The sequence below is a fragment of the Micromonospora sp. KC721 genome, assembly GCF_004348355.1.
Taxonomy (GTDB): Bacteria; Actinomycetota; Actinomycetes; order Mycobacteriales; family Micromonosporaceae; genus Micromonospora.
In genome coordinates this window covers 57,672-106,581 of record NZ_SMJY01000002.1, presented here as the reverse complement: position 1 = coordinate 106,581, position 48,910 = coordinate 57,672, and the positions used below count along the sequence as shown (strand labels likewise).

General features: G+C 73.2%; 40 protein-coding genes and 1 pseudogene (1 of these 41 running past the window's edge). 17 read left to right on the top strand and 24 right to left on the bottom strand.

The features are described 5' to 3' along the window. On the top strand, nt 1-1,027 hold a 1,027-nt coding region (locus tag E1182_RS00935; RefSeq protein WP_132260676.1), incomplete at its 5' end, for an aminotransferase class I/II-fold pyridoxal phosphate-dependent enzyme. On the opposite strand, the gene E1182_RS00930 is transcribed toward E1182_RS00935, so the two are convergent. After that, entirely contained in the window at nt 1,019-3,868 is a 2,850-nt protein-coding gene (locus tag E1182_RS00930) for a LuxR C-terminal-related transcriptional regulator (protein WP_132260675.1), read from the bottom strand. The two genes, E1182_RS00935 and E1182_RS00930, sit on opposite strands and share 9 nt — an antisense overlap. Nucleotides 3,869-4,468: 600 nt before the next feature. Here E1182_RS00930 and E1182_RS00925 point away from each other — a divergent pair. Continuing rightward, complete coding sequence (locus E1182_RS00925) at nt 4,469-7,684, top strand: SpoIIE family protein phosphatase (protein WP_165942459.1); 3,216 nt, start codon at nt 4,469-4,471, stop codon at nt 7,682-7,684. Between the two features lie 13 nt (nt 7,685-7,697). Here E1182_RS00925 and E1182_RS00920 read toward each other — a convergent pair whose 3' ends face one another. After that, on the bottom strand, nt 7,698-8,135 hold the full coding sequence (locus tag E1182_RS00920; RefSeq protein ID WP_132260673.1) for a VOC family protein: 438 nt from the start codon (nt 8,133-8,135) through the stop codon (nt 7,698-7,700). A gap of 158 nt (nt 8,136-8,293) precedes the next feature. Between E1182_RS00920 and E1182_RS00915 the strand changes: the two genes are divergently transcribed. Next, nucleotides 8,294-9,295 carry a YafY family protein gene (locus E1182_RS00915; RefSeq protein WP_132260672.1) on the top strand — a complete coding sequence of 334 codons (1,002 nt, stop codon included), beginning with the start codon at nt 8,294-8,296 and terminating at the stop codon, nt 9,293-9,295. 48 nt (nt 9,296-9,343) lie between these two features. Further along, entirely contained in the window at nt 9,344-9,742 is a 399-nt protein-coding gene (locus E1182_RS00910) for a hypothetical protein (protein ID WP_132260671.1), read from the top strand. 47 nt (nt 9,743-9,789) lie between these two features. Here E1182_RS00910 and E1182_RS00905 read toward each other — a convergent pair whose 3' ends face one another. From E1182_RS00905 to E1182_RS00895, 3 genes are all read right to left on the bottom strand, one after another. Then, a complete protein-coding gene (locus E1182_RS00905; protein ID WP_132260670.1) occupies nt 9,790-10,587 on the bottom strand; it encodes an alpha/beta fold hydrolase in 798 nt (265 codons plus the stop codon). Nucleotides 10,588-10,877: 290 nt separating this feature from the next. Next, nucleotides 10,878-11,531: a hypothetical protein gene (locus E1182_RS00900; RefSeq protein ID WP_132260669.1), complete on the bottom strand. Its 654-nt coding sequence runs from the start codon at nt 11,529-11,531 to the stop codon at nt 10,878-10,880. Then, on the bottom strand, nt 11,532-12,455 hold the full coding sequence (locus E1182_RS00895) for a hypothetical protein (RefSeq protein WP_132260668.1): 924 nt from the start codon (nt 12,453-12,455) through the stop codon (nt 11,532-11,534). It abuts the gene before it with no gap. A gap of 183 nt (nt 12,456-12,638) precedes the next feature. Here E1182_RS00895 and E1182_RS00890 point away from each other — a divergent pair, with 183 nt between their 5' ends. Beyond that, nucleotides 12,639-14,174, top strand: coding sequence for a M1 family metallopeptidase (locus E1182_RS00890; protein WP_132260667.1), 1,536 nt, complete (start codon nt 12,639-12,641; stop codon nt 14,172-14,174). A 94-nt stretch (nt 14,175-14,268) separates the two neighbouring features. Here the strand turns inward: E1182_RS00890 and E1182_RS00885 are convergent, their stop codons facing one another. Both E1182_RS00885 and gltB read right to left on the bottom strand, forming a co-directional pair. Next, nucleotides 14,269-15,777: a glutamate synthase subunit beta gene (locus tag E1182_RS00885; RefSeq protein ID WP_132260666.1), complete on the bottom strand. Its 1,509-nt coding sequence runs from the start codon at nt 15,775-15,777 to the stop codon at nt 14,269-14,271. Next, a complete protein-coding gene (gene gltB, locus E1182_RS00880) occupies nt 15,770-20,425 on the bottom strand; it encodes a glutamate synthase large subunit (protein WP_132260665.1) in 4,656 nt (1,551 codons plus the stop codon). The genes E1182_RS00885 and gltB overlap by 8 nt, the downstream gene beginning before the upstream one ends. 146 nt (nt 20,426-20,571) lie before the next feature. Between gltB and E1182_RS00875 the strand changes: the two genes are divergently transcribed. Next, nucleotides 20,572-21,414 (top strand): GNAT family N-acetyltransferase, encoded by an 843-nt coding sequence (locus E1182_RS00875; protein WP_132260664.1) that lies wholly within the window; start codon nt 20,572-20,574, stop codon nt 21,412-21,414. Between the two features lie 22 nt (nt 21,415-21,436). Here E1182_RS00875 and E1182_RS00870 read toward each other — a convergent pair whose 3' ends face one another. From E1182_RS00870 to trpC, 5 genes are all read right to left on the bottom strand, one after another. Next, on the bottom strand, nt 21,437-22,630 hold the full coding sequence (locus E1182_RS00870; protein ID WP_132260663.1) for an NAD(P)/FAD-dependent oxidoreductase: 1,194 nt from the start codon (nt 22,628-22,630) through the stop codon (nt 21,437-21,439). A gap of 13 nt (nt 22,631-22,643) precedes the next feature. Next, complete coding sequence (lgt, locus tag E1182_RS00865) at nt 22,644-23,867, bottom strand: prolipoprotein diacylglyceryl transferase (protein WP_132260662.1); 1,224 nt, start codon at nt 23,865-23,867, stop codon at nt 22,644-22,646. A gap of 396 nt (nt 23,868-24,263) precedes the next feature. Then, on the bottom strand, nt 24,264-25,067 hold the full coding sequence (gene trpA / locus E1182_RS00860; RefSeq protein WP_132260661.1) for a tryptophan synthase subunit alpha: 804 nt from the start codon (nt 25,065-25,067) through the stop codon (nt 24,264-24,266). Nucleotides 25,068-25,072: 5 nt separating this feature from the next. Beyond that, the gene (gene trpB, locus E1182_RS00855) at nt 25,073-26,305 is read right to left on the bottom strand and encodes a tryptophan synthase subunit beta (RefSeq protein ID WP_132260660.1); all 1,233 of its coding nucleotides are present in this window, start codon (nt 26,303-26,305) and stop codon (nt 25,073-25,075) included. Nucleotides 26,306-26,343: 38 nt separating this feature from the next. Further along, complete coding sequence (gene trpC / locus E1182_RS00850) at nt 26,344-27,147, bottom strand: indole-3-glycerol phosphate synthase TrpC (RefSeq protein ID WP_207913957.1); 804 nt, start codon at nt 27,145-27,147, stop codon at nt 26,344-26,346. A 487-nt stretch (nt 27,148-27,634) separates the two neighbouring features. Between trpC and E1182_RS00845 the strand changes: the two genes are divergently transcribed. Then, nucleotides 27,635-27,904 carry a hypothetical protein gene (locus E1182_RS00845; RefSeq protein ID WP_132260658.1) on the top strand — a complete coding sequence of 90 codons (270 nt, stop codon included), beginning with the start codon at nt 27,635-27,637 and terminating at the stop codon, nt 27,902-27,904. Here the strand turns inward: E1182_RS00845 and E1182_RS00840 are convergent. The 6 genes and pseudogenes from E1182_RS00840 to E1182_RS00820 all read right to left on the bottom strand — a co-directional run bounded on the left by E1182_RS00840 (nt 27,897) and on the right by E1182_RS00820 (nt 32,802). Beyond that, nucleotides 27,897-28,490 carry a Trp biosynthesis-associated membrane protein gene (locus E1182_RS00840; RefSeq protein ID WP_132260657.1) on the bottom strand — a complete coding sequence of 198 codons (594 nt, stop codon included), beginning with the start codon at nt 28,488-28,490 and terminating at the stop codon, nt 27,897-27,899. The two genes, E1182_RS00845 and E1182_RS00840, sit on opposite strands and share 8 nt — an antisense overlap. Then, entirely contained in the window at nt 28,487-30,040 is a 1,554-nt protein-coding gene (locus E1182_RS00835) for an anthranilate synthase component I (RefSeq protein ID WP_132260656.1), read from the bottom strand. The genes E1182_RS00840 and E1182_RS00835 overlap by 4 nt, the downstream gene beginning before the upstream one ends. Next, entirely contained in the window at nt 30,037-30,450 is a 414-nt protein-coding gene (hisI, locus tag E1182_RS31865; protein ID WP_132260686.1) for a phosphoribosyl-AMP cyclohydrolase, read from the bottom strand. The genes E1182_RS00835 and hisI overlap by 4 nt, the downstream gene beginning before the upstream one ends. Before the next feature lie 168 nt (nt 30,451-30,618). Next, nucleotides 30,619-30,942: pseudogene (locus E1182_RS31860) on the bottom strand (phosphoribosyl-AMP cyclohydrolase); the annotation flags it as partial. Nucleotides 30,943-31,414: 472 nt separating this feature from the next. Next, the gene (locus E1182_RS00825) at nt 31,415-32,419 is read right to left on the bottom strand and encodes an aldo/keto reductase (protein ID WP_132260655.1); all 1,005 of its coding nucleotides are present in this window, start codon (nt 32,417-32,419) and stop codon (nt 31,415-31,417) included. Continuing rightward, nucleotides 32,416-32,802: a MerR family transcriptional regulator gene (locus tag E1182_RS00820; RefSeq protein ID WP_132260654.1), complete on the bottom strand. Its 387-nt coding sequence runs from the start codon at nt 32,800-32,802 to the stop codon at nt 32,416-32,418. The genes E1182_RS00825 and E1182_RS00820 overlap by 4 nt, the downstream gene beginning before the upstream one ends. A gap of 111 nt (nt 32,803-32,913) precedes the next feature. Here E1182_RS00820 and E1182_RS00815 point away from each other — a divergent pair, with 111 nt between their 5' ends. The 4 genes from E1182_RS00815 to E1182_RS00800 all read left to right on the top strand — a co-directional run bounded on the left by E1182_RS00815 (nt 32,914) and on the right by E1182_RS00800 (nt 35,644). After that, nucleotides 32,914-33,669 carry an ABC transporter ATP-binding protein gene (locus E1182_RS00815; protein ID WP_132260653.1) on the top strand — a complete coding sequence of 252 codons (756 nt, stop codon included), beginning with the start codon at nt 32,914-32,916 and terminating at the stop codon, nt 33,667-33,669. 116 nt (nt 33,670-33,785) lie between these two features. Further along, entirely contained in the window at nt 33,786-34,541 is a 756-nt protein-coding gene (locus tag E1182_RS00810) for an ABC transporter permease (protein WP_132260652.1), read from the top strand. Further along, nucleotides 34,538-35,158, top strand: a complete 621-nt coding sequence (locus E1182_RS00805) for a TetR family transcriptional regulator (protein ID WP_132260651.1) — start codon at nt 34,538-34,540, stop codon at nt 35,156-35,158. The genes E1182_RS00810 and E1182_RS00805 overlap by 4 nt, the downstream gene beginning before the upstream one ends. Nucleotides 35,159-35,239: 81 nt before the next feature. Next, entirely contained in the window at nt 35,240-35,644 is a 405-nt protein-coding gene (locus E1182_RS00800) for a hypothetical protein (RefSeq protein WP_132260650.1), read from the top strand. Nucleotides 35,645-35,652: 8 nt separating this feature from the next. Here the strand turns inward: E1182_RS00800 and E1182_RS00795 are convergent, their stop codons facing one another. Further along, the gene (locus E1182_RS00795) at nt 35,653-36,408 is read right to left on the bottom strand and encodes a DeoR/GlpR family DNA-binding transcription regulator (protein ID WP_132260649.1); all 756 of its coding nucleotides are present in this window, start codon (nt 36,406-36,408) and stop codon (nt 35,653-35,655) included. Nucleotides 36,409-36,465: 57 nt separating this feature from the next. Here E1182_RS00795 and E1182_RS00790 point away from each other — a divergent pair, with 57 nt between their 5' ends. Both E1182_RS00790 and E1182_RS00785 read left to right on the top strand, forming a co-directional pair. After that, on the top strand, nt 36,466-36,843 hold the full coding sequence (locus E1182_RS00790) for a DUF4406 domain-containing protein (RefSeq protein WP_243705947.1): 378 nt from the start codon (nt 36,466-36,468) through the stop codon (nt 36,841-36,843). Further along, on the top strand, nt 36,840-37,586 hold the full coding sequence (locus E1182_RS00785) for an NUDIX domain-containing protein (RefSeq protein ID WP_243705946.1): 747 nt from the start codon (nt 36,840-36,842) through the stop codon (nt 37,584-37,586). The genes E1182_RS00790 and E1182_RS00785 overlap by 4 nt, the downstream gene beginning before the upstream one ends. 165 nt (nt 37,587-37,751) lie before the next feature. On the opposite strand, the gene E1182_RS00780 is transcribed toward E1182_RS00785, so the two are convergent. Then, nucleotides 37,752-38,519 carry a DUF2470 domain-containing protein gene (locus E1182_RS00780; RefSeq protein WP_132260648.1) on the bottom strand — a complete coding sequence of 256 codons (768 nt, stop codon included), beginning with the start codon at nt 38,517-38,519 and terminating at the stop codon, nt 37,752-37,754. Nucleotides 38,520-38,588: 69 nt separating this feature from the next. On the opposite strand from E1182_RS00780, the gene rpsD reads away from it, so the two are divergent. Next, on the top strand, nt 38,589-39,200 hold the full coding sequence (gene rpsD / locus E1182_RS00775; RefSeq protein ID WP_132260647.1) for a 30S ribosomal protein S4: 612 nt from the start codon (nt 38,589-38,591) through the stop codon (nt 39,198-39,200). Nucleotides 39,201-39,260: 60 nt separating this feature from the next. Here the strand turns inward: rpsD and E1182_RS00770 are convergent, their stop codons facing one another. Together E1182_RS00770 and E1182_RS00765 are read right to left on the bottom strand one after the other, a co-directional pair. Continuing rightward, the gene (locus tag E1182_RS00770) at nt 39,261-41,039 is read right to left on the bottom strand and encodes an ABC transporter ATP-binding protein (protein WP_132260646.1); all 1,779 of its coding nucleotides are present in this window, start codon (nt 41,037-41,039) and stop codon (nt 39,261-39,263) included. Nucleotides 41,040-41,155: 116 nt separating this feature from the next. After that, on the bottom strand, nt 41,156-43,030 hold the full coding sequence (locus tag E1182_RS00765; protein WP_132260645.1) for an ABC transporter ATP-binding protein: 1,875 nt from the start codon (nt 43,028-43,030) through the stop codon (nt 41,156-41,158). A gap of 164 nt (nt 43,031-43,194) precedes the next feature. On the opposite strand from E1182_RS00765, the gene E1182_RS00760 reads away from it, so the two are divergent. The 3 genes from E1182_RS00760 to E1182_RS00750 all read left to right on the top strand — a co-directional run bounded on the left by E1182_RS00760 (nt 43,195) and on the right by E1182_RS00750 (nt 46,946). Further along, nucleotides 43,195-43,824 carry a TIGR03085 family metal-binding protein gene (locus E1182_RS00760; RefSeq protein WP_132260644.1) on the top strand — a complete coding sequence of 210 codons (630 nt, stop codon included), beginning with the start codon at nt 43,195-43,197 and terminating at the stop codon, nt 43,822-43,824. A gap of 209 nt (nt 43,825-44,033) precedes the next feature. Further along, complete coding sequence (locus E1182_RS00755) at nt 44,034-44,978, top strand: terpene synthase family protein (protein WP_132260643.1); 945 nt, start codon at nt 44,034-44,036, stop codon at nt 44,976-44,978. Between the two features lie 141 nt (nt 44,979-45,119). Beyond that, the gene (locus E1182_RS00750; protein ID WP_132260642.1) at nt 45,120-46,946 is read left to right on the top strand and encodes a long-chain fatty acid--CoA ligase; all 1,827 of its coding nucleotides are present in this window, start codon (nt 45,120-45,122) and stop codon (nt 46,944-46,946) included. Between the two features lie 79 nt (nt 46,947-47,025). On the opposite strand, the gene E1182_RS00745 is transcribed toward E1182_RS00750, so the two are convergent. Further along, on the bottom strand, nt 47,026-48,279 hold the full coding sequence (locus E1182_RS00745) for a low temperature requirement protein A (protein ID WP_132260683.1): 1,254 nt from the start codon (nt 48,277-48,279) through the stop codon (nt 47,026-47,028). Between the two features lie 141 nt (nt 48,280-48,420). Further along, nucleotides 48,421-48,910: the 3' end of a PLP-dependent aminotransferase family protein gene (locus E1182_RS00740; RefSeq protein WP_132260641.1), read on the bottom strand. 968 nt of this gene lie beyond the right edge of the window; the window shows 490 of its 1,458 coding nt (coding positions 969-1,458); its start codon lies off the right edge, out of view; the stop codon is at nt 48,421-48,423.

The following is a 48,910-nucleotide window of genomic DNA, read 5'->3' as shown; positions in this document are numbered from 1 at the left end:
CCCCCTGGCCGCCTGGCGCGCCGCCTGGCGCGAAGCCAGCTACCAACCCCCGCTGGAGAAAACCGCACCCCTGGGCCTGCCCGCCCTCCGAGAAGCCATCGCCGCACACCTACGCCGCACCAGGGGCATCGCCGTAGACACCGACCAGGTCATCGTGGCCGCCGGCCTACGACAAGCCTGCTGGCTGCTGTTCGAAGCCATCGGCCAGACACCCACAAACAACCGCCGCATCGCCATCGAACAACCCGCGCCCGCCTACCCGGTACTCGCCGCACGACAGGCCGGCTGGACAGTCACCGCCCTACCAGAAAACACGATCCCAGAACCCACCGACACCGCCGACGTCGCGGTCGTGTTCGCCGAGGGAAACCACCCGCTCGGCACCGTACTACCACTGCACCGACGTCACGCCCTCGTCGACTGGGCCACCCGCACCGGCGGATACCTCGTCGACATCAGCACCGAACAAGCCACCTCCGGTGACGGCCTGCCGCTACCCGCACTCCTCAGCCTCACCGGCGGCCAGCAGGTGGCCATGGCCGGCACGATCGGCGACAGCCTCGCTCCCCCCGGCCTGGCCTACCTCGTCGTACCACCCGAAATCGCCCCACGCATCACCAACCTGATCAACGACGACGACACCCGGGTCGCCCGCACCACCCAAACCGCCTACACCCGACTACTACGCGACGGCGTACTCGCACACCGCGCCACCCGAATCAGTCGACTCTTCACCGAACGACGCGCACAGATACGAGCCGCACTCGACCCACTGCCACCACCCGCCCGCGTCATCATCGGCCCCCGCGGCTCGACCGCGACCCTGCTGCTGCCCCAGCAGTTGGCCGCCGCCATGACGGCCCAACTCGCCACACTCGGCATAGCCGTAACCCCACTGACCAACTATTACCGGATCAACCCCACCAACCCACCCGGCGGCATCGTGCTGGCCTTCGGCCACCTGGCCGACGAAGAACTCCACTGCGGAGTAACAGCCATCCGAGCCATCCTCGCCGGCCTAGGCTGACCGACCACCGTACGCGGCGAGAGCCGTCACCAGCCCCACCCGACCGTTGATGCCCAACTTGCGGTACACGTTGGTGAGGTGCAGTTCCACCGTCTTCGGCGTCACGAACAGCGATTCGGCAACCTGACGATTCGACAGGCCGGTGGCCGCCAACTCGGCTACCCGTCGCTCACTCGCGGTCAACACGGCCGAGACACCAGCCCGGGTCTCCGGTCGGCGCCCCACCACGGCCAACATGGCGTCGACCCGGCGCAGCAACGGCGGGCAGTCACACTGCGATCCAACTTCCCGGGCCGTGTCGAGCAGCTCGCGCGCCCAGCCGCGCCGACCGTGCTGGTGCGCCGCCCCGGCCAGCTCGACCAGGGCCTTGGCATACTCCAGCCGGGCCAGCGAGCCGGCCAACACGTCAACCGCCTCGCAGAGCAGGTCCAACCCGTCGTGCGGGCCGAGCACCACACCGGCGACGCGTAGCGCGCGGCCCCACGGCCGGGGCGCTCCCCACCGCCGAGCCAGTTCCACCTCGGCCATCGCCAGCCGCATCGCCTCCGCCGTACGCCCCATCTGATGCAGCGTGCGGGCCGCCTCGCTGCGCCAGGGCACGAGCGCCGGATTGTCCGCGCCGAAGGCGCGGAAGCGCCGCCCGGCGTCGAGCGCCGCCGCGAGCGCCCGCTCCCCGCCCACCGTCCGACGAAGCAGCCGGGCTCGCGTGTCGAGAAAGAAGTACATCGGCCCTACGGGCGGCGGCTCCTCCGGCAGCCCGGCCCATGCCAGCGCCGCCTGCGCACCAGCCAGGTCACCGCGTTCGGCCAGGATGTCGGCCAGGAACGGAGCCACGAACAGCCGGCCCAGCCGCACGCCGGAACTTTCGACCGCCTCGACGGCTGCCCGCGCCTCCCGTTCGGCGTCGGCCAGGTTGCCCCGCCACAGTTCGTCGAGCGCGGCGAACGCGTGGACCGGACCATAGGCCCGGACACTGCCCTGTCGGTAGACCTCCCGCCTGGCATGGGCGATGCTGGCGGCTGCCTGGTCGCTCTCGGCGGCCAGCAGGGTGAGCCAGCCACACACCAGCGGACTGTCGCCGGTGCCGTGGCGCACCAACAGTCCGTCGGCAAGCCCGCCGCCGGCCAGGGCGGCGGCTTCCGGCCGCGCCTCGAACGCCGCGCGCAGGGACAGCACGCAGTCCAGCGCGCGCCCGCCGACTGTCGGCAGTGGTCCGCCAGCCACGGGCGGCGCGATCTCGTCCATCAGGTGCAGCTGGTTCGGCTCCAGAACGGTCACGTTGACCAGGTACGCGTCGAGGGCGCTGCCCAGCCCGGCCAACTCGGTGGGCTCACCGGCGTCGGCGAGCGCGCTCCGTGCCGTTCGCCAGGCGCGCACCGCACCAGCGGTGTCGCCCTGGAACAGCCGTGCCTCGCCCAGCCGCAGCCCGATCTGGGCCCGGGCGCCCGGCGACGCCGCCAGATCGAGCGCCTCCTCGCCGTAGCGCGCGGCCGCGACCACGTCGGTCTGCATCGCCACGCCCGCGAGCTGGTCCAGCAGTTCGGCGCGGACGCGTTCGTCGGTGACCTCCGGCAGGGCCCGACGCAGGTATGTGTATGCGACTTCGGGCGATCCGCGGCCCAGCGCCGTCTCAGCGGCGTGCCTGAGTCGCGGGCCGGCCTCCGGTACCAGCCGGGGCGGCACACGCAGGAGGTGGGCGGCGATGAGCTCCGGCTCCGCCCCCACGGCGGCCAGATGCAGCGCCGCCGCCCGGTGCCCCTCGTGTCGCCGGTCGGGGCTGGCATGGTCGTAGGCCACCGTGCGCAACAGTTGGTGCGGGTAGGCCAGCCGGCCGTTGCCCGGTGCGTACACCAGTAGTTGGCTGCGCAGCAGCCGGTCGGCGGCGACCGCCGCCGTCTCCACGGTGACCCCGGCGACTGCGGCCACGGCCGGCAGGTCGGCCTCGTCGCCGAGCACGGCGACGGCATGCGCCACCGCCACCACATCGGACGGTAGTGCGTTCAGGTGGTCGGCGACCCGGGAGGCGGGGTGCGGCGGACGCACGTCACCCACCCGGCCGGCGCTGCCGGCCACCGGTGCGATGTCGTGCTCAAGGCAGCTTCGGGCCAGCTCGGTGAGCAGAAGCGGGCTGCCCCCGGTGCTCTGGTGACAGGCGGCGACGAAGTCGTCATCAGGGCGGGTGCCGAAGATGGCACCCAGAACGGCCGCCGCGCCGGCCGGGCTCAGCGGCCCTGGCCGCACGAATGTGGTCACCGGCGACTGCAGAATCTCGGCAAGCGGGTCGGACACGGGCGCACCGGAGGTCAACGCCAGGATCAGGGTGAGCGGCAGCCCGTCCAGCCGGGGTCGCAGGTAGGCGAGCAGACGCAGCGTCGGCTGGTCGGCGTGCTGGACGTCATCGATGATGATCGCCAGCGGTGCCTCCGCACACACGCCGACCACGAGCCAGTAGAGGCCGTGCAACACGGCCAGATCTCCGACGGGGCCGGCCGCTCTGGCGCTGAACACGGACGCGGCCTTCGCCGCCGCGCCGGTGAAGAGAGCATCGCGCGCCGGGAGGACCGGATCGCTGGCGAACATCGGCTCGAACAGCCGCCGCACCACGCCATAGGCGAAGTCGTTCTCCAGCGGCCGGCCGCCAGCCAGTGCGGTGCGGTGCTCCAGCTGCCGCAGTCGGTCGTTGACATCGGCGAGCAACCGGGTCTTCCCGATGCCGGCTGGGCCCTCCACAACCATGATCCGGCCGCCGGTGGCCGCGTCGGCAGTGACGGCGGCGGCCACGAGGTCGCGGACGTGCTCCTCCCGCTCCTGAAGGGGCGGTAGGTTGGTAGCGGGGCGCATCCCATTCCCGGCTCGGCGGCGGGCAGACCCGCGGCTGACGATCAGCGTCGCACTCACAGGCGGAGTCGATGATAGCGCGCCTGACAACCGTGCGATCAACCGCCGCAGATTGGTCGATGGAAGCAGCGTCCGACGACGTGCTGTCGTCGAGCTGCCTGTCGCACACCGGTGGTTGCCCGGCCGCCACTGCCCCTTCGGCCGCCATTGCCCCTTCGGCGGACGGCGGCCCTGCTGAGGTCAGGCTGCGCCAGCTCCCGAGTTCGCCGTCCTGTCGTGCAACGCGGCGGTGACGGCGGACGCGGTCGGTAGTAGTGGGCGCTGGACTCCCCACTCACCCCGCCGAGCATCCCGACAGTGAGGATCCACCCTTCCTACCACCGGCCGGCAACGGAACAGCCCTCGCGCCTGCCCGGACCCGGTCGCCGATCAGGTCCCCGGCCACGATGACCGGATTCGCGTCGGCGGTCGCCGGATCGTCGTCGGGGGGGACCTTCCGGGTGGTGTGGACCACGAGCTCATGATCAAAGTTCCGGCACCGCCCGGCGCTGGTACCGTCCGAATGGTGGGGAAGCGCCTGAGCCGGTGAGTGGAGGTGCCGACGTGACGGACTCCCCCTCCGGACCCAGCCGGCCCGACGGCTCCCACTCGCGGGACGCCCGGGCCGCACCGCACCACGCCGCCGACCGGCGGTTCCGCACCCTGGTGGAGGCGTCCACCGCGGTGATCTGGACCGCCGACGCGGTCGGGCTGATCATCGAACCGCAGCCCTCCTGGGAGGCCTACACCGGCCAGTGCTGGACGCAGTACCGGGGCAGCGGCTGGGGGTCGGCGCTGCACCCCGACGACCGGCCCCGCATTGAGGTCGCCTGGCGGGAGGCACTGGCCAGCCAGGCGCCGTTGTTCGAGGCGGAGGGCCGGCTCTGGCACGCCCCGGACGGGGCATACCGGCACTTCGCGGTCCGTGCGGCCAGCCTCCGTGACGCCGACGGCGCGATCACCGAGTGGATCGGCACCATCTACGACATCGAGGACCGGGTGGTGGCCGAGGCCGCGGCCCGGCGGACCATGGCGATCAGCGTGTCCCTGCTGGACACCGCGCCGGTCGGCTTCGGGATGGTCGACACCGACCTGCGTTACGTGCAGGTCAACCCGGCGCTGGCCCGGATGCACCGGGTGCCGGTGGCCGGGCACCTCGGGCGCCGACCCCGCGATGTGATCCCGACGTACGGCGCGCGGATCGAGGAGCTGATGCGCCAGGCGCTGGCGCGGGGGCCGATCCTGGGCGTCGAGTTCACCACCCCGGCCAGCGGCCCGGACCAGGCCCGGCGGGACCTGGTGGCGAGCTACTTCCCGATCCGCATCGCCGACACCGACGAGCTGGTGGGGCTGGGCTTCGCCATCGTCGACGTCACCGAACGCACCCGGCTGCTGGAGGCGCTGAACGAGGAACGGACCCGCTACGAGCGGCTGGCCGCCACCGACGTGCTCGCCGTCTACGGCGGCGAGGAGGACCGGGTCACCGAGGCCAACGAGGCGTTTCTGACCATGCTCGGCCACACCGCCGCCGACGTCGCCGCCGGTCGGCTGAACTGGCGCACGCTCACCCCTCCCGGCTGGGAGGAAGCCGACGCCCGCGCCCTGGCGGAGCTGCGCGCCACCGGCCGGGCCCGCGCCTACGACAAGGAGTACCGGCACGCCGACGGGCACGCCGTGCCGGTGCAGATCGGTGTGGTCGCGCTGCGCGGGCAACCGCTGCGCTGGCTGGCGTACGCGCTGGACCTGAGCGCCGAGCGGGCCGCCCAGGCGGAGCTGCGGCTGTTCCAGGCCCTGGTGGAGCGCTCCGGCGACTTCATCGCGGTGGCCGCCCCGGACGGACGGGCGGTCTACGTCAACCCGGCCGGGCGGGAGTTCGTCGGCCTGACCGACGGGGTGTGCCTGGACGACCTGCGGCTGCTGGACTTCGCCGCGCCGCAGGTGCGGGAGGTGTGGCGCCGGGAGCTGATCCCGGCCGCGCTGCGTGAGGGGCACCACCGGACGGAGAGCCGGCTGGTCCGGCTGGACACCGGCGAGCAGCTCGACGTGGACCACCAGACGTTCACCGTGACGGCCGGGGACGGCCGGGACACCGCCGCGTTCGTCGCCACGGTCGGCCGGGACATCAGCGACCGGCAGCGTGCGCTGCGGCAGGCCGAGGGGCTGGCCCGGCTCGCCGGGGCGCTCAGCTCCGCGCAGGAGGGTCGCGCGGTGGTCGAGGTGGTCACGTCCCTGGCCCCGGCGGTGGTCGGGGCGCAGCTGGTACGTCTGGCCGTCGCACCGCCCGGCGCGACGACGCTGGAGGTGTCCGACGGGGCGGGGCCGCAGCGGCTGCCGGTGACCGCCGACGTGCCGCTGGCCCGGGCCGTGCGGGACAACGCCGAGGTGCCGCTGCCCGCCGGCGCGGGGACCTGCCTGCCGCTGCGCTACGGCGACGGTGGGGTGCTCGGCGCGCTGGAGGTGCGGTGGGAGCGGCCGGCCGTCGACCCGGCGCAGAACGGTCACGGTCACCGCGAGGACGAGGCGCGGCGCAGCCTGCTGTACGCCGTGGCCGGGCTGTGCAGCCAGGCGTTGCAGCGGGCCGAACTGAGCGGCTCGACGCAGGCGATGGCCGAGTTGGCGGCCCGGCTCAGCGTCACCCGCTCCACCGCCGAGGCGATCGAGGTGATCCTGACCGCCGCGCCTCGTGCGCTGTTCGCGGCGCTGCCGGAGCTGGCGATGCGGGACGAGGGACGCCGGGTGCGGCTGTGGTGCCAGGCGGTGCCGGGCACCACGGCGGTGACCTCCACCGAGCTGGCCGTCAACGATCCCCGACCGACCGTCGCGGCGTTGCGTACCGGCGAGCGGATCGTCCTGCGGGACCGGGCCGAGTTCGCGGCGCGGTTTCCGGGGCAGGCCGACCCGGTCGACGGGCACGGGATCGTCACCACGGTGGCGCTGCCGCTGCTGGACGCGCAGCGACAGCCGATCGCCGCGCTGGCCTTCGGGTGGCGTCGGGAACACCCGCTGCGCGATGGTGACCTGGCGCTGCTGAACACCATCGCCGACCTGTGCGAGCAGACCCTGGAGCGGGTCCGGCTGGCCGCCGCCGAACACAATCTGGTGACCCGGCTGGCGGGGCGGCTGCGCACCTCGGCCACCCGGATCCCGGCCAGCCTGGAGATCGCCACCCGCTACCAGCCGGCGATGAGTGGCCTGCACCTCGGCGGAGACTGGTACGACCTGATCGCGCTCGACGGCGACCGGCTCGCGGTGGTGGTCGGCGACGTGGTGGGCCACCAGGTGGAGGCCGCCGCCGACATGGCCCAGCTGCGGACCGTGGTGAACACCCTGATCCGCACCGGGGTGCCGCTGGCCGAGGTGTTCCCCCGGTTGACCGAACTGCTCGGGGTGGGGTTCCTCGGCACCTGCCTGGCGATGGTGGTGGACCCGGCGGCCGGCGAGGTGACGGTGGCCCGGGTCGGGCACCCGCATCCGGTGCTGGTGCCCGCCGGCGAGCCGCCCCGGTCGGTGGCCACCGCCTCCGCGCTGCCGCTGGGTCTGGTCCGCGAGCCGGTGCCGGTGACCACGGTGCCGTTCGGCCCGGGCGACCTGATGGTGGCGTACACGGACGGGCTGGTGGAGCGACGCGACCAGCCGTACGACGCGGGGGTAAAAGCGCTGCACGAGGTGATCGTGCCGGTACGTGACCAGCCGGTCGGGGCGATCGCCGACGCGATCCTGGGCAAGCTGTCCGCCTCCGACGACGACCAGGCACTGGTGGTGATCCGGCGCGTCGGTTGACCGCGTGAGCGGATCAGTCGAGGCAGAACTCGTTGCCCTCGGGGTCGGCCAGCACGATGTGACCGGTGCCGAGTGGGGGCGCCGGCTCGTGGCGGCGCAGCCGGGTGGCACCGTGGGAGACGAGCCGCTCGGCCTCCGCCTCCAGGGCCGCCATCCGCGCGTCACCCTGCAGTCCGGGTGCCGCCCGCACGTCGAGGTGTACGCGATTCTTGACCTGCTTGCCTTCCGGCACTCGCTGGAAGAACAGCCGTGGCCCGGAGCCGTCGGGGTCGACCACCGCCGCCGCGTCGTTGCGACGCTCGGGCGGCACGCCCATCGCCTCCAGCGCCTGCTCCCACGACTCGAATCCACCGGGCGGGTCCGGCAACCGGTAGCCGAGGGCCTCCGCCCAGAACGCCGCCAACCCGGCCGGGTCGGCGCAGTCGAAGGTGACCTGGATCTCGCGGGCCATGTCAGCTCATCCCCCGTCGAATCTGCTGGTTGTTGGGCTGGTTGAGGTCGCACCGGCCGAGTTGCTCGCGCGGTGGGTTCCCTTTCGGGTCGGTCATGGCACCAGTCTCCCGACCATAGCGGACAGGATCGTTCCGTGATCCGTGGAACGATGAACGGGTGACCGTCGAGGGGACCACCGAGCGGGTGCTGCGGTTGTTGGGGCTGCTGCAGCGTCGGCCCTCCTGGACGGCCGCCGAACTCGCCGCCGAGTTGGGCGTCACCGACCGCTGCGTGCGCCGCGACGTGGGGCGGCTGCGGGCGCTCGGCTATCCGGTGCACGCCACGGCGGGCGTCGGTGGCGGTTACCAGCTCGGCTCGGGCACCCGGCTGCCGCCGCTGCTCCTCGACGACGAGGAGGCGATCGCGACGGCGGTGTCCCTGCGGCTGGCCTCGGGGGGCACGGTCGCCGGGGCGGGCGAGGCAGCCCTGCGGGCGCTCGCCAAGCTCGACCAGGTGATGCCGCCCCGGCTCCGTGCCGAGGTGCGGGCGGTGCACGGGGCCACCGAGACCCTCGTCGGCCCCGGAGTCGAGGTCGACGCGGAACTGCTGGTGACGCTGGCGCGGGCCTGTCGCGACGCGGTGCGGGTGCGGTTCCGGTACGCCGGCCGCGACGGTGGGGAGCAGGAGCGCACGGTCGAGCCGGTGCGCATGGTCACCACCGGCCGCCGCTGGTACCTGATGGCCCGGGACGTGGAGCGCGACGACTGGCGCACCTTCCGGCTGGATCGGATGCGCGCGGTGACGGCGACGACCTGGCGCTTCCGGCCGGGGGACCATCCGGACCCGGTCGCCTACGTGCAGCGGTCGGTGACCGGGGCGCCGTACCGGCATCTGGCCCGGGTGCGGCTGCACGCCCGGCCGGAACAGGTGCAGGAGCTGGTGCCGCCCCAGCTGGGGCGCGTCGAGGACGATCGGGACGGCTGGTGCGTGCTCGTCGTGGGCGGAGACGACCTGGGCTGGCTCGCCCTGCAGGTGGCCCGGCTGGGTTTCGAGGCGGAGGTGCTGCAGCCTCCGGAGCTGCGGGAGGCCGCCGCCCAGCTCGCCCACCGCCTCACCGCCATGGCCCGACCCGCGGGAGCCTCACCCGTTTCGGCAGGTTCATGTGCCTTGGGTAGCTGATGCGCACCGGGGCTCCGTCGACCGCAGACAGCGACAATGATCTATTGCATGAACTGGGTACGCAGCATCGCCGCGATTGTGGCGACAACCGCGGTCGCCGTGGCCGGCGCCGGCACGCCGGCTTTCGCGTCACGCAACGTCGGCTGGTTCTACACCAGCAACGGCCGGGACGGGGTGTTCTTCGACGCCGACCTGGCCGGGCATCCGGGCTACGAGAAGATCACCGTCTGCGACAACACCACCGACGGCATGGGGACCCGGGCGATCATCCGCAACCAGAACGACCTCGACGACGAGGTCCTGATCTCGGATCCGTCGAACAACGGCCACTGCGAGTCGTTCCAGTGGGACATGTGGCCCGAGGAGACCCCGCTCAACATCTGGGTCTTCAACTACAAGGGGACCAAGGCCTACAACCTGGAAATCACCAACAACGGAGTTGCTTGACCAGCGCGGGCAGGGGCGGACGCCCCTGCCGCAGCGCCGGGACCGGTTCAGAGGGCGTGGCAGTCGGGGGCGACGGGGCGGTCGGTGAGCATCTGACGGACCGCGGTGTAGGTGGTGCCGTCGAGGACCAGACCCAGGTGGTTAACCACCCGCAGCGGGCAGGAGCCCTGGATCAGCACATTGGTGGCACCGTCGGCGAGCACGGCGTTGTCCACCGGGCGCACCAGCTCGTCCTGCCGGGTGCGAATCGTGTGCCAGCGGATCGCGCCGGGGGTGTCGTCGCCGCCGTTGAGGCTGGCCAGGAAGTCCGAACCGATGGACATCTGCTGGCAGGCCGGCACGCCCGCGCAGCTGCCCAGGCCGACCACCTTCAGGATGTTGGCGACGTACGTGCCGTGCTGTGGGCTGCCGAGGCTGACGTAACGGCCGACGGTGTCGACGCCGCCGAGGAACTTCACGTACCAGCGGGAGACCAGGCCGCCCTCGGAGTGGGCGACGATGTCGACCCGGGCGGCTCCGGTACGGGCCCGCACCTGCTCGACGTACCCCTGGAACGCCCGGGCCGACTCCCTGATGTCTCCGAAGCCGAGACCGGGAAGCTGGTAGATCGAGACGCGGAAGCCGTCGGCGCGCAGCCGCGCGACGATCGGCTCGTACGCGATGCTGACACCCATCAGGCCCCCGACGACGATGACCGGATTCGCGCCGGCGACGGCGGTCACCGGTTCGTCGAGGGCGGCGGAACGGGCGACGGCGGACTGTTGCGGGCCGGCATGGGCGGCGGTGGCGGGGACGAGCAGCGCGGTGACGGCGGCGGTGGCCGCGAGGATCGTTCGGAGCAGCATGGCTGCACCTCCGGTGGGAGGTACCCGGGAACCGGGAACGGGTGGGTGGGATCCGATCGATCGTGAGATCGATGATGATCGGTTCGATTCGCACCCGTCAATGAAAAGTTACGGGCCGGTAACGTGAAGTCGCTCCAGGAGCACAAACCGTCCTATCGGACGTGACACCCGTCGCCGTGGCCAGGACCTGCCACCCGACCATCCCGGCAGCGCGCGGCGAACCAGTCGGAAGACAGCAGCGTCAGCTAGGCGAGGCAACGATCGACACCGATCGCACCGGCGTCGGCGGTTCAGCGCAGGACGCGGACCAGCAGCAGGCTGGCGCAGTAGGCGATGGGGACCAGGGCGACACAGACGACGAAGCCGAGCGGGACAAAACGCCGCGAATCGACGGCGGCCAGGGCGGGACGGCCCCAGCGACCGAGGATGAGCCAGCCGGCGACGAACGTGAGCACCGGTAGACCGGCGCAGACCCACGCGCCGAGGGTGAAGCCGCTGGCCCGCCCCACCCCGGAGGCGACCACCAGCACCAGCATCAGCAGCACCCCGACGGCGGCGCAGGCGACGTAGACGGCGACCGCGCGGGCCGCCGGTGACCAGGTGGGCAGTAGAGCCGGCCGCTGGGCGAGGGCCTCGGCGCACCCGGTGCGCCGGTCCGCCTCGTCGACCAGCGCCCGCGCTGCGTCCAGCACCGCCGCCGCGTCGACATCGGTGCAAGCGGCATCGGCGGTAACGGGGCCGGCCGGCACGGGTGGGGACACCGCGATCGCCTGGCCGAGCCGGTCGAGGCGCTGCTCCTGCCCGGCGAGCCGCTGCCCGAGCTGTTCGACGCCCGCGTGCAGCCGGTGACGCCGCTCGATCTCGGCGGCGATCTCCCGCTCCCCGCCGCGTACCCGGGCGGAGAGTTCGCGGACGGCGGCGGCGTACTCCTCGAAGGTGGACACTCAGTGCTCCTCGCCGGGCAGCGTCACCCGCAGCGCGAACGCCGCCTCGGCCCGCACGGCCGGTTCCAGTCGCCCGGCGAGCGCGCGCACCGCCCGCGCCGGCGGGTCAGCGTCCAGCAGCACCGGTACGGCCAGCCCGGCGCCGTCGTCACCGTACGGGTTCCCAGGCGGGTCGCCGACCCAGGCGTACCGCTCGTCGAGCCGGACCGCCGTGGTGGCGCCCGGCGGCGGCGCCTGCCCGGACGCGGCAGCCGGGTAGCCGGCGAGCAGCACGCAGACCGCCGCGGCCGGCCCGGCGTGGGTCAGCGCGGCCAGCCGGGCCAACTCCCGGGGACCGGGGGCGGAGGCGGCCACCACCAGCAGCAACTCCTGGTCGTCGCGGTCGAAGTGCCGGGCGGCCAGGGCGTGTGCCTCGGCGGCGCCGAGCAGCGCGGCGATCTCCGCCTCGGTGGTGGCGGTCACACCGAGGACACCGGCGTCCCGCAGCGGACGCAGCGGCAGGAAGGTGGCGCCCAGCGCGGCGGGGTCGATGCCCACCACCCGGACCGTGCCGGGGGCGGTGGTGGCGAGCAGCCGCAGCACCAGTACCCGCAGCAGCACCGCCACCCGGGGGTCGCGGGCGTCGGCGTTGACGGCGAGGTGCCGGCCGGCACCCAACGGCACCAGCAGCGGAAAGCGACCATCGGCGGTGGACGCCGCGCCGATCCGGACCGGCGCGACAGTGCCCGCCGGTCGGGCGGCCGGCGACCCGGGTGCGGTCAGTGTCTCGGCGAGCCGGCCGAGCCGGGCGACGAGGTCGACGGTCCGCTCCGGCACGGGCCGGCCGGCCAGGCGGTCGAGCAGGACCCGGGCCTCGGCCAGCCGCTCCCGCGCCTGCCGGTGCGCGGCGACCGCCTGCCCGTACGCCGAAGCGAGCCTGCCCACCCTCTGCTCCCCACGACGTGCCGTCCGGTCGTGGAAACCCTAGTGGAGACGTTGCGGCCACGCACCAGCCGACCATCGGCCGGGACGCCGTCCGACCGGGCACCTGACCTGCCGGTACCACCGCGTTCACAAACATCAATTAGGTTGATCACGCGAGCATCCCCGACGGAGGGAGTCCCTTTCGTGCGACGCGTTCTCACGGCGGCCATCGCCGCCCTGACCGTCACGACCGCCGGCGCCCTGGTGGCCGGCAGCCCCGGCCAGGCCGCCGACCGACCCGGTCGGAGCCGGCAGATCCCGGTCGCCGCATCCACGCCCGGCAGCCCCGGCCTGGGTGACGGCTACTTCCCGACCTACGGCAACGGCGGGTACGACGTCGACCACTACGACGTCCGCCTGCGCTACGACCCGGCCACCGACCGACTCACCGGCACCACCACCATCCTGGCGCGGGCCACCCAGGACCTGTCCCGGTTCAACCTGGATTTCCTGCTCGACGTGGAGGCGGTCCGGGTGAACGGCTGGACGGCCCGGTTCACCCGCGACGGCAGCCATGAGCTGGTGGTCACCGCGCCGCGCGGCATCACCAGAGGCCAGGCGTTGACCATCGTGGTGACGTACTCCGGCGTGCCGTCGGAAACCCTGCTGGACGGCTACACCGGCTGGACCCGCACCGCCGACGGCGCGCTGGCCGTCAACGAGCCGGAGTCGGCCTGGTGGTGGTTCCCGGCCAACGACCACCCGCTGGACAAGGCCACCTTCGACATCTCGGTGTCGGTGCCCAGCGGCGTCGAGGTGGTCAGCAACGGGGTGCAGCCGCGTCCCGCGCTCGCCGAACCCGGCAACCGGGTCCGGTGGAGCTGGCGTACCACCACACCCACCGCCACCTACCTGGCGTTCCTCGCCATCGGCCAGTACGACCTGGTCGCCGACACCGCGCCGAACGGGCAACCGGTGGTCAACGCGTACAGCACCACGCTGGGCGAACTCGCGCCGGCCGCCCGGGCCAGCATCGAGCGCACCGCCGAGATCGTCGACTGGGCCGGCGGGGTCTTCGGGCCGTACCCGTTCGAGGCCCAGGGCGGGGTGGCCGGACCGGTCGACGGCATCGGGTTCGCGCTGGAGACGCAGACCCGGCCGGTGTACGGCCCGGGCTTCTGGCGGCGCGGATCCAACCCGTACGTGGTGGTGCACGAGCAGGCCCACCAGTGGTTCGGCAACTCGGTGTCGGTGGCGCAGTGGCGCGACATCTGGCTGAACGAGGGCCTCGCCACCTACGCCGAGTGGCTGTGGTCCGAGGCACAGGGCGAGGGCACCGCCCAGGAGGTGTTCGACTTCACCTACGCCGCCTATCCGGAGGACTCCGCCTTCTGGCAGGTGCTCCCGGGTGACCCCGGCGCCGGCCGCATCTTCCACGACGCGGTCTACGACCGGGGCGCGATGGCGGTGCACCAGTTGCGGCTCGCCGTCGGCGACGAGGCGTTCTTCGCGCTGCTGCCGGCGTGGACCGCCGCGCACCGGCACGGCAACGCCACGATCGCGCAGTTCCAGGCGTTGGCCGAGCGGATCTCCGGCCTGGACCTGGACGATGTCTTCACCACCTGGCTGTTCACCGCCGGCCGTCCGGCCCTACCGACCGCCGCCCGTGCGGCGCTCGCTCCGCAACAGCCGAAGTCATGGACGAAGATCCGCGAGGCGCACCAGGCGCGGCGGCACTGACCCGGCGGACGGCCGGCTGTCCGTGCCGCCCGGACAGCGACGGCCCGGTCACCGGCGGTGTGCTCCACCGGCGACCGGGCCGTCAGCGACCGCGTCAGCGTGCGGCGAGCGGCTGCCGGCCGGGATCCACCGGCGCGGGCAACCCGCCAACCCCGCCCAGGTAGGTGTGGATGGCCGCGGCGGCGGCCCGGCCCTCGGCGATCGCCCAGACGATCAGCGAGGCACCCCGGTGCATGTCGCCGGCGACGAAAACGCCGTCGGCGTCGGTCTGCCAGTCCGGGCGTGCGTCCACCGCGCCGCGCGCGTTGCGGGCCACCCCGAACTGCGCCAGCAGCGGCTGTTCCTCGGTGCCCTCGAAGCCGATCGCCAGCAGCACCAGGTCGGCGGGGAGCTCCCGCTCCGAGCCGGGCAGCGGGGTGACGATCCGCCGGCCGTCCCGCTTCTCCACGGTGACCTCGGCGATCCGCACCCCCTTCACCTGGCCGGTGCCGTCGTCGACGAACTCCTGCACCGCCACGGCGAAGACCCGCTCGCCGCCCTCCTCGTGCGCCGGGTAGTTGCGCAGCACCCACGGCCAGGTCGGCCACGGGTCGCGGGCGGCGTCGCGGCTGTGCGGCGGCTCGGGGTACAGGTCAAGCTGGTGCACCCCGGCCGCGCCCTGCCGGTGGGCCACGCCCAGGCAGTCCGCGGCGGTGTCACCACCACCGATGATCACCACATGCTTGCCGGCCGCGTCGATCGGCATGCCGTCGGGCAGCACCGCCAAGGCCGGTCTACCCTCACCGGCCGCGGCGACCACCCGGTTCGAGGCCACCAGGTGCGTCATCGCCTGGTGTACGCCGCGCAGCGCCCGCCCCGGCGTCTCCGGGGTGTCCCGGCCCTGCAACGCGCCACAGGCCAGCAGCACCGCGTCGTGCTCGGCGCGCAGCTGCTCGGCGGTCACGTCGACGCCGACGTTCACCCCGGTGCGGAACCGCACCCCCTCGGCGGCCAACTGGGCCAACCGGGCGTCGATGTGCCGCTTCTCCAGCTTGAAGTCGGGGATGCCGTACCGGAGCAGGCCGCCGATCGCGTCGTCGCGCTCGTACACGGTCACGGCGTGACCGGCGCGGGCGAGTTGCTGCGCGGCGGCGAGCCCGGCCGGGCCGGAGCCGACCACGGCGACCGACCGGCCGGTCGGTGGCGGCACCGGCTGGGGCCGCAGCCCGCCCCGGGCCGCCGCCGCGTCGGCGATCTCCACCTCGACCTGCTTGATGGTGACCGGCTGCTGACCGCCGAGACCGAGCACGCACGCCGCCTCGCACGGCGCCGGGCAGAGCCGGCCGGTGAACTCGGGGAAGTTGTTGGTGGCGTGCAGCGACTCCACCGCCGCGTCCCAGTTGCCGGTACGGACCAGGTCGTTCCAGTCCGGGATGCGGTTGCCCAGCGGGCAGCCTTCGTGGCAGAACGGGATGCCGCAGTCCATGCAGCGGGTGGCCTGCTCGCGGACCAGTTCCTCACCGGCGGGCGGGTACACCTCCCGCCAGTCCATGATCCGCACCGGCACCGGGCGTCGGGCCGGCAGCCGCCGGTCGTAACGCAGGAAACCGTTCGGGTCAGGCACGAGCCACCTCCTGGACCGCCACCCGCGCAGCGGGCAGCACCGGCGCGGCCAGCGCAGACATGACCGCGTCGTCGACGTCACGGCCGGCGGCTTCGGCGGCCTTCATGATCTCCACCACCCGGCGGTAGTCCCGGGGCACCACCGCGGTGAACTCCTCGGCCGCCTCCGGCCAGCGCTTGAGCAGCTCCGCCCCGACGGCCGAGTCGGTCTCCGCCACGTGCCGCTGCACCAGGTCGTGCAGCAGGTCACGCTCGGAGTCGCGCAGCGGGGTCAGATCCACCAGTTCGGTGTTGACCCGCGCGGTGTCCAGCCGCCACACGTACGCGGTGCCACCCGACATGCCGGCGGCGAAGTTGCGGCCGGTCTCGCCGAGCACCACCACCGTGCCGCCGGTCATGTACTCGCAGCCGTGGTCGCCGACCCCCTCGACGACCGCCACCGCGCCGGAGTTGCGCACGGCGAACCGCTCCCCCACGCGGCCACGCAGGAACAACTCACCCGCGGTGGCTCCGTACAGGATGGTGTTGCCGGCGACGATCTGGTCCTCGGCCCGCTGCCCGGTCGGGGCCTCGGGGTCGACGAACGGCGCGGCGGCGTCCGGGCGGACCACGACCCGCCCGCCGGACAGCCCCTTGCCGACGTAGTCGTTGGCGTCTCCGTGCAGCCGCAGTGTCACCCCGCGCGGCAGGAACGCGCCGAAGGACTGCCCGGCGGTGCCGCGCAGCACGAACTCGATGGTGCCGTCGGCCAGTCCGGCACCGCCGAACCGGCGGGTGACCTCGCCACCGAGCATCGCGCCGACGCTGCGGTGCTCGTTGCGCACCGCCACCTTGACCCGGACCGGCGTGCCGTCGCGCAGCGCCGGCTGCGCCAGCGCGATCAGTTCGTTGTCCAACGCCAGCTCCAGGCCGTGGTCCTGGGCGCGCACACCGCGCCGCGCGGCGCCCGCCGGCAGCTCCGGCAGATGCAGTACGCGCGACAGGTCCAGCCCGTGGGCCTTCCAGTGATCGACCGCCGGGGCGACGTCGAGTAGCTCGGTGTGCCCGATCGCCTCCTCGATGCTGCGGAAGCCCAGCTCGGCCAGGTAGCCGCGGACCTCCTCGGCGAGGAAGAGGAAGAAGTTCTCCACGAACTCCGGCTTGCCGGTGAAGCGCTCGCGCAGCACCGGGTTCTGGGTGGCGATGCCGACCGGACAGGTGTCCAGGTGGCAGACCCGCATCATCACGCAGCCCTCGACGATCAGCGGGGCGGTGGCGAAGCCGAACTCCTCGGCGCCGAGCAGCGTCGCGACGAGCACGTCCCGGCCGGTCTTGAGCTGGCCGTCGACCTGCACGGTGACCCGGTCGCGCAGCTTGTTCAGCAGCAGCGTCTGCTGCGCCTCGGCCAAACCCAGCTCCCAGGGGGTGCCGGCGTGCTTGAGCGAGTTCAGCGGCGACGCGCCGGTGCCGCCGTCGTGGCCGGAGATGAGGATGACGTCGGCCTTGAGCTTGGCCACGCCGGCCGCGACGGTGCCCACCCCGGTCTCGCTGACCAGTTTCACGTGCACCCGGGCGGCCGGGTTGACGCACTTGAGGTCGTGCACGAGCTGGGCGAGGTCCTCGATGGAGTAGATGTCGTGGTGCGGCGGTGGGGAGATCAGGCCGACGCCCGGGGTGGCGTGCCGGGTCCGGGCGATCCACGGCCAGACCTTGTTGCCGGGCAGCTGGCCGCCCTCACCGGGCTTGGCGCCCTGGGCCATCTTGATCTGGAGGTCGTCGGCGTTGACCAGGTATTCGCTGGTCACGCCGAACCGGCCGCTGGCGATCTGCTTGACCGAGGAGCGGCGGTTCGGGTCGTACAGGCGCTCGACGTCCTCACCGCCCTCACCGGTGTTGGACTTGCCGCCGAGGCGGTTCATCGCGATGGCGAGCGTCTCGTGCGCCTCGGCGGAGATCGAGCCGTACGACATGGCGCCGGTGGCGAACCGCTTGACGATCTCGCTGGCCGGCTCGACCTCCTCGATCGGCACCGCCGGCCGGACCCCGGTACGCAGGGTGAACAGGCCCCGCAGCGAGCCGCCCTTCGCGGCCAGCTCGTCGACCTTCGCCGTGTACTGCCGGAAGACGTCGTACTGGCGGCTGCGGGTGGCGTGCTGGAGCAGGAAGACCGTCTCCGGGTTGAACAGGTGCAGCTCACCCTCGCGGCGCCACTGGTACTCGCCGCCGACCTCCAGCCGGTCGGAGCCGCGCGCGCCCGGCGCCGGCCAGGCCAACGAGTGCCGGGCCGCGACCTCGGCGTGGATCTCGTGCAGCCCGATGCCGCCGATGGTGCTCGGGGTGCCCCGGAAGTACCGCTCGACCAGGCGGGTGTCCAGGCCGACCGCCTCGAAGACCTGCGCTCCGCAGTACGACGACACCGTCGAGATGCCCATCTTGGACATGATCTTCAGGACGCCCTTGCCGAGCGCCTTGACGTAGTTCCGGATGGCCTTGTCCGGTTCCAGGCCCACCAGTGCGCCGGTGGAGATCATGTCCTCCACCGACTCGAAGGCGAGGTACGGGTTGACCGCCGCCGCGCCGTACCCGATGAGCACGGCCGCGTGGTGCACCTCCCGGCAGTCGCCGGTCTCGACGACCAGCGCCACCTGGGTCCGGGTCTGCTCCCGCACCAGGTGCTGGTGCACGGCGGCGGTGAGCAGCAGCGACGGGATGGGCGCGAGGTCGGCGTTGGAGTCCCGGTCGGACAGGACCAGGATCCGCACGCCGTCCTCGATCGCCTCGGAGACGTGCCGGCAGATCTCGGTCAGCCGGGCCTTGATGCCGGGGCCGCCGTCGCGGATCCGGTACAGCCCGGAGACCCGCACGGCCTTGAAGCCGGGCAGGTCGCCGTCCTCGTCAATGTTGAGGATCTTGGCCAGCTCGTCGTTGTCGATCACCGGGTAGGGCAGCACGATCTGCCGGCAACTCGCCGGGCCGGGATCGAGCAGGTTGCCCTCGGGGCCGATGGTGGACGCCAGGCTGGTCACCAGCTCCTCCCGGATGGCATCCAGCGGCGGGTTGGTGACCTGGGCGAAGAGCTGGTGGAAGTAGTCGTAGAGCAGCCGAGGCTTGGTCGACAACGGGGATATCGGGGTGTCGGTGCCCATCGAGCCGATCGGCTCGGCGCCGCTGCGGGCCATCGGGGCGAGCAGGATCTTCAGCTCCTCCTCGGTGTAGCCGAAGGTCTGCTGGCGGCGGCGCACCGAGTCGTGGGTGTAGACGACGTGCTCACGCGGCGGCAGGTCGCCCAGCTCGATCAGACCGGCGTGCAGCCAGTCGGCGTACGGCTCGGCGGCGGCGAGCTCCGTCTTGATCTCGTCGTCCGAGACGATCCGCCCGTTGACCGTGTCGACCAGGAACATCTTGCCCGGCTGGAGGCGGCCCTTGGCGACCACGGCGGCCGGGTCGAGGTCCAGTACGCCCGCCTCGCTGCCCAGCACGACCAGGCCGTCGGCGGTGCGCCACCAGCGGCCCGGGCGCAGCCCGTTGCGGTCCAGCACCGCCCCGACGATCTCACCGTCGGTGAAGGCGACCGAGGCGGGACCGTCCCACGGCTCCATCAGGCTGGCGTGAAAGCGGTAGAAGGCCCGCTTGTCCGCGCGCATGCCCGGGTCGTTCTCCCACGCCTCGGGAATCATCATCAACACCGCGTGCGGCAGGCTCCGCCCGGCCAGGTGCAGCAACTCCAGGACCTCGTCGAAGTTCGCCGAGTCGGAGGCGCCCGGGGTGCAGATCGGGAAGACCCGCCGGATGTTGCCGGGGATCTCGGGACTGCGCAGCAGGGCCTCGCGGGCCTGCATCCAGTTCCGGTTGCCGCGAATGGTGTTGATCTCACCGTTGTGGGCGATGAACCGGTACGGGTGGGCCAGCGGCCAGGACGGGAAGGTGTTGGTGGAGAACCGGGAGTGCACCAGCGCGATGGCGCTCTCCATCCGCTCGTCGGTCAACTCCGGGAAGTACTCCGGAAGCTGGTCGGGGGTGAGCATGCCCTTCCAGGTCATGGTCCGCGACGACAGCGACGGGAAGTACGCCGGCACGCCCCGCTCGGCGGTCTCCCGCTCGGCCTGCTTGCGTACGCAGAAGACCACCCGGTCCAGGTCGAGACCGGTCAGCGGGGTGCCGGCCGGACCGGCCGGGGTGTCGGTGAGCCGGTGCGCGGCGAGGAAGATCTGCCGGATGCGCGGCATCGCCTGAAGCGCGGTCTCCCCCAGCCCGCCGGGATTGGTCGGCACGTCCCGCCAGCCGAGCACCTCGGCCCCCTCGACCAGGGCGTACTTCTCGACCACCTGCCGAGCACGCGCCTCGGCGGCGTCGTCGTCGGGCAGGAAGACCAGCCCGGTGGCGTACTGGCCGGCCGGTGGGAGCGGGAACTCCACCACCGCGCGCAGGAAGGCGTCCGGAACCTGGATCATGATCCCCGCGCCGTCGCCCGTGTTGTGCTCCGCGCCCCGCGCGCCCCGGTGGTCCAGGCGGCAGAGCGCGTCAAGGCCGCCAGCCACCACCGCGTGGGAGCGCCGGCCGTACAGGTCCGCGACGAAGGCCACGCCGCACGCGTCGTGCTCGTTGGCCGGGTCGTAGAGACCGGCCGGGGACGGGGCCGACTGCGGGCTGTGAGGGTACGGAAAGGCCACCGGGCCTCCTGTCGTCACTCAGGTTGGATCATGGTCGGGACGACGTCGGCCCTCAGCGGTCTATTGAGTCTACGTTAGGGCGACCCATGCAAGGCCAGTGCGGATTGATCACACCGTCCAGAGTCTGGGACGTGTAGTCTCGCGCGGTGGATCCTACCCAGCGCGACCTGTTCGTCCGGTTGGAACGCTTCTACGACGCGGTGCCCAGAGACGCCGCCCGTGGCGAGGAACACGGTGCCCTGGTGCTCTTCGTCCGGGACGGGGCCGGCTGGCCGTTCTACGCCCGACCCCGTCTCGACGCCACCGCGCCGCCGTCGCTGGCCGATGTGGTCGCGGTCCGGGAACGGCAGCGGGAACTGGGCCTGCCCGAGTCCTTCGAGTGGGTCCACGAGACCACTCCGGACCTGCTCGCCGTCGCCCGCGCGGCCGGGCTGAACGTCCTGGAGGCACCGCTGATGGTGCTCGACCCGACCGCGCTGCCCGACCCGGGCACGCTCACCGACGTACCGGTGCGGCTGCTGGACCCCGAGGCGCCCGACTTCGCGGCCGACGTGGCCGCCCGGCGCGCGGTGGCCACGGTCGGCTTCGCCGCCGCCGGCACCGCACGCGGTGAGGCCGGCCCGGCCGCCCGTGATGCCGCCGTGCCCACGCTCGACGTGAGTGCCCTCGACGAGGAACGGGCCCGGATCGTCGACGGCCGGCGGCTCTCCGCGCTGGCCTGGACCCCCGAGCAGGGCGCCCTCGCCAGCGGCATGGCGATGCGGGTCGGCGACGTGGCCGAGATCGCCGGCGTCGCCACGCTGCCGGCCGCCCGTCACCGGGGCCTGGGCGCGGCGGTCACCGCAACCCTCGCCCGCGCACTGCTCGCCGCCGGCACCGACCTGGTCTTCCTCTCCGCCGGCAGCGAGGACATCGCCCGGGTCTACCTGCGGGTCGGCTTCCGCCGCATCGGCACCGCCTGCATCGCCGAACCCACCGCCCTGATCTGACCCCGCCCCGGACGGGTTCGGGTCAGGAGGGGGACGGAGGACGCCACTGGGCGGCGGCGGACGCGGCGCTGGAGAGCAGGCGAGGGCTGATCGTGCCCAGGGCGGCGTCACGGGCCCGCAGGGCCAGCCGACCCCGGGCCTGGAGGACCGCCGACATACGGCGGGTCTGCCGCACCACGGTCGCGGCGCGGGGGCGGCGCAAGCGGTCGTACGCCTGCAGGGCGTCGGGCAGCGTCGACTCGCGCAGCAGCGACGCCAGGGTCGCCGCGTCCTCGAAGGCCAGGCAGGCGCCCTGCCCCAGGTGCGGCGGCATGGCGTGCGCGGCGTCACCGAGCAGCACGACGCCGCCCGGACCGACCGGGAAGCCGTACGCCCGGGGCAGCGGGCGTAGCTCGCGTACCTCCTGCTGGACCAGGTCGTCCGGCTCGGTGGCCTCCAGTAACGCGCCGACGGGGGCCGGCCAGCCGGCGTACCAGCGCCGCAGCAGGGCGAGCTGGGTTTCGGGCGGCTCCGGTCGGGGTGCGCCGGCGGCGGTGGCCACCCAGTAGACGCCGCCCCGGCGGGAGGCCCCGGATGACCCGCGCTCCCCCAGCGAGGCGGCGACGAACCGGTAGCCGGCGCCGAGCACCTCCCCGCCGAGCGGTTGGTCGGCCGGGAACCTCGGTGCCCGGTACCAGGGGATCACCGCTCGCCAGGAGGCGGAGCCGGAGCTGACGACCGTGGCCTCGGGGGCGAGCCGTCGGCGTACCGCGCTGTCGACGCCGTCCGCGGCGACCACCAGATCGGCCTCGACGAGGTGGCCGCCGGCACCGACCGCCGGACGCTGCCCCGGCCGGACCTGCACGGTGTCCACGGCCACCCCGGTACGCAGCTCCGCCCGGTCGCCGAGGCCGGCGATGAGGGCGTCGTGCAAATCCTCGCGGTGCACCACCACCGGCATCCGGTCCGCCGGAGTGGGCCGCGGCTGCACCAACCAGTGGCCGTCGGGGCGGCGTACCCCGCCGTCGGGCACGGCGGTGACGATCGCGTCCAGGCCCGCGCCGAGGCCGAGCGCCTGCAGTGCGCGGACCCCGTTGGGCCAGAGCACCACGGCGGTGGGTTCGGGTCGGACCCGGCCCGACCGTTCCAGCAGGGTGACCTGCCAGCCGGAGCGGGCCAGCGCGCCGGCCACCGCCAACCCGCCGAGTCCGGCACCGACCACCACCGCGGTCCGCATCCCCGTCCCCCGCTCAGCGTTCCCGGTCGGCGGGTCCGGCGCCGGCCGTACCCGACGGGCCGTCCCGGTCGGCGGTGGCGGCCGGCATCGCATCGGCGGCGTCCTGGGCCCGCGTCGCCCGGGCTTCGTCCCCGGGGGCCTGCTCATCGGTGTCGGCAGCCGGCGTCCCGAGGTCCGCGGCGTCCGCGCCGGTCGCCGTGGGCGGCGTGGCGGCGGGTTCGTCGGGGACCTCGCCGGTCTCCTGGTACGCCCGGAACTGCTCCTCGCTCACCGTCCGGTATCCCTCGGGCGCGGCAGCCCGCGGGCCGTTCCCGGTGCGGGAGAGGTCGACCTGGGAGACGTCTCCGCCGGGTGGCGGGGCCGCGACGGGGACGCCCACCGGGACCAGGTACTCGCGGGGGCCACGCACCCGCAGGAAGTAGATCAGCGCGCCGAGAAACACCAGGGCGGCGGTCCACACGTTGATCCGGGCCCCGAGGATGCGGTTCGCCTCGTCGGTACGCATGATCTCGATCCAGAAGCGACCGGCGGTGTAGCCCATCACGTACAGCGCGAAGGCCCGACCCTTGCCCAGTTTGAGTCGGCGGTCCAGGACGAAGACCAGGGCGGCGACGCCGATGTTCCAGATCGCCTCGTAGAGGAAGGTCGGGTGGTAGAGCCCGGGCAGCAGGATCGGCTGCCCGGCGTCGTCGCGCAGCGCGTGGCCGGGGTTGACCGGGTCCATCTTGTGGATCTCCAGGCCCCAGGGCAGCGTGGTCCGGCCACCGTAGAGCTCGTTGTTGAACCAGTTGCCGAGCCGCCCGACGGCCTGTGCCAGCGGCAGGCCGGGGGCGAGCGCATCGGCCACCACGGTGAGCGGGAGGCCCAACTGGCGGGCGGCGATCCAGGCGCCGACCGCGCCACCGGCGACCGCGCCCCAGATACCGAGACCGCCTTCCCAGATGGCGAACGCCTTCAGCGGCTCACCGCCGGCACCGAAATACTTCTCCGGCGAGGTGATCACGTGGTAGATCCGGGCCCCGACGATGCCGAACGGGACGGCCCAGACCGCGATGTCGAGCACCGCGCCGGGGGCCACCCCGCGTTGACGCAACCGGCGCTCGGTGACCCAGCAGGCCACCACAATGCCGAGGATGATGCAGAGCGCGTACGCCCGGATCGGCACCGGCCCGAGCTGCCACACGGCGGTGGTCGGGCTCGGCAGGGCCGCCTGCGGGACGGTCGAGGCGAGGGTCACGGCTGCACAGGCTACCGTTGCGGACCGCCACCGCGGCACCCCGGTCCGCACCGATCCGCGCGCCGATCGGTCCGACGTCGGCCCGACGCCCCACGCCTGGGCCTACCGTCCACCGGTCCCATGCCCGACGCCTTCGCCCAATCTCCACTCGGCCAGCGCCAGATGCGCTGTCCCCGTCCATGGTCAACTCGGCCTGCGGCACCTCGCGGTGTCCACGGCCCGAGAGACCGCAAGGTGCCGCAAACGGAGCCGGTCAATGGCACGGCAGGCTCGATCACGCGGCACGGACAGGATCGTCTCGTCGGGCGCGGACCGGGCCGGGCTGGTGGTCGCCGTACGCCGCCGACGCGGACCGGACGCGGCCGGGCCGACACACGCGCCGAGTGGCGTGGTGGGTCAGCGGACGGGGTTGCGGACGCCGTCGGCAAGCTCGGCGCTGAGGGTACGCAGGGCGGTCAGCCCGTCCGCCAGATCCGCGGTGTCGAGCAGACAGCGGATCAGGGCGCTGCCCACGATGACACCGTCGGCGTACCCGGCGACGGCGGCGGCCTGGGCGCCGGTGCCGACCCCGAGGCCGACCCCGACCGGCAGGTCGGTGACCTCACGGACCCGGGAGACCAGCACCGGCGCGGCCTGCGACGTCTGCGCCCGGGCTCCGGTCACCCCCATGATGGCGGTGGCGTAGACGAAGCCCCGGCAGTGCGCGGTGGTCATCCGTACCCGGGCGTCGGTCGACGACGGCGAGACCAGGAACGTGCGGTCCAGGCCGTACGCGTCCGAGGCGGCCAGCCACTCGCCGGCCTCCTCGGGGATGAGGTCGGGAGTGATCAGACCGGTGCCACCGGCGGCGGCCAGGTCGCGGGCGAAGGCGTCGACGCCGTACTGCTCGATGGGGTTCCAGTAGGTCATGGTGACCACCGGGGCGCCGGTGGCCGCGACCGCCTCGATGATGCGCAAGGTGTCCGAGGTGCGGACGCCACCGGCGAGAGCGATGTCGCTGGCCTTCTGGATCACCGGGCCGTCCATCACCGGGTCGGAGTAGGGAATCTCCACCTCGATGACGTCCACACCCGACTCCACCATCGCGGTCATCGCGGCGATGCTGCCCTCGACGGTCGGGAAGCCGGCCGGCATGCAGCCGACCAGCAGGCCCCGCCCGTCGGCGCGGGCCTTGTCGAAGGCCACCCCGATCCGGCTCACGCTCGTCACTCCTTGTCGAGGATGTCGAAGTACTCGCCGGCGGTGTGCACGTCCTTGTCGCCCCGCCCGGAGAGGTTGACCACGATGACCGGCTCCCGGCCCAGCTCGGCGGCGAGCTGCGGGGCGATCTTCAGGGCACCGGCGAGCGCGTGCGAACTCTCGATCGCCGGGATGATCCCCTCGGTGCGGCAGAGCAGCTCGAACGCGGCCATCGCCTCGGCGTCGGTCACCGGCAGGTAACGGGCCCGGCCGCTGTCGTGCAGCCAGGCGTGCTCGGGGCCGACACCCGGGTAGTCCAGGCCGGCGGAGATCGAGTGCGACTCGATCGTCTGGCCGTCTTCGTTCTGGAGCACGTACGTGCGGGTGCCGTGCAACACCCCCGAGCTGCCGCCGGTGATGCTGGCCGCGTGCCGGCCGGTCTCCATCCCCTCGCCGCCGGCCTCGAAGCCGTAGAGCCGCACGCCCGTGTCGGGAACGAAGGCGTGGAAGATGCCCAGCGCGTTGGAGCCACCGCCGACGCAGGCCGCGACCGCGTCCGGCAGCGCGCCGGTCAGGTCGAGACACTGCTGGCGGGCCTCGACGCCGATCCCCCGGACGAAGTCGCGGACCATCTCCGGGAACGGGTGCGGGCCGGCGGCGGTGCCGATCAGGTAGTGGGTGTCGTCGACGTTGGCGACCCAGTCGCGCATCGCCTCGTTCATCGCGTCCTTGAGGGTCCGCGATCCGGTGGTCACCGGGATCACCGTGGCGCCCAGCATCCGCATCCGGGCCACGTTGAGCGCCTGCCGCCGGGTGTCGACCTCGCCCATGTAGACGACGCATTCGAGGTCGAACAGGGCGGCGGCGGTGGCGGTGGCCACCCCGTGCTGCCCGGCGCCGGTCTCGGCGATCACCCGCTTCTTGCCCATCCGCCTGGTGAGCAGCGCCTGGCCCAGCACGTTGCGCACCTTGTGCGCCCCGGTGTGGTTGAGGTCCTCCCGCTTGAGCAGGACCCGCGCGCCGGCCTTCGCCGAAAATCGCCGCGCGGAGTAGAGCAGCGACGGGCCGCCCGCGTAGTCGCGCAGCAGGGCGTCGAACTCGGCGAGGAAGTCCTCGTCGGCCATCGCCTTGCGGTACGCCGCGTCCAGCTCGTCCAGCGCCGCGACCAGCGCCTCCGGCACGAACCGGCCGCCGTACCGACCGAAGTGACCGGCGGCGTCGGGAACCTGCCCGGGCGGGGTCGAGGTGTCGGTGCTCATCGCGGTGTCCTCTCGGTGCGGGGGGAACTGCGGATGGCTCAGCGCACCGGGCGCGGCGTGGCCGGGTGGTTCCCGGCGTTGACCAGCTCGGCGACCGCCTCCCGGGGGCTCTTCTGGGTGACCAGGCCCTCCCCGACGAGGACGGCGTCGGCGCCGGCCGAGGCGTACCGGATCAAGTCGTGCGGGCCCCGCACCCCCGACTCGGCGATCTTGACCACGTTGCTGGGCAGGCCGGGCGCGATCCGTTCGAAGACGGCCCGGTCGACCTCCAAGGTACGCAGATCCCGGGCGTTGACCCCGATCACCTGCGCGCCGGCCTCCAGTGCCCGGTCGGCCTCCTCCTCGGTGTGCACCTCGACCAGTGCGCACATGCCGAGCGACTCGATCCGCTCCAGCAGCCCGACCAGCGCGTTCTGCTCCAACGCCGCGACGATCAGCAGCACCAGGTCGGCACCGTGCGCCCGGGCCTCGTGCACCTGGTAGCTGGAGACGACGAAGTCCTTGCGCAGCACCGGCACCTGCACGGCGGCCCGGACGGCGGCGAGGTCGTCGAGCGAGCCGCCGAACCAGCGCCCCTCGGTCAGCACGCTGATCGCGCGGGCGCCGCCGGCGGCGTACTGGCCGGCGAGGTCGGCCGGGTCGGCGATCTCGGCCAGCCGGCCCTTGGACGGCGAGGAGCGCTTGACCTCGGCGATCACCGCCACGCCGGGCTTGCGCAGGGCGGCGTACGCGTCCAGCGGCGGCGGTGCCGCGGCGGCCAGCTCACGGATCCGCTCCAGCGGAACCTGCGCCTGTCGCCGCGCCACGTCCTCGCGGACGCCGGTCAGGATCTCGTCGAGCACGCTTCCGGACGTTGCCCGGCCGGGCTCGTCCCCTTCCGCGTGCGCATGGTCTGCAGTCACCAACGGACTCCCCTCTCCGGGTGTCATGGGCCGATGCTAGGTGGCGTCACCTGGCCGCACGTGCCGGGGGTATGGCGCTCCTCACGAAATGGGCTGTGGCATGATGACCGACTTCCGGTGAACACGATGTCACGCAGCGCCACCGGGACGATCGACGCAGGTCATCCGGTGAGCCTGCCTGCCGCCGTTCAAGCCATCGATTGAAGCCCATGGACCATGACAGCACACTGGTGCGGGGTCCCGCAGCACGGCGACGGCAGTCGATGGTGTGACCAAGCTCAAGGACGAACGGACCTACCGGGGACGGCCGTGCCGTTGGACAGTTGATCTGCCCGTCACCACGGCGAAACGTGTACCGGGCAGCCTGGATTCGGGCAGACTCGTGAGGCGGGCCTGCCGACCGTCGGACTTCTCGTGCGGAGTGACCATGAGCACTACGGGACCGAATTCCACCCTCGGCTTCACGACCATCTCCCGGACCGTCGCCTCCCTCGCTGTCGGGGTGGTGCACACCCTCGAACGCGCGGTCGTCGGTGACGGCCGGGTGCGCACCGCCCGGGGCAACGCCTGGGAGGCGGTCTGCGCCGACCGGGCCCGCGCCGACCAGCGCGCCGAACTCGACCGGCTCGTCGCCGAACTGGCCGCCGCCCGTGCCGCGGCCCGGGAGCGCCACGAGCTGCGGCAGCCGGTCAGCTGACCGTCGGGTCCTCACCCCGGTCGAGCGCGTCCCACGTCTCCCGGGTGCTGCGCTGTGCGGCCGGCCGCCCGTCGGGCGTCGGCTCGGGGTGGGTCCGGCGCTCGTAGCGGGCACCCATCGCGGGCCAGCGGTCGCCGCGCCACGCGGCCAACCCGCCGCCGGCCGCCGCGAGCAGCCCGCCGAGCAGGCACAGCGCCGGCCACTGCCGGCTGACCTCGCCGACGAAGCCGGCGGTCAGCCCGTAGCCGCCGCCGGCCGCCACGGCCAGGCCGAGCAGGGCCAGCAGTACGCCGAGCAGCCGCCGAACCCGCCCCCGGGTGGCCAGCACCGCACCGCCGCCGGCCAGCTCGACCAGGGCCAGCGCGGACAGCCAGGGCAGCAGCTGTGCGCCGGAACGGTCCTGTCGGATCGGCGGCAGGCCGCCCCGGGCGGTCACCTCCACCGCCCAGGGGCGGGTCGCCGCCCAGACGGCCAGACCCGCGCCGGCCAGGCAGAGCAGCACCGCGTACGCCAACTCACGCCGTCCCCGGACGGTCGGCGCGCCGCCGCTCGGCGCGGGTGTCGCGGCGTCTCCGGTTGCGCTCACCGGGCCGGCCGCAGGGTCTCGGCGGCGGCGATGGCGGCGAGCACCGCGGCGGCCTTGTTCCGGGTCTCCTGCTCCTCCGCGGCCGGGTCGGAGTCGGCCACCACACCGGCCCCGGCCTGCACGTACGCCCGACCGTCGCGGATCAGCGCGGTGCGGATGGCGATCGCCATGTCGAGGTCGCCACCGAAGCCGAAGTAGCCGACGGTGCCACCGTAGATGCCACGCCGGACCGGCTCCAGTTCCTCGATGATCTCCATGGCGCGGACCTTCGGGGCACCGGACAGGGTGCCGGCGGGGAAGGTGGCGGCGAGGGCGTCGAAGGCGGTGCGATCCTCGCGCAGCGTGCCCACCACCGTGGAGACGATGTGCATGACGTGGCTGTACCGCTCGATGGTGGCGAACTCCGGCACCTGCACCGTCCCCGGCCGGCAGACCCGTCCCAGGTCGTTGCGGCCCAGGTCGACCAGCATCACGTGCTCGGCGCGTTCCTTCGGGTCGGCCAGCAGCTCGACGGCGAGCTGGGCGTCGGCGTCCGGGGTGGCGCCCCGGGGCCGGGTGCCGGCGATCGGGTGCAGCAGGGCCTGCCGCTCACCGTCCGGGCCGGCGCTGACCTTGAGGTGCGCCTCCGGCGAGGAGCCGACGATGTCGAAGCCGTCGAAGCGCAGCAGGTACATGTAGGGGCTGGGGTTGGTGGTGCGCAGCACCCGGTAGACCTCCAACGGGTCGGCGTGGGTGTCCCGCTCGAACCGCTGGGCCAACACGATCTGGAAGCACTCCCCGGCCCGGATCGCCTCCTTGGCCTCCTCGACCGCCTTGAGGTAGCCCCCGTCGGGAGTCCGGCTGACCACCGCGTCCGTCGCCGGGCGGTCGACCGTGGAGATCATCGGTGGTATCGGTCGGGACAGTGCGGTGGTCATCGCGTCCAACCGCCCCACCGCGTGGTGGTACGCCGCCACGACCTGCGCGTCCCGGTCGGGGGCGTCGGCCGGGGGCAGCACCGCGTTGGCGACCAGGATCGCCGAGCCGTCGTAGTGGTCCAGCACCACCAGGTCGGTGGCGAGCATCATGCCCAGCTCCGGCAGGCCGAGGTCGTCCTCGGTCAACTCGGGCAGCCGTTCGAAGCGCCGGACGAGGTCGTAGCCGAGGTAGCCGACCATGCCGCCGGTCAGCGGCGGCAGGCCCGCGGCCGGATCCTGGGCCGGGCCGGCGAGTGCCGCGACGGTCTCCCGCAGCACGGCCACCGGGTTGCCGGAGGCTGGCACGCCGGCCGGCGGGTGGCCCGTCCAGACGGCGACCCCGTCCCGCTCGACCAGGGTGGCGCTGCTGCGCACCCCGATGAAGGAGTAGCGGGACCAGGCCGTGCCGGCCGACCCGACGCCCTGTTCGGCCGACTCCAGCAGGAACGTGCCGGGGCCGCCGGCGAGTTTGCGGTAGACACCGACCGGGGTCTCCGCGTCGGCCAGCAGCCGTCGGGTGACCGGCACCACCCGCCAGCGGGTGGCCAGCTCGGCGAAGGCGCCCGGGTCGGGGTGGATCGTGCCGTCGGTCATGAGGAGGCTCCTTCGGCGCTGACCGGCAGTTCGGTGAAGAAGCAGGTGCGGTTGCCGGTGTGGCAGGCCGCTCCGACCTGGTCGACGCTGACCAGCAGCGCGTCGCCGTCGCAGTCCAGGGCGACCGAGCGGACGTACTGGTGGTGGCCGGAGGTGGCCCCCTTGACCCAGTATTCCTGTCGGCTGCGCGACCAGTAGGTGGCCCGGCCGGTGGTCAGCGTGCGGTGCAGCGCCTCGTCGTCCATCCAGGCGACCATCAGCACCTCGCCGGTGTCGTGCTGGCGCACCACCGCGGCCACCAGGCCGTCGGGGGTGCGGCGCAGCCGGGCGGCGACGGCCGGGTCGAGGCGGGAGGGGCGAGCTGCGCCGGCGGGGACTCCGCCGGTCACGGGAGACTCGGGTACAGGCACAGTCCGCCATTCTCCCGCACGCGGTGTGGGCAGCTGCGGGCCGTCCCCGACCTGACGGGCCGCCCGGCCGAGCTGGGCGACGTAGCGGTCCAGCCGGCCGTCGGCGAGCGCGGCGGCCAGGTCGGCACCGGCGACCTCGGCGATCCGGCCGGCGTACGGGCGGATCAGCGGGACGACCCCCGCGACCAGGCGGGCGGCGGCGGTGGCGAGCCGGCCGGTGGCGCCGGGATGCAGCCCGAGGCAGAGCAGCATGTCGTCGCGGTAGCCGGGTGGGGCGACCGGCAGGGTGAGGGCGGCGGCGAAGGCGGCACGGCGGGAGACCACCCGGACCCCGGGGTTGGCCAGCCGCAGCACCGAGGGGCAGAGCCGGGCCAGGTCGGCGGCGGCCAGCCGGACCCCGAGCGGGTCCGCGGCGGCCCGGGCGGAGGCCACCTTGCCGAGGGTGGCGACCAGTTCCTCCAGCCGGGGCTGGTCGGCGGGCTGGCAGAGCACCGGCAGGTCGATCCGGGACCGCCAGTCGTCCTCGGCCCAGAGCAGTCGGACGGGCGTGGCGACCGGCAGGCCGAACGCCCAGTCGGCCGGCTCACCGAGCCGGTCGACCCAGGAGCGGACGTCCCGGGCGGAGACCGAGACGTGCACGAGCCGCCCGTCCAACTCGGCGAGGTACGCCTGCCGGGCGGCGTACGGCGCGGCGGTGTGACCCGCCGCGCCGGGCCGGTGCGGGGCGGTGCAATCGTCGACGAGCACGTCGAGGTCGACGTCGCTGTGCGCGGTGGCGGCGCGGCGGGCATGGCTGCCCCGGAGCAGGATGCCGACCACGGGTCGCTCGGCGGTGGCACGGAGCCGGTTCGTCCAATGGGCGAGGAAGGAGCTTTCCGACGGCCCGTGATCCACTTCGCCATCCTGCCGCACGGCGAAACACACCGCAATGCCCGTTGACGGACACCCTGTCCGACTCCGAAGGCTAGTGCCCGACCGTTCGCATTCCTGCCTCCGGGTACCTTTCGCCGGCGATAGCCTCGGCGGGCACCGCTGCGCGCAACCGGGCCTGCTGCTCGTCGGTGAGCCGCAGGTCGGCCGCCGCCACGTTCTCCTCCAGCCAACGCACCCGCTTGGTGCCCGGGATGGGCAGGACGTCCTCACCCTGGGCCAGCAGCCAGGCCAGTGCCGCCTGGGCGGGGGTGCAGCCGATTTCCCCGGCCACCTCGCGGACCGCCGCCACGAGCCGGAGGTTGGCCTCGATGTTGCCCTCGGCGAACCTCGGGACACCGGCTCGCCAGTCGTCGGCGGCGAGTTGGTCCCGGCCGGTGATCGCGCCGGTGAGCAGCCCTCGCCCGACCGGCGAGTACGCCACCAGGGCCACCCCCAGTTCCCGGCAGGTGTCCAGCATCTCCCCCTCCACCTCCCGGGTGAACAGGGAGTACTCCATCTGCACCGCCGCGATCGGGTGCACGGCGTGCGCGGCACGCAGGGTGGCCGGGCTGATCTCCGACAGGCCGAGCAGCCGCACCTTGCCGGCCCGGACGAGGTCGGCCATGGCGTCCACCGTCTCCTCGATCGGCGTGGCCGGGTCGCGCCGGTGCAGGTAGTACAGGTCGATGCGGTCCACCCCGAGCCGGTCCAGCGAGGCGTCGCACGCCTCACGGGCCCAGGCGGCACTGCTGTCGACGTACGCGCCGGGGGCGGAGGTGCCGCCGGAGCCGTCGCCGCGGAAACGGTTGCCGAACTTGGTGGCCAGGAAGACCTCGTCACGGCGAGCCTGCACGACCGGGGCGAGCAGCCGCTCGTTTGCCCCCGCGCCGTACATGTCAGCGGTATCGAGGTGGTCGACGCCCAGATCGAGGGCGCGGTGCAGGGTACGGGTCGACTCGGCGTCGTCGCGGCCGGCATAGCCGAAGCTCATGCCCATGCAGCCCAGCCCGATGGCGGAAACCTCGGGCCCACCGGCCCCCATCCGTCGGCGGATCATCGCCCCTCCTCGGCCCTGCGGTAATTGTCGATCTTGAAGTCCAGCACCTTGAGGTCCTCCTCCAGTTCGGCCATCCGGGCCAGTACCCGGTCCCGGTGCGCCTCGAACAGCGCCCGTCGCGCACCCAACGTCCGGTCCCCCAGCCGGGCCAGCTCGGCGTACCGGCGCATGTCGCGCACCGGCATCCCGGTCCGGCGTAGCCGGGTGAGCAGGACCAGCCAGCGCAGGTCCGCGTCGCCGTACCGACGACGGCCGGCGGAGTCCCGGCCCACCGGGGCGACCAGGCCCTCCTGCTCGTACCAGCGCAACGTGTAGGTGGTCAGGCCAACCCGGGCCGCCGCCTCACTGACGGACAGCCCTCGTTCCCGTGCAGCGATGTCCACGGCTGCCAAGGCTTCCAGTTCGAGTGCCCTCGAAGTCAACCCGTTGCGGGCGTCCAGTGAATTCATCTAGTGTTGAGTTCAACGGATGATGAATTTATCTGGAGGTGAACGGTGCAGGACGCGATCGCGATCCGCGACCTGGTCGTCGACCGAGGCCGACGACGGGTGCTGCACGGCATCAGCTGCGCGGTGCCGCGCGGCTCGGTGACCGGGCTGCTCGGTCCCAGCGGCAGCGGCAAGACGACCCTGCTGCGCGCGGTGGTCGGGGTGCAGGTCATCGGCGGTGGGAGCGTGACAGTGCTGGGCCAGCCGGCCGGCGCGACACCGCTGCGGCACCAGGTCGGCTACCTGACCCAGGCACCGAGCGTGTACGGCGATCTGACCGTGCGGGAGAACGCCCGCTACTTCGCGGCCCTGCACGGCCGGCGGGCAGCCGACGCCGACCAGGCCGTGGCCGACGTCGGGTTGGGCACGGCGGCCCACCAGCTCGTCAACACCCTCTCCGGCGGGCAACGCAGCCGTGCCTCACTGGCGTGCGTCCTGGTCGGCGAGCCGGAGGTGATCGTCCTCGACGAGCCGACCGTCGGGCAGGATCCGGTCCTGCGCGCCGAGCTGTGGGCCCGGTTCCACGCGCTGGCCGCCGCCGGCACGACCCTGCTGGTCTCCAGCCACGTGATGGACGAGGCAGCCCGCTGCGACCGGTTGCTGCTGATCCGGCAGGGCCGGCTGGTCGCCGACGACACCCCGGACGCGGTCCGCGCCCGCACCGGCGTCGACGACCTGGAGGAGGCGTTCCTGCGGTTGATCCGCGCGAACGAGGCCCGGGAAGGGCAGGCACCCCCGCCGCGGGTGGAGGAGGCACCGTGAGCGCGAGGAGTGAGCCGATCCTGCGAGCCCCGCAGCCGCGAACCGAAGGAGGCACCGTGAGCGCGAGGAGTGAGCCGATCCTGCGAGCCCCGCAGCCGCGAACCGAAGGAGGCACCGTGAACCCGAGGATCCTGACCGCCACCACCGGGCGCATCCTGCGCCAACTGCGCCACGACCGGCGCACCGTGGCGCTGCTCGTGGTGGTGCCGACCGCGCTGCTGACCCTGGTCTACTTCATGTACGTCGACCAACCGACCCCGCCCGGGCAGCCGTCGTTCTTCGACCGGGTGGCCCTGGTGATGCTCGGCTTCTTCCCGTTCGTCATCATGTTCCTGGTGACCAGCATCGCGATGCTCCGCGAACGCACCAGCGGGACACTGGAGCGCCTGCTCACCACCCCGTTGGGCAAGCTCGACCTGCTCTTCGGCTACGGCATCGCCTTCGGCCTGGCCGGCGCGGCGCAGGCGGCGATCGCCTCGGCCGCGGCGTACTGGCTGTTCGGTCTGGACACCGCGGGCAACGCCTGGCTGGTGGTCCTGATCGCCGCGGTGAACGCGGTGCTGGCGGTCGCGCTCGGTCTGCTGTGCAGCGCCTTCGCCCGTACCGAGTTCCAGGCGGTGCAGTTCATGCCGGTGGTGGTACTGCCGCAGATGCTGCTCTGCGGGCTGTTCGTGCCGCGTGGGGAGATGGCCGGCTGGCTCCAGGCGGTCAGCGACGCGCTGCCCCTGTCGTACGCGGTCGAGGCGCTGCAGGAGGTCGGCGCGCACGCCGAACCGACCGGCACGATGTGGCGGGACGTGGCGATCGTGGCCGGCACCGCCGTGGTGGCCCTGGTGCTGGCGGCGGCGACCCTGCGGCGGCGCAGCGGATGAGTCCGCGACGTTCGGGCCGGCGCCCCGGCAACCCGGACACCCGGGAGGTGATCCTCGCGGCGGCCCGCACGGCCTTCGCCGAGCGCGGATTCGACGCGGCCTCCATCCGGGTGATCGCGGCGGCCGCGGGCGTCGACCCGGCGTTGGTGCACCACTACTTCGGCACCAAGGAGCAGCTCTTCCGGGCCACCATCGACATCTCGGTGGACCCGGCGGAGCTGCTGCCCGCCGTGCTGTCCGGTGACCGGGACACGGTGGGTGAACGGCTGGTGCGGATGTTCCTCACGGTGTGGGACTCGCCGGCCGGCGCGGCAGCGGTGGCCCTGCTCCGTTCGGCGGTCGCCAACGAGTGGACCGCCCGGCTGCTGCGCGAGTTCCTGGTCACCCAGGTGCTGCGCCGGGTGCTCGACCAGCTCTCGATCGACCCGGCCGAGCTGCCGCTGCGCGGTTCGCTGGTGGCCTCCCAGATGATCGGACTGGCCATGATGCGCTACGTCGTCCGGTTGGAGCCGGTCGCCTCCGCCGCCCCGGAGGCACTGGTCGCGGCGGTGGGCCCCACGGTGCAGCGCTATCTCACCGGCGAGCTGCCGGATCCGCCGGGCGGCCGTCGCGCCTGAGGGCCGGCGGCGTTGTGGCGACCGTCTACCGTGACGACGCCGCGGCCGGCGCGGACAACGGGTACGCAGGCGGGAGGCCAGATGGGAAGCAGCAGGTTCGCCGTGGTGGGCATGACGCTCGTCGTGCTGGTGGGCGGCACGGCGTGCGGCAGCGAGGGCGACGCCGGGCGGGAGTACGCCGACAAGCTGACCCGGGCTGGCTTCACCTCGGTGGCGGTGTCCCCGGAGGTGAAGAAGTCCCTGCGGAAGAACCGTGAGCGCCGCAGCACCGTCGCCTACACCTTCGCGTGGCGGGTCAACACCGACACCGACCCGGCGACCTGCGAGGTCGTCCTGCGGCATCCGGCGTACAACGACCGGTCGCTGCGTGGTGACCACTGGCAGATCGAGGAGGTCGACGACCGGGACGTCGACGGCTGGGGCGGCGACAGTCCGGATCCGGCGACGGTCGAGCGGTTGCTGCGCGAGCACCACTACGACTGCTGACCCGCACATCAGGCATGGACGATCGGCACGCCGCCCTCCACGAGCCGCCGCAGGGTGTCGTCCTCCGGCGGTGCGTCGCTGATGATGCCCGCGACGGCGGTCAGCGGAAGGACCGCGAAGCGCGACGCCGCGCCGATCTTTTCCGCGCTCGCCAGCACGTAGGTGTCGGCCGCCCGCTGGGCGAGTGCTCGTTTCATCGCGGCCTCGTCAGCGTCACCGGTGGTCAGGCCGGCATCGGGGTGGACCCCGGTGACGCCGAGCAGGAACAGGTCCGCGTTGACCGCCTGCGCGGCCTCCACCGCGGCGGCGCCGCAGGCGACCACCGAGTGCTTGAAGAGCCGACCACCGAGCAGGTACACCTCGACATTCGGGTGCTCGGCGAGCGCGGCACCCACGGTGGGACTGTGGGTGACCACGGTGGCCCGCAGCGCGGCGGGCAGGATACGGGCGACCGCGAGGGCGGTGGTGCCGCCGTCGACGATGACCGTTGTGCCGGGCTGGATCAGCGCGGCGGCGGCGGCGGCGACCCGCCCCTTGGAGTCCACCCCAACCTGGCGGCGGGTCGGGTAGTCGGCCACCGCCGGGGAGGCTGGTAACGCGCCGCCGTACACCCGTTGACACAGCCCCATCGCGGCCAGGTCGCGCAGGTCGCGGCGGATTGTGTCCTCCGAGATGCCGAGTTCGGTCGCGATGTCCTTGGCGACGACCCGCCGGTCCCGGCGCAGCCGGTCCAGCAGGAGGTCACGACGTTGCGCAGCCAGCATGCACGTTCCTTCACAATCTTCTTTGTTTCTGCACGATCTCCCGATAATCTCATGTTCATGACCACAGCGAAACCCCTGATGATCCTCATTGCCGGCCCGTACCGGTCGGGCACCAACGACCACCCCGATCTGCTCGCGGCGAACCTACGCCGGCTGGAGGAGGCGGCCTGGCCGATCTTCCAGGCCGGGCACGTCCCGATGATCGGCGAGTGGGTCGCCCTTCCGGTGCTGCGGGGCGCGGGTGCCGACGGCGTCGGTGACCCGCTGGCGCAGGACGTGCTCTACCCCACCGCGCAGCGGCTGCTGCAACACTGCGACGCGGTACTGCGGCTACCCGGAGCGTCGACCGGCGCCGATCAGGATGTGGCCATCGCGCGGGAGCGCGGACTGCCGGTGTACTACGACGTCGCCGACGTGCCGGGTGTCGCGGCATGAGTGGCGTGCGCACCGGGACCGCGCTGGTCGAGCCAGTCACACCGTCGAGGCCGACCGGCGTGCCGGGCATCGACGTACCCGACGCCCGCGGTCGCACCGGCCTGGACCAGGCCGGGCGCCACCTCACCGGAAACCCCGGCGTCGTCATCCGTGACGTCCAGCTGCTCGCCAGCGGCTGGTACGTGCTGCGACGCACCACGTTCGACTACCGGCATACCGACGGCACCTGGAGCCGGCAACAACGCGAGACCTACGACCGGGGCAACGGCGCGACCATCCTGCTGTACGACGTCGATCGCGGCACGGTGCTGATCACCCGCCAGTTCCGCTACCCGGTGTACGTCAACGGCCACCCCGACGGGATGATGCTGGAGACGGCGGCCGGGCTCCTCGACGACGACGCCCCCGACGCGGCGATCCGCCGGGAGGCAGCCGAGGAGTTGGGCGTCACGGTCGGCGAGCTGGAGCACGTGTTCGATGTCTACACCAGCCCCGGCTCGGTGACCGAACGGCTGCACTGCTACGCCGCCGCGTACACGCCCGCGACGCGTACCGGGGCCGGCGGCGGGGTGGCCGACGAGGGTGAGGACATCATCGTGGTCGAGCTGCCGTTCGCGGAGGCGCTCGACATGACGCACGACGGACGCATCACCGATGCGAAGACCATCATGCTGCTGCAATGGGCAGCACTGCGCGGTCCGTTCCGCGCCGGACAGTCACTGTATCGACAGGCGGCGTGTTGAGGTGGCCTGAAACTGGTCATCGACGATGGCTGCGCCGATGCGGGCGAGTCTGGCCAGCGAGTCGCGGGAGGTTGGCCGGTCACGGCGGCGACTCTACGGCCGCGCCGAGCCCAGCCGAACGCATCGGTGACCTCCGGCTCGCCACCGCAGGCACTGCCTGCGGCATCAGGGGGCGGCCGCCCGAGGGTTCCGGCGCGCCGGCGCTTCAGACTTCTCGAACCCACGAGAAACGAGCATCGGGTGCAGCAACCGGGACAGCTCCGCCACGTCCGCCACCGGCCGGGGGAAGGCCAGCCGGGCCCGCCGGCGGTCGCCCGGGCCGCCGTACGCCACCACCAGGCCGTGTCGGTCCAGGCGCACCACGCGCGGCTCGCCGCCGGTCAGGTCGAGCCGCCGGCGCAGGTATCCGGCCACCTCGGGGCCGTGGTGGTCGGCGAGGTCGGCCAGCAGCGCGGCCTCGACCGGGTGCAGCGGGTCCGGTGCGGCGGCGGCGTACTCCGCCGGGTCGATGCGGTGCACGCCGGCGCTCTCCAGCCGGGCCTCGACCACCTCGAAGCGGTGCAGCCGGAACCGGGTGCCGACGTCGAACAGGTCGCCGGTGGGGTCGACGGCGGCGAAGTCCGCCGCGGCGGCGCGGGCCTCGGCACCGGTCACCGGCGCCGCCCAGCCGGACACCCAGGCCCGGCCGAGCGACGGCGCGCCCGCGGCCGGGGGCAGGTCCAGCACGTCCAGCACCACGGCCACGTCGTCGCCCGGGTGGGGGGCCAGTTCGGCGGCGAGGTCGCTGACCACCGGCACGAGCATCAGTACCCGGCCGTCGGGGTCCGTGGCGTGCCGGACGTGGAACGGCCCGGGGCGGTGGGCGAGGTGCACCAGGCCGGGAAGCCGGCCCGCGGCCAGGGTGCGAACGATCTCTGCGGGGCTCGGTCCCATCGGACACCTCCAACATAGGTTAGGCTTACCTAACTCGCACCCTAGAGCACCCGAGCGGAGACGTCCACCGTGAACCACCCCCGACCCAAGGCCCGGCTCTCCCGGGCCCTCGGCATCCCGCTGACCCGCAAGTGCGTCCGCTACGTCGAGCGCCGCCCCTACCCGCCGGGCGTACACGGCCGTGCCCGCCGCCGCACCTCCGACTACCAGGTGCGGCTGTTGGAGAAGCAGCGGCTGCGGCACCAGTACAACGTCAGCGAGGTCCAGCTCCGCCGGGCCTTCGACGAGGCCGCGCGGGCCGCCGGCAAGACCGGCGAGACCCTCGTCGTGCTCCTGGAACGCCGGCTCGACGCCGTCGTGCACCGGGCCGGGCTGGCCCGCAGCGTCTACCAGGCCCGACAGCTCGTCGCCCACGGACACTTCACCGTCGACGGACGGAAGGTCGACCGCCCCTCGTACCGGCTGCGGCCGGGCCAGGTGGTGGCCGTCCGGCAACGCAGCCGCGAGCGGCTGCCGTTCCAGCTCGCCGCCGCCGGGGCCAACGCCACCGACGGGCCCGGGCAGCCGTACCTGTCGGTCGACCTGGCCGGTTTGCGGGTCACCCTGCTGCGGGAGCCGACCCGGCACGAGGTGCCGGTGATCTGCGACGAGCAACTCGTGGTCGAGTACTACTCGCGGTGAGCGCCGCCGCCCGCCCGGCCGGTGGATCGCCCGGACGCGGCCGGGTGCCGGGCGGTCGGGCTAGCGGGTCTGCTCCAGCCAGGAGGCGTAGAGCAGGCCGTAGATCGACTCCGGGTCGCGGACCAGCTCGTCGTGCGGCCCGCGCTGCACGACCCGGCCCCGGTCCACCACGATCACCTCGTCGGCGGCCTGGGCGGTGGAGAGCCGGTGCGCGATGGCCAGCGTCGTCCGGCCCCGGGTGACGGCGTCGAGGGTGCGTTGCAGGCGTACCTCGGTGGCCGGGTCCACCGCGCTGGTCGCCTCGTCCAGCACCAGCAGGTCCGGGTCGGCCACGTACGCCCGCGCCAGCGCGACCAGTTGCCGCTCCCCCACGCTCAGCGCCTCGCCCCGCTCCCCGACCGGGGTGTCCAGGCCCGACGGCAGTCCGTCGAGCCAGTCCACCAGCCCCAGCTCGGTGAAGGCGACGGTGAGCTCGTCGTCGGTGAGCTCCGGGCGGGCGAACCGTACGTTCTCCCCCACGGTGGCGTCGAAGAGGAAGCCGTCCTGCGGCACCATCACCACCCGGGAGCGCAGCGAGTCGAACCGCACCCGGTGCAGCGGCACGCCGGAGAGCAGCACCTCACCGGCGGTCGGATCCATCAGCCGGGTCAGCAGTTTGGCGAAGGTGGTCTTGCCGCTGCCGGTCTCACCGACCACCGCGACCCGGCTCTTGGCCGCGATGTCCAGGGTGACGTCGTGCAGCACCGGCGGCCCGCCCGGATAGGCGAAGGTCACCCCGGCGAAGCGGATGTCCAGCGGGCCGGGCGGCAGCTCCCGCCCCTGCGCGCCCGGGTCGGCCACGTCGGGGGCGACGTCGAGCACGTCGAGCACCCGCCGCCAGCCGGCGACCGCGTTCTGCGCCTCGTTGAGCACCTCCGTGGCGATCTGCACCGGCTGGATGAAGAGCGTGACCAGGAACAGGAAGGCGGTGAGCTGGCCGATGGACAGGGTGCGGTCGGCACCCAGGGTGACGCCGACGACCACCACGCCGGCCAGCGCCAGTCCAGCTGCCAGCTCCCCCACCGAACTGCCCATGATGCTGATCCGGATGGCCCGCTGCTGGGCCTTCTGCTGCCTCTCGATCGCGCTGTCCAGCCGCTGGGCGGTGCGCCCGGCGATGCCGTACGCCCGGATCACCGGTGCCCCGACGACGCTCTCGCCGATGGCGCCGAGCAGGGCGCCCGTCCGCTGCCGCACCAGCCCGTAGGCCGCGGCGAGGCGCTGCTGGAGAATCCGGATGAGCAGCACCGCCGGCGCGAACGCGCCGAGCACCACCAGGGTCAACTGCCAGGAGTACGCCAGCATCACCGCCGTGGTGACCACGAGCTGACCGAGGTTGACGAGCAGGATCACGCCGCCCCACTGGAGGAACTGGGTGATCTGGTCGACGTCGCTGGTGACCCGGGAGACCAGCGACCCGCGCCGCTCCGACTGCTGGTGCAGCATCGACAGGTCGTGCACGTGCCGGAACGCCCGGGTACGGACGTTGGCCAGGGCGGTCTCGCTGACCGTGAACAGCCGGCGCATCATCAGGTAGCCGCAGGCGGTGGTCACCACCAGCACGGCGGCGGTGACCGCGACCACCGTCCAGACCACGCCCAGGTCGAGCCCGCCGACGATGCCGTCGTCGATGCCGCGCTGCACCGCCACCGGCACCGCCACCCGCCCGACCATGTAGACCAGGGCCAGCACCAGCGTGCCGGCCAGCCCGGTCCGCAGCTCCGGGGAGAGCGCGAGACCCCGGCGCAGCGTCCGCCAGGTCGACTCGCTCTGCTGCACTGGTTCCGCCGCCGCGCTCACCGAACCACCTGACGTTCGCGACTGCGGGGCTCGCAACACCGGCTCACTCCTCGCGCTCACCGGTCCACCTGACGTTCGCGACTGCGGGGCTCGCAACACCGGCTCACTCCTCGCGCTCACCGGTCCACCTCGATTTCCAGTCCGGAGGTCAACGGGCTGACCTCGGCGTACCCGCGTTGCTGCTCACGTTCCTGCTCGGCCTGCTCGTACGCGGTGACCAGGTCGGCGTATCCGGGGACGGCGGCCAACAACTCGCTGTGCGTACCCCGGGCCCGCACCCGCCCCTGCTCCAGGTAGATCACCTCGTCGGCGAGCGCGATGGTGGCCCGGCGGTAGGCGACGACCAGGATCGACGCGGCGGCCCGGCCGTCGGTCGGGGCGCGCAACCCGGCCAGGATGGCCGCCTCCACCCGCGGGTCGACCGCGCTCGTCGCGTCGTCGAGCACCAGCAGCCGGGGCCGCCCAGCCAACGCCCGGGCCAGGGTGAGCCGTTGCCGCTGCCCGCCGGAGAGCGAGGTGCCCCGCTCGCCGACCATGGTGTCCAGCCCTTCGGGCAGCGCGGCGACGAAGCCGTCGGCCTCGGCCAGCCGCAGCGCCGCCCACACGTCGTCGTCGTCGATGCCGGGGCGGTCGAGGGAGATGTTGGCCCGGACCGTGTCGTCGAAGACGAACGGCACCTGGGCGACCAGGGCGACGTTCGAGGCGACGGCGTCGGCACGTAGCTCGCGCACGTCGACACCGTCCAGGGTGACCCGGCCGGCGCGCGGGTCGACCAGGCGTACCGCCAGCGCGGTAACGGTCGACTTGCCGGCTCCGGTCGGGCCGACCAGGGCGACGGTCTTCCCGGCCGGGACGCTGAAGGAGACCTCGCCGAGCACCTCGGCGCCGGGCAGGTGCGCCTCGGCCGGCTCGTAGCGGAAGTGCACGTCGTGGAAGGCGAGCGTGGCCGGCGTGGGATTCGCCGGGTCGAGGTGGCGGTCGCCGTACGGCATCTTGCCGGTGGCGTCCAGCACCCGGCGGACCCGGTCCCAGCCGGCGACGCTGCGCGGCAGCTCGGCCAGTACCCAGCCGATGGCGCGCACCGGGAAGGCCAGCACGGTGAAGAGGAAGGCGACGCTGACCAGCTCGGTGACGCTGATCGCGCCGGAGCGCAGCCGGAACGCCCCGACCACCAGCACGGCCAGGGTGCCGAGACCGGGCAGGGTCTCCAATATCGGGTCGAAGACGCCCCGCAGCCGGCCGACGGAGATCAGGGCGTCCCGCAGTTCCCCGACCCGGACGGCGAACCGGGCGGTCTCGTGGGCCTCCCGGCCCATCGTCTTGACCACCAGGGCGCCGTCGAAGCTCTCGTGGGCGATGCCGCTCACCTCGGCGCGCAGCCGCTGCGCGTGGGCCTGCCGGGGGGCCATCCGTCGGGAGTAGACCACGTTGAGCGCGAAGAGCGCCGGGAAGACGGTCAAGCCGACCAGCGCGAGCGCCCAGTCGGTGACGAAGAGCGAGACGATCGCGCCGACCAGCATCACCAGGGTGCCCACCGCGAAAGGCAGCGGAGCGATCGGATGCCAGATGGCCTCCACGTCGGAGTTGGCGTTGGACAGCAGCGTGCCGGTGGCGTTGCGCTGGTGCCAGGCCAGCGGCAGTTCGAGGTAGCGGCGGGTGACCCGGCGGCGGTAGGCGGCCTGGAGGCGGTACTGCATGTAGCCGGCACCGAGGCGACGGCCGACGATGCCCACCACCCGCAGCACGCTGATACCGAACAGCGCCGCCGCGCCCAGGGCCAGCGCGGCGACCGGGACGGACCCGCGGTCGATCGCCGGGACCACCACCTCGCCGACCACCGCGCCCACCACGTACGCGCTGGCGACTATCAGGAGGCTGAACAGCACACTTCCCGCCACCGCCACCGCGAAGATGCGTGGTTGTTCCCGGATCGCCCGACCGAGGACCGACAGGCCCCGAACGATGACGTCCCGACTCGTTCCGCTCGCCACGCTCTCCCCCGCCGTAAGCCGTCTTTGGATCCCTTCATCCTTACCGTTCGAAGCCAGCCCCGCCGACCGCAAGCGCTATGTCCGACATCACGTGTCGTGCCACAGCCCGGCCGACGGTCCGCCCCGCCGCGCCGGCGGCTGCCCGCGGGCCTACCATCTCTGTCATGCCGCGGTACGCCCGATCGGAGCGCGAGGCGCTCGCCGACCTCATGCTGGAGCGGGGCCCCGAGGCGCCGACGGTCAACGAGGGGTGGACGACCCGGGACCTCGCCGCGCACCTGGTGCTGCGCGAACGCAGGTTGGACGCCGCCGGCGGCATCCTGCTGCCGCCGTTGCGCGGGTACGCCGAGCGGGTACGCCTGCGGATCGCCGCCCGTCCCTGGGCGGAACTGGTCGGGCAGGTCCGCCGGCCGCCGCTGTGGAGCCCGCTGAGCAACCCGGTCACCGACGAGCTGGCGAACACCCTGGAGTTCTTCATCCACCACGAGGACGTCCGCCGGGCGCAGTCGGGATGGCAGCCGCGCGATCTGCCCAGCGGCCTGCAGACCCAGCTGTGGCAGCGGGTCTCGCTGGTGGCCCGCGCGGCGCTGCGCCGGTTCCCGGCGGACCTGCTGGTGCAGGCGCCCGGGCACGGGGAGGTCGGCGTGGGCCGGGGCGGCGACCGGCTGCGTCTGGTGGGCAGCCCCGGCGAACTGGCGTTGTTCCTCTCCGGGCGGCAGCGGGTGGCCCGGGTCCAGGTCGACGGCCCGCCGGCCGGCGTCGAGCGACTCCGCACCGCCCGGCTCGGCCTCTGATTCCCAGGCCGGCCCGCCGGGAGTCCCGCTCGCCCCGGCGGGGCGGCCCCGCCCGTCGGGGGCCGGGGCGGGGAGCCCAGCCACCGCGATGTGCACAATCGGTCATTGTCAATGCGCTGGCCGTCCGTACACACTGGATTCTCGCCGTCGCATTTCCCGTACCCTTCTGCGCACCAGCCCGGACCGGTCGGTGCGGACAGGGGGCCACCATGCGCAGCACCGCCGTGTCGGCACTGCACGAGCCGCCCTTCGCCACGGCCCGACATCCGGGCACCGACGAGGTGGCGGCGCAGAGCCTGCACTGGGCCGGACGCCTCGAACTGGTCGACTGCGGGGCCCGGCAGCGCCGGCTGGGGCGGGCCGCCGCGGCGGAGTTGGCCGGCCGGACCTGCCCGGCCGCCCCGCTCGACCGACTCCGGCTGCTCACCGACCTGATCACCTGGCTGTTCGTGATGGACGACGCCTGCGACGAGGACGGCCTCGGAGCGGAGGCGATCCGGCTGGCTCCGACCGTCGCCGCCCTGCTGGACGTGCTCGACCGGCTCGGCGCGCCGGACGGGCAGGCACCGGGGGACGCCGGCCCACTCGGGCTGGCGCTGGCCGACATCTGTCGGCGGGTCCGGGACCAGCACCGGCCGGCTTTGCTGCTGCGACTGATCAGCCAACTGCGGGAATACCTGCTCTCCCTGCTCTGGGAGGCGGCGAACCGGGAACGCCGGCGGGTGCCGGGGCTGGCGGAGTACGTGCAGATGCGGCGGCACACCGGTGGCGCCCGGCCGAGCCTGACCCTGACCGACCTGGCGTACGACGGGCAGCCGACGGCGCGGCGGCGCAGCGCCCCGGAGGTGCTCGCCCTGGACGACCTCGCCGCCGACCTGGTCTGCTGGTGCAACGACCTGTTCTCGCACCACAAGGAGCGGCAGGCGGAGTCCGACGCGCAGAATCTGGTCACCGTGATCGCGGCGCAGGCCGGGCTGGACGCGGACAGCGCCTTCCGGGTCGCGGCGGACCGGTTCAACCAGGGGTTGGCCCGGTACCTGGCCCGGGACAGCGTGCTGGCCGCCGATCCGGCGCTGGCGTCCTTCCTCGCCGCCCGGCGAGCCTGGATCCGGGCGACGTACGACTGGTCGCTGCGGGCGGACCGATATGCATGATCTTCATTTGCCCCGTCCGTGGCTCAGCCGCCTCTCAGGTTTGAGGGCTAGCCGACCCGCCGGTGCAGGCAATACTCTTCGGTAACCGCAAAGCGACGTGACCCCCGTCACGTCTGACACCCCTTGAAGGCGGCTACAGCGATGGCTCTCGATGTACCGTACCGTTCCATCCCCGACATGTTCCTCAAGCGCGTGGCCGCGACACCCGATCGCCACGCTTTCGGTCACCCCAACGCGGACGACTCCGGTGCGGTGTGGCTCACCTGGGAACAGGTCGGACAGCGGGCCACGGCGGTCGCCGCCGGCCTGCACGGGCTGGGCGTCGGCCTGGAAGATCCGGTGGCGATCCTGGCCAACACCCGGCTGGACTGGGTGATCGCCGACTTCGGCATCATGTGCGCCGGCGGCGCCACCACCACGGTGTACCCGACCACCGAACCGGAGGACGCGGTGTACATCATCGCCGACTCCAAGTCCCGGGTGCTGTTCGCCGAGAATCCCGCCCAGGCCGCCAAGGTCGCGGGCGCGCACCTGCCGGCACTGACCCACGTGGTCCTGTTCGACGGAGTGCCCGACCCGGCCGCCGCGGTACCCCAGCTCACCCTGGCCGAGCTGGAACAGCAGGGCCGGCAGGTCCTCGCGGCGGACCGGGGTTTGATCGAGCGGCTGGTCGCCCCGATCGGACCGGACAACCTCGCCACCCTGATCTACACCTCCGGCACCACCGGCCGCCCCAAGGGCGTCGAGCTGCTGCACGGCGGCTGGTGCTGGGAGGGTGTGGCGCAGTCCGATATCGGGCTGCTGCGCCAGGACGACCTCCAGTACCTCTGGCTGCCGCTGTCCCACTCGTTCGGCAAGACGCTGCTGTGCGGGGCGACCCACGTCGGCCTGCCCACCTACGTCGACGGCCGGGTGGAGAAGCTGGTCGACCTGCTGGGCATCATCCGCCCGACGCTGATGTGCGGGGCGCCGCGGGTCTTCGAGAAGGTCTACAACAAGGCGGTCACCACGGCCCGGGACGCCGGTGGCGCCAAGGCCAAGATCTTCGCCTGGGCGGTGGCGGTCGGTAAGGAGAAGGTCGCCCTGGAGCAGGCCGGCAGGCCGCTCCCGACCGGGCTGAGACTGAAGTACGCGCTGGCCGAGAAGCTGGTGTTCAGCAAGCTCCAGGCTCGCCTCGGCGGCCGGATCCGGGTGCTGGTCTCCGGCGCCGCGCCGCTGAGCCCGGAGATCGCCACCTTCTTCGCCGCCGCCAACCTGCCCATCTGCGAGGGGTACGGCCTCACCGAGACCAGTGCCGGCGCCTTCGTCGCCCGGCCGCACGCCAACCGGATCGGCACCGTCGGCCAGGCGCTGGGCGACCTGGAGTGCCGGCTCGACACCGACGGGGAGATCCTGCTGCGGGGCGGGCCGGTGATGCGCGGGTACCACAACCTGCCCGCGGAGACGGCCGCCGTGTTCACCGAGGACGGCTTCTTCCGTACCGGGGACATCGGCAGCCTGGACGACGAGGGCTACCTGCGCATCACCGACCGGAAGAAGGACCTGGTCAAGACCTCTGGCGGCAAGTACGTCGCGCCGTCGCACATCGAGGGCATGTTCAAGGCGATCTGCCCGTACACCTCGCAGGCGGTCGTCATCGGGCAGGCCCGCAACTACTGCACCATGCTGGTCACGCTGGACCCGGACGCGATCAAGGGTTGGGCGGCCGGCGGCCCGCTGGAGGGCCGGGACTACGCCGAGATCGTCGCCTCGCCGCAGGCGCGGGCCATGGTCGAGGAGTACGTCGCGCAGCTCAACGCCCGGCTCAACCGGTGGGAGACGATCAAGAAGGTCACCATCCTGCCGCGCGACCTGACCATCGAGCACGGTGAGATCACCCCATCGTTGAAGATCAAGCGGCGGGGCGTGGAGAGCAACTTCGCCGCCGAGATCGACAAGATGTACGAGGGTGCCCTGGCCGAGATCTGACCGAGCAGGGGGTGGCCGGGCCGACGGCTCGGGCACGGCCACCCCCGTCCACCGGCACTCCGCGGCGGCCGGCTCACCCCTACCGGCCGCGCCAGCGGGTGCCTTCGACCTCGTGCTCCTCCTGCCGGACCGCGCGGCGCAACTCGCCGTCGGTCAGGGTCTGCGTGACGACGGTGGCCACGCAGACCACCGCCAGGACCGCCAGCGCCACCAACTCCGGCAGCCTCACCCCGACCGGCGCGAGCACGGCGAGCAGCAGTACGGCCGCCAGCGGCGGCCACCGCAGCACGCGCAACGCCCGCAGCCCGCAGGCGACCAGGCTGAGCAGGTACAGCCCCACCCCGCCCCAGAGCACCATGATCCAGAACCAGCCCAGCGGCGGCCCCCAGGCGGGCTCCCCCGGCGACGCCGCCTCAGCCAGTAGGTCCTCCAGGCCGAGGGCGAGGAGGATGATGCCCGCGATCATCGGCAGGTGCAGGTAGGTGTACGCGTCCCGGGCCAGCCGCCGCCGGGCGGTCGGTTCGCGGGCCCGGTGCAGGGCCTGCTCGACCGCCAGCGCCAGGGTGTCGAAGTACGCCCACCACAGCGCCGAGGCCACCGCCACGCCCAGCAGCGCGGCGACCACCACCGGCCAGCTCAGTGGCAGCTCGGTGACGAACTTCGGGCCGATGCCCAGCGCGATGATCGACTCGCCGAGCGCCACCAGCACGATCAGCGCGTGCCGGTCCGCCCAGTGCCCGGTGGAGACCACCGTCCAGTACGCCCGGCCGAGCGTGACACCCCCGACGTACTCGACGGACAGGGCGGCCAGCCAGAGACACAGGCGCAACCTGTCCTCAGCGACGCCGTCGGCGATCCGCGGCGGCACCGTCGCGGCGACGACCAGCAGTCCGGTGGCGACCACCGGCAGCACGGCCACCAGCGCCCAGCGGCGCAGCGGCGTCCGGTCGGCGCGGTGCAGCCAGCCGAAGACCACCAGCTGCGTGGCGCGGACCAGGAAGTAGCAACCGGCGAAGAAGATCGGGCCGTCGATGCCGCCTGGTCCGTCGCGGAAGGCCCCGGGCATGCTCAGTGCGAGCAGGAAGGTGACGGCGGCGGTGACGAAGCCGACCACCGGCAGGACACCCTGGTCGACACGGACCGCGTTGCCGAGCGCGGCGAAGCCGGTCCAACACCACCAGAGCAACGCCAGCACCAGCAGGGCACCGAACAGGTCGGGCACGGTCGCCAGGCTCGACGTCAGATCGGTGACGGTGAGGAAGGCGAAGACGAAGATCAGGTCGTAGAAGAGCTCCACCCGGCTGGTGCGGGAACCGGGTGGGGCCGGCCGCATCCCGCCCGTCCCCCACCAGCGTCCACCCGCCACACCAGCAGTCTGGCAGCGGTGCCGCCAGCCGGGCCGTCGATCGCCCGCGGACCCGTCGGACGTGGTGGCGGCGAGCACCCGGCCGGCACCGATTGAGGGGCGTTGGCCTCAGGCGATGACCGTGGCCTCCCGCCACTGCCGGCGGGCGGAACGGTCCAGGTCGTAGCGGACCGCCGCGAGCCGACCCACCGCCTCCTCCAGATCCGCGGCGGGCAGGGTGAAGGGCAGCCGCAGGAACCGCTCCAGGGTGCCGTCCAGACCGAACCGGGGGCCGGGCGCCAGCCGTACGCCGACGTCCTCGGCGGAGCGGGCGAGCGCGCTGGAGATCGGGCCGTCCAGCTCGGCCCAGAGGGTGACGCCGCCGGACGGCGAGGTGACCCGCCAGTCGGGCAGCCGTGCGGCGAGCGCGGCGAGCAGGGCGTCGCGCTGGGCGGCGAGCTGGGCCCGGCGGGCTTCGACGATGGCCGGGGCGTCGGCGAGCAGGTGCACCGCCACGAGCTGGTCGAGCACCGGGCTGGCCATGTCGACGCCGACCCGGGCGGCGGCGAGCCGCTGGACCTGCGGCGCGGAGGCACGTACCCACCCGATCCGCAGCCCG

Coding starts and splice junctions, on each gene's coding strand:
- E1182_RS00930 (WP_132260675.1), bottom strand. CDS start 3,868: ATGCGCCCCGCTACCAACCTACCGCCCCTTCAGGAGCGGGAGGAGCAC.
- E1182_RS00920 (WP_132260673.1), bottom strand. CDS start 8,135: ATGGCCCGCGAGATCCAGGTCACCTTCGACTGCGCCGACCCGGCCGGG.
- E1182_RS00910 (WP_132260671.1), top strand. CDS start 9,344: ATGAACTGGGTACGCAGCATCGCCGCGATTGTGGCGACAACCGCGGTC.
- E1182_RS00905 (WP_132260670.1), bottom strand. CDS start 10,587: ATGCTGCTCCGAACGATCCTCGCGGCCACCGCCGCCGTCACCGCGCTG.
- E1182_RS00870 (WP_132260663.1), bottom strand. CDS start 22,630: ATGCGGACCGCGGTGGTGGTCGGTGCCGGACTCGGCGGGTTGGCGGTG.
- trpB (WP_132260660.1), bottom strand. CDS start 26,305: ATGAGCACCGACACCTCGACCCCGCCCGGGCAGGTTCCCGACGCCGCC.
- E1182_RS00845 (WP_132260658.1), top strand. CDS start 27,635: ATGAGCACTACGGGACCGAATTCCACCCTCGGCTTCACGACCATCTCC.
- E1182_RS00835 (WP_132260656.1), bottom strand. CDS start 30,040: ATGACCGACGGCACGATCCACCCCGACCCGGGCGCCTTCGCCGAGCTG.
- E1182_RS00825 (WP_132260655.1), bottom strand. CDS start 32,419: ATGATCCGCCGACGGATGGGGGCCGGTGGGCCCGAGGTTTCCGCCATC.
- E1182_RS00805 (WP_132260651.1), top strand. CDS start 34,538: ATGAGTCCGCGACGTTCGGGCCGGCGCCCCGGCAACCCGGACACCCGG.
- E1182_RS00800 (WP_132260650.1), top strand. CDS start 35,240: ATGGGAAGCAGCAGGTTCGCCGTGGTGGGCATGACGCTCGTCGTGCTG.
- E1182_RS00795 (WP_132260649.1), bottom strand. CDS start 36,408: ATGCTGGCTGCGCAACGTCGTGACCTCCTGCTGGACCGGCTGCGCCGG.
- E1182_RS00790 (WP_243705947.1), top strand. CDS start 36,466: ATGACCACAGCGAAACCCCTGATGATCCTCATTGCCGGCCCGTACCGG.
- E1182_RS00785 (WP_243705946.1), top strand. CDS start 36,840: ATGAGTGGCGTGCGCACCGGGACCGCGCTGGTCGAGCCAGTCACACCG.
- E1182_RS00780 (WP_132260648.1), bottom strand. CDS start 38,519: ATGGGACCGAGCCCCGCAGAGATCGTTCGCACCCTGGCCGCGGGCCGG.
- E1182_RS00760 (WP_132260644.1), top strand. CDS start 43,195: ATGCCGCGGTACGCCCGATCGGAGCGCGAGGCGCTCGCCGACCTCATG.
- E1182_RS00755 (WP_132260643.1), top strand. CDS start 44,034: ATGCGCAGCACCGCCGTGTCGGCACTGCACGAGCCGCCCTTCGCCACG.
- E1182_RS00750 (WP_132260642.1), top strand. CDS start 45,120: ATGGCTCTCGATGTACCGTACCGTTCCATCCCCGACATGTTCCTCAAG.
- E1182_RS00745 (WP_132260683.1), bottom strand. CDS start 48,279: ATGCGGCCGGCCCCACCCGGTTCCCGCACCAGCCGGGTGGAGCTCTTC.